Here is a 54,627-nt window from a genome sequence, read left to right as displayed (position 1 = left end):
GTAGATGTAGTCGTCGATGACGACCGTCATGCCGAGATTCATGTGATAGGCCGAAATGACCACGAACGCCGCCATCAGGATGGCGTTCAGCGGCTGCGACAGGAACGCAAGCACCGCCGCCTCATGCGCGCCGATCAGGCCGAGGGCGGAGACCGCGAACCAGATCGACAGCGGGATGAGCGCGGCGGCGGTGACGCGTTCGCGCCAGAAATGCGTCACGCCGGAATGCGACGAACCGAGTCCTTCGACCTTGTGCAGGGGAGTTTCGAGGCTCATTGGTAATAGCCTCCGTAGCCGGCATAGGCGGCGGCGAAATAAGCGATCGCAACGACGATCGAGGCGACGATGACCAGCACGGAGTTGTTCCGCGCCGCCCCCTTGGAAAAGCCGAAGCCCATGTCCCAGGCCAGATGGCGGATGCCGTTGAGCAGGTGGTACGCCAGCGACCACACGACGAGGAACAGGATCACCTGGCCCAGCGGCGTGGCGGCGAGGGCGTTGAACTCCCGGTAGGCGTCCGGGCCGTTGGCGACGGCGTAGAGCCACCAGGCGAGAAGCGCCAAGGCGGCGGCGAGGCCCATGCCGGTGAAGCGGTGCGTGATGGACGTCGCCATCGTCACCGGCCAGTGATAGATCGTCACGAACGGCGAAAGCGGGCGCGCGCGGCGCGCCGGACGTTGCGGATTATCCGCCATGAATGTCCTCGGGAAGGTGCATATCGGAACCGGGGCGGAGTGTAGGCGGGGGGTCCCCCGTGTCAACCGCGCTTTCGCGACGAATCGCCAAGGGTTTCGCGGCTTTACGCGGGCATGTTGCGCCTGACCATTTTGTCACTTTGCGCTGCAGCATCGGATGCGGCATTGTCCGGCACCGGTTGGGGGCGTCTGTCGAAGATGAGCGAGTTGGGAAGCACCGCGGCAGGTCTGCGACCGTTCCGCCTTGTGCTGCCGGCCGCGCCGATTTCCCAGCCGCGCAACGAAGCGCTTGCCATCGCCCTGCTGGCCCTCGGCCTGCTCTCCGTGGCGGTGTGGAACGGCTTTCCGATCATCTTCTATGACACCGGCGCGTATATGCTGCAGGGCTTCGCGCGGTTCCTCGTCGCCGAGCGCTCACCGATCTATTCGGCTTTTATCGTCCTGACCGGCGCGGCCTACAGCCTTTGGTTCGTGGCTGCGATGCAATGCGTGATCACCGCGTTCGTGATGACGCAGTTCGCCCGCGCCGTCCGGCCCACGCTGTCGCTCTGGGCCTTGCTGGCCCTGGGCGCCGCGCTGTGCGTCGGGACGGGATTGCCCTGGTACGCGGGGCAGATCGAGCCGGATTGCTTCGTCGCCATCGTGCCGTTGGCGCTCTACCTGCTCGCCTTCCATGGACCCATGCTGGGTCGCCTGCGGCGGAACCTGTTGTTCGCCTGCGCGGCGCTCGCGATTGCCTGCCATTCTTCGCATGTCGCGCTGGCGGGCGGGCTGCTTGTCGCCCTGGCGGCGCTGCGATTCGCGCCGGCGGCCTGGATGGATCGGTCCGGCCTGACCCGGCCGCATCTGGCGCTGGCTGCAGCCAGTTTCGTCGTGGCGGTCGGAACCATTTTCGCGGTCAATTTCTGTCTGACAGGCCAGCTGTTCTTCAGCCGTTCAGGCTCGATTTTCCTCGAGGCGCGCCTGATGGAGGACGGGCTGATCGCGCCGGTGCTCGACGCCGACTGCGCTATGAAGCGGTACGCGATATGCGCCTACAAGGACCGCCTTCCGTCGCGCGCCGACACCTGGCTATGGGTGCCGTCGCGCAGCCCGTTCAAGAAGCTCGGCGGTTTCGAAAAGCGTCAGGCCGAATCGGCCGTGCTCGTGCGCGCGAGCCTCCTTCGCTATCCGCTCGAAAATGCGCTGGTCGCGCTTCAGGATGGGCTGCTGCAGTTCTTCTGGTTCCAGACGGGCGACGGGATCGTGCCGCAGGAATGGGTCCTGAATCACGAGTTCCGGATCGTCATTCCCCAGCAACTCAGCGCCTATGATCGCGCCTACCAACAGGAAGGCGAGATCTGGTTCGTGCCCATCAACGTCGTCCACGTGCCGATCGCGATTCTGTCGCTCGCGGCGCTTTTCATGGTCCTGCGGCGGGCTTGGCTGCGGCGCGACTGGCGCGGCAGCGTGCTGCCGGCCTTCATCCTGCTCGCGCTGATGGGCAATGCGCTGGTCTGCGGCGCGTTCTCCGGCCCCCATGGACGCTACCAGTCGCGCATCATCTGGCTGCCGACCTTCGTGGTTGCGCTGATGGCCTGGCCGCGGATCGAGGACGAAGTCCAGCGCCGTCTGCGTCCGAAGGCAACGGTGGTCTAGCCGATTCGTTTCGCCTTGCGGGGTGGGGTCGAATCCGGCACTTAATGACCGCCATGGCCAGCAATATCCGCATCGCTCCCTCGATCCTGTCCGCCGATTTCGCGCGTCTCGGGGCCGAGATCGAGGCGGTGGAAGCGGCGGGCGCGGATTTCATCCATGTCGACGTAATGGACGGCCATTTCGTGCCGAACCTCACGATCGGTCCGGCCGTCGTGAAGGCGATCAAACCGCATGCGAAGACGCCGCTCGACGTGCATCTGATGATCTCGCCGGTCGATCCGTTCATCGCGGCGTTCGCCGAGGCCGGCGCCGACGGCATCACGGTGCATCCTGAAGCCGGGCCGCATATCCATCGGACGCTGCAGCTCATCCGCTCCTGCGGCAAGAAGCCGGGCGTGGTGCTCAATCCGGGAACGCCGGTCGAGGCGCTCGACAATCTGATGGACCTCGTCGACCTGATCTTGGTGATGAGCGTCAATCCCGGCTTCGGCGGACAGTCCTTCATTTCGAGCCAGCTGCGGAAGATCGAGGCGATCGCGACGCGCATCGCGAAGACCGGCCGCGCGATCGATCTCGAGGTCGATGGCGGGATCAATCCCGAGACCGCGAAACAGGCGATCGCGGCCGGCGCGAACATCCTGGTGGCCGGCACGGCGGTGTTTGCGGGCGGCGCCGGGCGCTACGCCGCCAATATCGCCGCGTTGCGCGGCTGACGCTGTGGCGGACACCACCGCGCGCGCGCCGCTCGCTCTCCTGCCGGAGCTGATCCGGGCCTTGCTGTGGCGCTGGTGGCGCCCGGTCCGTGTCTGGTATCGGCGGACCTGGCTGTACCGGCGATTCCTCAAAGGGCCGTTGTCGGACCGCATCCTGTTCCATCCCTACGATGCTCTGCCGCGACGCCTCGAAGACGCGGACATGCTGCTGCGCGGCCGCTTCCGCTTCAACGGCGAGATCGTCGAGGTGACGGAGGGCTCGGTCTTCGATCGCAAGCCGCCGTCGGACGAATGGGCGCGGGCGCTGCATGGCTTTGCCTGGCTTCCGCCCCTCGCGCTGGCCGGCGGCGACGCGGCGCGGACGTTGGCGACCAATCTGATCAGCCAGTGGCTCAAGCGGCATTCGCGCTACACGGAGCCCGCCTGGTCGCCCGAGGTGATCGCGCGGCGCCTGGTGCACATCTTCGCGCATGGCCGGATGGTGATCGCGAATTCCGACCTGCTGTGGCGTTCCAAGGTCTTCGTCTCGTTGCGCGAGCAATCGCGCATGCTCGCACGTATCGCCGGCGAGGCGCCGGACGGACCGCAGCGTTTCGAGGCGGCGGCGGCCTTCGCCCTGTCGGGGGCCTGCCTGGGGGACAGCCAGCGGCGGCTCGAAGAGGGCCTCAAATGCCTCGAAGGCGAGATCGCACGCCAGATTCTGCCCGATGGCGGGCACGTCAGCCGCTCGCCCGAGGAGCTGGTCAACTGCTACCGCCTGCTCGTGATGGTGATGGACGCATTGAGCGCCGGCGGCCTGGAAGTCCCGCATGCGATCCGCGGCGCGCATGACCGGATCGCGCCGACCATCCGCTTCTTCCGCCATGGCGACGGCGCGCTGGCGCTGTTCAACGGCGGCAAGGAAAGCGATTCCCGGACGATCGCGGGATTGCTGGCACGCGACGAAATCCGCGGCCAGCCTTTCGCCTTCGCGCGGCATTCCGGCTATCAGCGGCTGACCGCAGCCAAAGCCTTGCTGGTGCTGGATTGCGGCACGGTGCCGCCCGGCGCGTTCTCGAACGCCGCGCATGCGGGCTGTCTTGCCTTCGAGTTCTCCAGCGCCGCGCAGCGTATCGTCGTCAATTGCGGCGCGGCGGGCGTCACGCAGCCCAAATGGGAGACCGCACTCCGCGCCACGGCGGCGCATTCGACGCTGACCCTGGCCGATGTCTCGATCGCGCCGATCCTGCCTCCCGGCCTTGCCCGCGACCTGCTCGGACGGCGCATGCTCGCCGGCCCCAGACAGATCGAAACCCGCCGCGTCGAAGGCACCACGGGCTGGAGCGTCGAGGCCAGCCACGATGGATACATGGCCGCTTTCGGCGTGCGCCACGAACGGCAGGTAACGCTGTCGACCCAGGGGCTTGCGGTGACGGGCGCCGACCGGCTCTTGCCGAAAGCGGAGAAGAAAGGCCGCAAGGACCTTCCCTTCGCGATCCGCTTCCATATCCATCCCGACGTCCGGGTATCGCCGATCACCGGCGGCGGCGTGCTGCTCAAACTGCCGAATGGCGACGGCTGGCGTTTTCGCAGCGGCGGCCAGGTGAGCATCGAGGAAAGCGTCTATCTCGGCGCCGATCAGGTACGGCGGACCGAGCAGATCGTGCTGACCGGCTCGGTCAAGGAGCAGCCGGTCGAAGTCGCCTGGGTGTTCGAGCAGATCGGCGCGTCCTAGGCGGGATTCGCCGCGTTGCCAGACCCCCGGCGGCTTGCTAAACCCGTACCAGCGCTATCGATTTTCGAAGGATGGTCATGGTTCAGCTCACCTTGCCGAAGGGCAGCAAGCCGACGAAGGGCAAAGTGTGGCCCGCGCCCAGGACGGCGAACGGCAAGAAGCCGAAGAACCACAAGGAATTCAAAGTCTATCGTTTCGATCCCGACAGCGACGCCAATCCGCGGGTCGACACCTATACGGTGGATCTCGCGAGCTGCGGTCCGATGGTCCTGGACGCGCTGATCAAGATCAAGAACGAGATCGACCCGACCCTGACGTTCCGCCGCTCCTGCCGCGAGGGTGTGTGCGGTTCCTGCGCGATGAACATCGGCGGCGGCAACACGCTGGCTTGCACCAAGGCGATCACCGAGATCTCCGGGCCGGTTGCGGTCTATCCGCTGCCGCATATGCCGGTGGCGAAGGACCTGGTGCCGGACCTGACGAACTTCTACGCGCAATACGCGTCCATCGAACCTTACCTTCAGACCAGGACGGCCGAGCCGGAGAAGGAATGGAAGCAATCGCCGCAGGAGCGCAGCAAGCTCGACGGGCTCTACGAGTGCATCCTGTGCGCCTGCTGTTCGACCGCGTGCCCGAGCTATTGGTGGAATTCGGAGCGCTATCTGGGACCGGCGGCGCTGCTGCAATCCTATCGCTGGCTCGCCGACAGCCGCGACGAGCATACCGGCGAGCGTCTCGACAAGCTCGAGGATCCCTTCCGGCTCTATCGCTGCCACACGATCATGAACTGCACCAACACCTGCCCGAAGGGCCTCAACCCGGCCCAGGCGATCGGCGAGATCAAGCAGATGCTGGTGAAGCGCAGCGTCTGACGCGATGTTCGGTCCGGACGCCAGACGCGCCACGGGGATCGCCTTGCTGCTGTCGCTGGCCGTCGGCTCGACGGCGGGGATCGCGCTGCTGGTGCCCGGCCTGTGGTCCACGCTCGGCGACCTGCGCTGGCCGCTCGCCGGCATGGTCGTGATCCTGCTGATCAGCAATGTGCAACGACTGCGGACGCAGGCGCCCAAGCGGACCGAGGCGGCGAAGCCGCCCCACCTGAAGCTCATATCCTCGGACGGCGAAACGCTTCACTAGGGCAAAGCGCGTTCGAGTCGAACCGCTTTGCCTCCGCTGTCCTTCTCGCGAAGGCGGGAAGGGCGCGCACCGCCGCTCTCTCGCTTACCCGTTTTGGGCAATGCGGGCGCCCGAACGGCGCAAATGCGCCAACTTGAATCTCCGTGTGCGCCCGAACGAGGCGCGACAAGCTTGAGTGCGATTTCAAATCACGCAATATTCGCTGCAAAACGAAATAAAGGGGGGTGCGCGTGAAAATACTCACAAGGCAGTCATTGCCCGCTGTCGTCGGCACTGAAGAGCCCGCGCAGGCAAGCGAGCCTGCAGAGACCCTGCGGGAACCGCCGGTTCGCCTGGTCGATCTCATCTTCTTCGTCGCCGGTGTCTTGGTCGCCGGACTCGGCATCGCCGTTACGATGGCCGCCGAAGGCAAGGGTGACGAATTGGTTCTCTGGTTCGTGACCAGCTTTTCGCTTGTGCTGTGCATCTCGTTGAGCATCGTCGCGGTATTGCTTTTGTTGCGCTCGCGGGACGACCGGCGATTTTACGCCGTGCTCTTCCGCGCCTACCAGCGCATGCGGCGGCAACGTTCGGAAGCCATGGTCGCCCTCGCCGAACACCGCTCGACGGCAGCGACGGAGCAAGACAGGCTCAAGCGCAAGATCGCCGAGGTCGAACATCAGGCCAAGCACCTCGAGGAAGAGGGTGCGATTCAATATCGCCGCCAGGGAGAAAAGCAGGCGATCTTCCTGGCCGCGTTTGTGCGGCTCGTCGCGGAGTGCCGTGCCCATGGCCAGCCGGAAACGGTCACATCGACATTCCAGGAGCTGAAAACGCTGCATGACGAATTGCTCTCATCGATATGCGACACCACGGCGGTCGCCTTGGCGCGCATCCGGCCGCTTGCAGCTCCGAAGTGCTCGATCAATATCAAGCATTTTCTGCCGGCGCCGCGTGGTGGACTCCGTTACCTCGTCATGAGCCGATCGAATACGACCGACCTGGAACGTCTCCGCGAATATGAACGCATGAAGGATGCGCCTTATCTTTTTGCCGAGAACTATGTCTATACGCGTATATTGAACGAGGGAGAGATCGTTCCGGGCGGCGTCAAGCTCGAGAAGCCGAATCACGACGATGCAAGGATCGAGCGCGGGTACTACCTCTCCGGCGATGTCGAGCGGGACATCCTCAATGTCATTCAGAACGGCGATGCCTACCGGCAGCCGACGAGGCGCGCTCTTCACTGGTACAAATCGTGCTTGGCCGTGCCCGTGATGGGGCCTCACCTTACCGCAGGCGGTAGGCTCGATATCCCGCCTGGTATCGGTTACATCCGGCAAAATCGCAATTATGTGCTCGGCGTGATGTGTGCCGACAACGGAGAAAAGGACTTCTTCAATACCGGCTACGATCTGAACATCATGCGGGAAGCTGCGCTCTTGGTTTTCAACTATCACAAGCTTTTCGTGACAGCACAGGCGTTGGCCGACACGCTGGTCCACCGGACGCCTCATATAAGCTGAAGGCGCTATGCCGGTGCCGGCTCCGCGCCGCCGCCGGATCCCGCACGCATCTGCAGGAAGCGCCAGAGGATCGCGCCGGCCAGTTTCGACAGCCGGCCATGCGGCTCCGCCCCGATCGCCTTGGCGACCATCTGCACCAGGCGCTGAACGTGGTTGCGGCGGTAGATCGTCATCGTCGAATGGGTCGCGGCGCGGGCGTAATAGGCCCGGTCGTAGGGCCGGGCGCCGGTTTCGGCGGCGGGCACATTCGCGCAGTAATAGGCATAGGCGAGCTCGTCGTCGTCCGACTCGGTGATCCGGCCGGCCGCGACGGCGACTTTCTTCCAGAAGGGAAGGTCGGGCTCATCCTGCGCCTGAAGCGTCTCGTAGAAGAGCTTGTAATGCCTGTATTCGTCGGCGGCGATGCGGCCCGCGATCTCCTGCAGGACCGGCTCCTCGGTCGCATCGCGGATGGCGGTGTAATAGGACGAGGTGCCGCTTTCGACCACGCAGCGCGCGATCATCTCGCCGCGCCGGCTGCCGCGGATCGACGTGTCGTCGCCGTCCTTGAAGTGCTCCGGCCTGTAGCCCTCGCGGAACCGGGCGAAGGCCTTTTCGACCTTGTAGGTGGGGTCGGCCATCTCGGCCCAGCGGCCTAGCGCCCGTCCGTGCTGGCTTTCCTCGCGGCCCCATTGCTCGATGGCCGCGGTCATGTCGGGGCCGGCATCCTTGAAGACGCGCTTGAGATAGGCGACGTAGTCCGGCGCGTTCATCTCGACGAGCGCGGCGGCCTTGATCGCGGCGACCATGCGCGGATCGGCCTTGGCGGCGTCGAACGCCTCCCAGCGGACTTCGTCCAGCGACCAACCCTGTCTGTAGACGGCCGTTCCCGTCATGCTTGCCCCACGGTCCTCATGCTTTGTTCCACGGACCAACAACGCATTATAGCAAAGGCCGTTGCCGGCTGGGAACCCGCAAGGATGCCTCATCGACAGGCAAAAGCCTGCCGAATCAGGCAATTGACCTTAAAATTCAGAAAGCCGCGCGGACCAGCCTCAGGTCGTCGAGCGCTTCGGCCATGCGTGCACGGTCGGCGTCGCTTTGGGCCGCGATCAGGTCTTCCTCGGCGTCCTTGATGCGCTGGTCGAGGACGGCGAGGTCCATCTCGCCCATCGGGATGGCTTCCTCGGCGAGGATGGTGACCTTGGTCGCGCTGACTTCGGCAAAGCCGCCGCGGATGAAGAAGCGGCTGTCGCTGCCATCCTTCAGGACGTCGATCATGCCGGGGCGCAGGGCGGAGACCACCGGTGCATGCCCGGCCATCACGCCCATATAGCCTTCGGTCGCGGGGATGGTGACCATGTCCGCCGTGTCCGAGAGCAGCAGGCGCTCCGGCGAGACGAGGTCGAAGGCGATTTTGTCGGTCATATCAATCAGCGAATGGCGAGTAGCGAATGGCGAATAGGAAACAGCCAAATCCTGTTCCCGTCATGCGCGTTCTACTTCCCTATTCGCTACTCCCTATTCGCTATTCGCCCAAATCTTACGCCGCTTCCGCTGCCATCTTCTGGGCCTTGGCCACCGCGTCGTCGATCGTGCCGACGTTGTAGAAGGCCTGCTCGGGCAGGTGGTCGAACTCGCCGTCGACGATCGCCTTGAAGGAGCGGATCGTGTCGGCCAGGGCGACGAACACGCCGGGCAGGTTGGTGAATTGCTCGGCCACGAAGAAGGGCTGGCTCAGGAAGCGCTGGATCTTGCGGGCGCGCGCCACGATCAGCTTGTCGTCTTCCGAAAGCTCGTCCATGCCCAGGATCGCGATGATGTCCTTCAGCGCCTTGTACTGCTGCAGCACTTCCTGGACGCGGCGGGCGACGGTGTAATGCTCCTCGCCGATGATGTTCGGGTCCATGATGCGCGACGACGAGTCCAGCGGATCCACCGCCGGGAAGATTGCCAGCGCGGCGATATCGCGGCTGAGCACGGTACGGGCGTCCAGATGCGCCATCGCGGTCGCGGGCGCCGGGTCGGTCATGTCGTCGGCCGGCACATAGATCGCCTGCACCGAGGTGATCGACCCCTTGTTGGTCGAGGTGATGCGTTCCTGCAGGTTGCCCATCTCGGAGGCCAAGGTCGGCTGGTAGCCCACCGCGCTCGGGATACGGCCGAGCAGGGCGGACACTTCCGAACCCGCCTGGGTGAAGCGGAAGATGTTGTCGATGAAGAGCAGCACGTCCTTGCCCTCGACGTCGCGGAAATACTCCGCCTGGGCGAGGCCGGTCAGCGCGACGCGGGCGCGGGCGCCCGGCGGCTCGTTCATCTGGCCGTAGACCAGCGTGCACTTGGAGCCTTCGGTCGAGCCGGTCTTCGGATCGATGTTCACCTTGGACTCGATCATCTCATGATAGAGGTCGTTGCCCTCGCGGGTGCGCTCGCCGACGCCGGCCAGCACGGAATAGCCGCCATAGGCCTTGGCGATGTTGTTGATCAGCTCCTGCATGGTCACGGTCTTGCCCACCCCGGCGCCCCCGAACAGGCCGATCTTGCCGCCCTTGGTGTAGGGACAGAGCAGGTCGATGACCTTGATGCCGGTGACGAGCACTTCGGCCGCGCCCGCCTGCTCGGCGAAGCTCGGGGCTTCGCGGTGGATCGACGACATGTGCGTGGTGGCGATCGGGCCGGCCTCGTCGATCGGCTCGCCGATGACGTTCATGATGCGGCCGAGCGTGGCCGGGCCGACGGGGACGCGGATCGGCGCGCCGGTGTCGGTGACTTCGGCGCCGCGCACGAGGCCTTCGGTGGTATCCATCGCGATGGCGCGCACTGCGTTCTGGCCCAGATGCTGGGCGACCTCGAACACCAGGCGGACCTTCTCGCCGGTCTTGGCGTCGACGTTCGTCGTCTCCAGGGCGTTCTGGATCGCCGGCAGCTCGCCGTCGAACTCGACGTCGACGACGGCGCCGATCACCTGGGTGAGGCGGCCTTTGGCGTTGGCGGGGATACCTTGAGCGGACATGGTCGGTCTCTTTCCTTGATCGTCAGAGGGCGGAAGCGCCGGAGATGATTTCGATCAGCTCCGTCGTGATCTTCGCCTGGCGGGTACGGTTCATCTGGATGGTCAATGCGTTGATCAGGTCGCCGGCGTTGCGCGTGGCGTTGTCCATCGCGGTCATCTGGGCCGCGAAGAAGCCGGCCTGGTTCTCGAGCAGCGCCGTCAGGAGCTGCACTGCGATGTTCTGCGGCAGCAGCTGTTCGAGGATCGTCGTCTCGTCCGGCTCGTATTCATAGAACGCGGCGGCATGCCCCGGCTCCGCGGCGGCCGGGATGAGCTGCAATGCGGTCGGCGTCTGGGTCACGACCGACTTGAAACGGCTGGAGAACAGCGTCACCACGTCGGTTTCGCCGGCGTTGTAGAGATCGATGATGCGTTTGGCGATAGGGCGGACGAGGCCGAGGCTCGGCGCCTTCTGGCCGACCTCGAAGGTCTCGACGAAGCGGCTGCCATAGAGGCGGCGCAGCTGGTCGCGGGCCTTGCGGCCGATGACCAGGATCTTCACGTCCTTGCCGTCGGCGATGAGGCTGGCGATGCGCTCGCGCGCGGCGCGGACGATGCCCGAATTGAAGCCGCCGGCGAGGCCGCGATCGGCCGTCGCCACGACGATCAGGTGACGCCGGTCCTTGCCGGTGCCGGCCAGCAGCAGCGGTGCGTCGGGGCCCGTGATCCCGGCCGCGAGATTCGCGATCACCGCGCTCATGCGCGTGGCATAAGGCTTGGCTGCCTCGGCGGCGGCCTGCGCGCGGCGCAGCTTCGCGGCCGCCACCATCTGCAGCGCCTTGGTGATCTTCTGCGTGGATCGGACGGAGCCGATCCGGGTGCGCATTTCCTTGACGGTTGCCATGGCGTGAGCCTTCCGGTCTTAGGCCGCGAAGGTTTTCGCGAAGTCGGCCAGCGCGCTCTTCAGCCTGTTCTCGATGTCCGGCGTCAGGGCCTTGCCGGTGCGGATGTCGTTCAAGATGTCGGCATGGCTCGCCTTGAGCTTGGAGATCAGGGCGTCCTGATAGGCGCCGACCTTGTTCGTCGGGATCGGATCGAGATAGCCGCGGGTGCCGGCATAGATCACCACCACCTGTTCCTCGACCGCGAAGGGCTTGTATTGCGGCTGCTTAAGCAGCTCGGTCAGGCGCTCGCCGCGCGCCAGCATCTTCTGGGTCGAAGCGTCGAGGTCGGAGCCGAACTTCGCGAAGGCGGCCATCTCGCGGTACTGCGCGAGTTCGCCCTTGATCGGGCCGGACGCGGTCTTCATCGCCTTGATCTGCGCCGACGAGCCCACGCGCGACACCGAGATGCCGACATTCACCGCCGGACGGATGCCCTGGTAGAACAGATCGGTCTCCAGGAAGATCTGGCCGTCGGTGATCGAGATCACGTTGGTCGGGATGTAGGCCGAGACGTCGTTGGCCTGGGTCTCGATGACGGGCAGGGCGGTCAGCGAGCCCGAGCCGTTGTCCTCGTTCAGCTTGGCGGCGCGCTCCAGCAGGCGGCTGTGCAGGTAGAACACGTCGCCCGGATAGGCTTCGCGGCCCGGCGGGCGGCGCAGCAGCAGCGACATCTGGCGATAGGCGACGGCCTGCTTGGAGAGGTCATCATAGATGATCAGCGCGTGCATGCCGTTGTCGCGGAACCACTCGCCCATCGCGCAGCCCGAGAACGGCGCGAGGAACTGCAGCGGCGCCGAGTCCGACGCGGTGGCGGCGACGATGATCGTGTATTCGAGCGCGCCCGCATCCTCGAGCGTCTTGACGAGCTGCGCCACGGTGGAGCGCTTCTGGCCGATCGCGACGTAGATGCAATAGAGCTTGGCGCCTTCGTCCGTACCCTTGTTGATCGTCTTCTGGTTGATGATCGTGTCGACGGCGACGGCGGTCTTGCCGGTCTGGCGGTCGCCGATGATCAGCTCGCGCTGGCCGCGGCCGATCGGGATCAGGGAGTCGATGGCCTTGAGGCCGGTCTGCACCGGCTCATGCACCGATTTGCGCGGGATGATGCCCGGCGCCTTCACGTCGACGCGGCGGCGCTCGGCGATGCCGGCAGCATCGAGTGGGCCCTTGCCGTCGATCGGGTTGCCCAGCGCATCGACGACGCGGCCGAGCAGGCCCTTGCCGACCGGCACGTCCACGATGGCACGGGTGCGCTTGACGGTATCGCCTTCCTTGATCGTGCTGTCGTTGCCGAAGATCACGACGCCGACATTGTCGCTCTCGAGGTTCAGGGCCATGCCCTTGATGCCGCCTGGGAACTCGACCATCTCGCCGGCCTGGACGTTGTCGAGGCCGTAGACGCGCGCGATGCCGTCGCCGACGCTGAGCACCTGGCCGACTTCGCTGACCTCGGCCTCGGTGCCGAAATTCTGGATCTCACGCTTCAGGATGGCGGAGATTTCAGAGGGGTTGATGTCCATCGTCAGTTACCTCTCATGGCGGCGCGCAGGCTCGTGAGCTTGGTGCGCAAGGATGAATCGATCATGCGCGATCCCACCTTGACGACGAGGCCGCCGAGCAGGGAAGGATCGACTTTGGTTTCGAGGCGCGGCTCGCGGCCGAGCTTCGCCTTGAGCGCCGCCTTCAGCTCGGCGATCTCGCCGTCGTTGAGATTGCGGGCGCTGGTGACCAGGGCGAGGACTTCGCCGCGACGGCCCGCAAGCAGGCGCTCGAAGGCGGCGATGATGTCCGCGAGGAAGAACAGGCGGCGCTTGGCGGTCAGCAGCAGGACGAACTGCGTCGTCAGCGGCGCCGCGTCCATCTTGGCGAGCACCGCCTTCATCGCCTTGCCCTGTTCTTCGTGGCCGAACACCGGCGAGCGGACCAGGCGGGCGAAATCCGTGCTCTGCTGCATCATCCGGCGCAGCGACGCGAAATCCTGCTCCAGCGCCGGAATGGCCTTGCCGTCCTGGGCCAGCTCGAAAATGGCGGTCGCATAGCGCCCTGCCAGTCCGACTTCGCGGGTCTGTTCCGTAGCCACGTCCGCCCTTCAAAGCTCGGCCGCTTTCGTCCGCGTGCCGGTTATAACCGTATGAATTCTTTGGTGAATTTCCACCGCTCGCGAGTCAGTGCCCGCGCGCGCGATGCAGTTAGCACGCGTGTTACGCCCGCGCAACAATGTGCCACTAGCCGTGGTGTCGCGGGGCGCAAAAGCTACCACTCTGCGAACGCGAAAGGGTTCGCTAACCACGCTTCTGAGGCACGCCTTAAGATGTCGCAGCGCATGCTCTGCAGCACACACAAGGCAGAAAGCCATGCAAGAGCGCGTTCTGGGAGCATTCAAGCAAGTCGTCGGGTTCCTCGTGCAGGGCATGGACTTCGAAGCCGACAGTTGGCGCGCCTTCGAGGGCGAGATGCGCGAGCTGATCGCGCCGTACATGCCGGCGCTCGCCCTGCGCCGCGCCAAGCTTCTCGACGGCTCCGATGGAGTCCGCTGGTCCACCGAATTGGACGATTTCATGCGCGCAAATCTCTGGCCCCATCTGGGCGACGAGCGGGCCTTCGCGGAGCGCAACCAGATCTTCGTCACGCTGATGGTGGATGTCGCGATTGCGGAAGAGCAGGGCCGCGCCGCCGCGTCACGCGCCGAAGCGTTTGCGTTCGCCCGCCGCCACGCCGTGACCCGCGCCGGCCAGGGCTGACCGGATCGCGATCTTCCTGTCCTTCCTGACGGCGCCGGCATCGAATTTGGCGCGTGCTGCGTCGATCTTGGCGATATTGTTCAGCGCCCAATCGCCCAATCCGGTCACCGGCACGAGCAGCGAGCGGCCGAGAGCTGTCAGTTCGTAGTCCACCCGGGGCGGGATCGTCGGGAAGACCGTGCGCGTGACGAGGCCGTCGCGCTCCAGTCCGCGGAGCGTCAGCGTCAGCATGCGCTGCGAGATGCCGCCGATCTCGCGCTTGAGCTCGTTGAACCGCATGGGGCGAGGGCCAAGCCGGCTGACGATCAGCACCGACCATTTGTCGCCGATCCGCGCCAGCACGCCCGATACGGCGCGGCAGTCGCCGGTTTCATGCATGTTACCCTGTTTCATCCGCGTGCCTTCTTGCGCCCGTCCGCGACAGGCATCATCTTAGTCTCGGTTACGATTTGTTACTTGGCAACAAACAGATACTTTATCAAGGAGAGCCGCCCCATGGCCCTGAAGCTTCACACCGTCATTTCCAGCACGCGGCCCGGCCGGGTCGGTCCGGCGATCGCGCAATGGTTTCATGAGGCCGCCAAGGCGCATGGCACGTTCGATGCCGAACTCGTTGACATCGCCGCGTTCGGGCTCCCGGTCTATGACGAGCCGCACCATCCCATGCGCCGGCAATACGAGCGGGAGCACACCAAGAGGTGGTCGGCCAGCGTCAACGCCGCCGACGCCCTCGTCTTCGTGCTGCCGGAATATAATTACTCGGCGCCGCCGGCCTTCGTGAACGCGCTCGATTACCTGTTCTGGGAATGGCAGTACAAGCCGGTGGCGTTCGTGAGCTATGGCGGCGTGTCGGGCGGGCTGCGCGCGGCGCAGACGGCGCGGCTGCAGGTTTCGACCCTCAAGATGATGCCGATCCCTGAAGGCGTCGCGATTCCGAACTTCTTCAGCCAGCTCAAGGACGGCAAGTTCGAGGGCAGCGAACTGAACCAGCAGGGCGTCGCGGCGACGCTCAACGAGCTGCACAAATGGGCCGAAGCCCTGACCGGGTTGCGCGAGGGCGTACGGGGAAAGAAGTAGAGATCGGCTTCGGGGCTCCCGGCGGAGCCCCGAAGTCAGCCCGTGCTGCGCTCGGCCGCGGCGACGTTCGGAGGAAGGGACAGGTTGAAGCGGCGGCCGAACTCCTCCGCCGTCATGGGACGTCCGAAAAGATACCCTTGCCCTTCTTCACACCCCTTCTTGCGCAGGCGCGCCAGTTGCTCCTCGGTTTCGACGCCCTCGGCGATCACCTCCAGCCCGAAGCTCCGTCCCAGATACAGAATGGCCCTGACGATGGCCGCGTCCGTCGGTGATTCGCACATGCCGCGGACAAAGGTCTGGTCCACCTTCAGCCTGTTCAGGGGATAGCGCTTGAGCATGCTGAGGGATGCGTATCCCGTGCCGTAATCGTCGAACGCGATCCCGACGCCCTCGGCGTGAAGCTCGCGCAGCGGCCCGATCATCTCGTCGTCATGCCGCAGGATGATGTTTTCGGTGATTTCGAGCTCCAGGGCGTTGGGCGGCAACTCGAACTCGTCAAGCGCGGCGCGGACCTTGTGCGCCAGATCGCCGGTGCCGAACTGCGCGCCGAACAGATTGACGCCCATGCGAAATGCCGGCGAACTCGCTTTGCGCCATTCCGCCGCCTGCCTGCAGGCCGACCTGATCGCCCATTCCCCGACCGAGGCCGCCAGCCGGCTCGTCTCCAATGCGGGCAGGAACGCAGCCGGCGTGATGAGGCCCCGCTGCGGATGGCGCCAGCGCAACAGCGCTTCCGCGCCCACCAATGCGCCGTCGGAAAGCCTCACCTGCGGCTGGTAGAAGAGTTCAAACTCGCCCTCTTCGCGGGCCCGGCGAAGCTCGGCCTGATAGGCGTGCTTGAGGGACGCGGCCGCCCGCAACGCGGGCGTGAAGAAGCGCCGGCAATGCCGCCCTTCGGCTTTGGCCTGGTAGAGCGCCAGATCGGCATTGGAGAGAAGCTCCTGCGGCGTCGATCCATGGGCCGGAAAAAGCGCGATTCCGACGCTCGCCCCGATGACCACCGGCTGGCCTTCGACGGTCAAAATGCCCGAAACGCTTTCGATGGCGGCGTCCGCGATGTCGGCGGCGCGCAAGGGATCTCCCATGCCCGGAATCAGGATGGCGAACTCGTCTCCGCCCATGCGAGCGACCGTATCGCTCGGCCGCACGCTGGCGAGAAGGCGCTGGGCGACATTGGTCAGGACCGCGTCGCCGGCCGAGTGGCCGAGGCTGTCGTTCACGTCCTTGAAGCCGTCGAGATCGACCAGCATGACGCAGACCGCCTCTTCGTTCTGCAAGACGTCGTCGATGCGGGTCCGGAACAGGGTCCGGTTGGGCAGCTCGGTCAGAGGATCCAGATGCGCGAGCCGGAACAGCCTTATCTCATTGCTGCGCCGCTCGGTGATATCCCGCAGGATGGCACCGAAGCTGGTATGCTCCTCTTCCCGCCACATGGAGACCGAAAGCTCGACCGCCACGGCCGTGCCGGATTTGCGGCGCACTTCGACTTCCGCCGTGCGTCCTTCGACCAGGGATTCGTTGTTCGCGGCGAGATAGCGGAGCCGCTCCATGATCTGGCTGGAGGCGATCCTGTCGACGGTCTCGCCCAGGATTTCGTCGGCTGTAAAGCCCAGGAGCTTCTCGGCCGCCTTGTTCCAGAACGTGACCAAGCCCCGTTCGTCGGCACAGATGATCGCGTCGGGCGACGTCGCGGCGATGTTCTCGAAACGATTCTGGCTCGCGCGCCGCGCCAGTTCCAGCCGGCGGAGCTCGAGCTTGTCCAGCACCAGGGCGGCGAGATCCGACAGATTGCGGTGCTCGCTCGCGTCGAAGGTCGCATGCGGCTTGGTGTCGATGATGCAAAGCGTTCCGATCTTTTGGCCGGATGGCGCGCGCAAGGGCGCGCCGGCGTAAAAGCGGATGTGCGGCGCGCCGGTCACCAAGGGACTGTTGTAGAAGCGCGAGTCCTTGGTCGCATCCGGCACGACCATGATGTCGTCGCGCCGGATGGCATGCGCGCAAAACGAAACGTCGCGCGCGGTCTCGCAGACGTCCAGCCCCACGCGCGCGGCGAAAAGCTGGCGCTCGGCTTCCACGAGCGAGACCAGCGCGATCGGGACGTCGAAGACATGGGCCGTGAGCTGGACCAGCCGATCGAAGCCGGGTTCGGCCAGTGCCACGTCGATCCCATACTCGTCGAGCGCCGCAAGCCGGTTCTTTTCTTCCATCGGCAAAGAGGCAGCGACCACGTGGAGCTCCACAGCTACGGCGAGGTCAACCTAGAATTGCAACGCTAATGTCCGGTTAGCAAAAGGATGTTTCACAAAATAGAAGCGGACAATTCGAAAGGAACTTTTCGCAGATATTTCGCAGATATCAGGAGCAAACATGCCATTTCCGCCTTTGCGGACCGTCTCGGCAAATGCGTTTTGGAAGAACCGAAGGCGCCCCGGCAAACGACCGGGAACCGTTGCCTCGGCTCAGTTCACCCCGTTGAACACGCGCGACAGGCGAATTTCGCCCAGCCAGGTCCAGAAGGCGTGCGCGTTGAGGAAATCGTAGGACCCCACCACGAATTCGGCACGGCCGACGAGATTCTCCATTGGCACGAAGCCCACGCCGCCATTCTCGGCCGCGACGCGGCTGTCCAGCGAATTGTCGCGATTGTCGCCCATCATGAAGACATGGCCAGCCGGCACGGTGAACTGCTCCGTGTCGTCCAGCGCCCCGCTCCAGGTCCATTTGTAGATCGGATGCGTGCGTCCGCCCGGCAGCGTTTCGATGAAGCGCGGCGAATCGGTGATCGCGCCATCCTCGCTTTCGACCTGGCCCAGCCCGTCGGCCTTGAGCGGTAATTCCTTGCCGTTGATCCAGAGCCGGCCACCGATCATCTGGACATGGTCGCCGGGCAGCCCGATGACGCGCTTGATATAGGTCTGCTTGGGATCGCGCGGCAGGCGGAAGACGACGACGTCGCCGCGCTGCGGCACGCTGCCGAGCAGCCGCGCATCGGAAGCCGGTCCCAGGCCGAAGGGCACCGAATAGCGGCTGTAGCCATAGGGATATTTCGCGGCGATGAAGGCGTCGCCGATCGCCAGTGTCGGCTGCATGGAGCCGGACGGGACATAGAAAGGCTGCGCGATGGTGGTGGTCGACGCGAAGGTGATCAGGACGATCGCGACCGGCTCCAGGACCGCCCGTGCCACGCCCTTGCCGTCCTTGGCGCCCAGGATGCGCTTGGTGCGCTCCCAAGCCGTTGTCATGACCGTCATGCGTCGTCCTGCTTCTGTGATCCTGGGAACTTCGATATTCGCGCCGGCGAATTCAAGGTCACCATAGCCAGGAAAAGGTTTCCTTGACGGAAATTCATCTCCCTGCCAAAGCCTTGCCATGACGAAAAAACTGACGCAACTGGGCCGCTCCGTGGGCCTTCCGGCCTCGCCGGAGGAGGCGCGTCTGGAAGCCGTGCCCAATCCGCATCCGGATGCGCCCTATATCGTGCGCTTCACGGCACCGGAATTCACCTCGCTTTGTCCGGTGACCGGACAGCCCGACTTCGCGCATTTCGTGATCGACTATGCGCCGGCAAAGGCGATCGTCGAGTCGAAATCGCTCAAATTGTTCCTCGGCAGCTTCCGCAACCATGCCGCCTTCCACGAAGACTGCACCGTCTCGGTCGGCAAGCGCATCGTTGCGGCGATCAAGCCGCGCTATCTGCGCATCGCGGGCTATTGGTATCCGCGCGGCGGGATGCCGATCGACGTGTTCTGGCAGACGGGAACGCTGCCCGCCGGAGCCTGGCTGCCGGACACCGGCGTCGCGCCCTATCGCGGGCGCGGCTGATGCGTGTCGCAGTTGTTCCCGTGACCGCGGCGGAGAAGCCGCTTCTGTGGGACCGGTTGCAGGACTACATCGAAGAGATGACCGCCTATGTCGCGCTCGAGCGGGCCGACGGCGTATACGACTATCCGGTGTTCGATCTGTACTGGAAAGAGCCCGACCGGTTTGCGTTTTGGGCCGTCGCCGATGGCGCGCGCGCCGCCTTTGCGCTGGTCCATCGCGGTGAGCGCACCGAGATGGCGGAGTTCTACAGCTTTCCCGCGTTTCGTCGGAGCGGCGTCGCGTTCGACTTCGCGCGGCAGATATTGAAGCGCTTCCCCGGCCCTTGGACGCTCTCCGAGTTCGCCGCGAACAGCGGCGCCGTGGCGTTCTGGCATAAGGTGATCTCAGATTATCCGTATGCGGAGCGAACCTATGTCGGCGGCTCGGGTCAGGGGCGTCTGGAACAGAACTTCACGGTTCCAGGCTAGGGCGTGCCGCGCCGGCCCAGCTTGGCGCACGCCGCATGGCGGTGGCAGGACACGACATGGTCGTTGACCATGCCCACCGCCTGCGCGAAGGCATAGACGATCACGGGCCCCACGAAGTTGAAGCCGCGCGATTTGAGGTCTTTTGACAGAGCCTGGCTCATCGGGGTCTGTGCCGGCACCTGGCCCAGCGTCTTGAACGCATTCTGCGTCGGCTTGCCGTCGACGTGCTTCCAGATGAAATCGCGGAAGCCGCCCGGCTCTTTCGCCTCGATGTCGAGCCAGAGCTGCGCGCCCTTGATCGCCGCCTTGATCTTCGCCTCGGAGCGGATGATGCCGGCATCTTTCAGCAGGCGGTTCATCTCGCGCTTGCCGTAGCGCGCGATCTTCTCCGGATCGAAATGGTCGAAGGCGGCGCGGAAATTGTCGCGCTTGCGCAGGATGGTGATCCAGGCGAGACCCGCCTGGAAGCCGTCGAGCACCAGCTTCTCGTAGAGCGCGCGGGACTCGTATTCCGGCACGCCCCATTCGTCGTCGTGATAGGCGACATAGATCGGTTCCTTCACCGACCAGGCGCAGCGGACAATCTCGGCCTTCAATGCACGTGATCGCAGTGAACAATGTGCGCTTCGCCGGCGCTCGTCATCAGCGTGATCGCGATGCGTGTCCTGGATCGCATGACTTACTTTCTGGCCTTCTTCTTTTTGACCTTGGCTTTCTTGGCCAGTTTTTTCGCCGCCGTCTTCGCGACCTTCTTCACCGGCTTGCGCGCCGCCTGCGTCTTGGCCGGCTTGGGCGAGGGATGCAGCGTCGCCTCGATCTTGTTGCCGTCGAGGTCGTAGATGAAGGCGCCGTAATAATCGGGGCCATAGTCGGCACGTGGGCCGGGCTCACCGTTGTTGCTGCCGCCTTCACGCAGCGCCACCTCGTGGAATTTCAGGACCTGTGCCTTGCTTTTCGCGCTGAAGCCCAGATGCGTGCCGTTGCCGGCGCTCGTCGGTTTTCCATTGTGGGCCCCACCGATCCAGAACTCCGGATGGTCCGTGCCGTAGCCGATGGCGTGCGGGGAATAGTCCGCGACGCGTTTGTAGCCGAGCGTGCCCAGCACGGCGTCATAGAATTTCGCCGCGCGCGCGACATCGGTCACGCCGACGGAGACATGATGGAGCATGGCGTTCTCCTTGAATGACGAGGGGATTCAATCGAGACGAACGAGAGACCTGCGCTCGCGCGCCGTCAAGCGAAAAGCCATGATGGCTTGAACAATTCGATCGCATTGCTGCCAACCGTGGCAGGAGCCCCTTGCGCCTCTTCGAGGCGGTCGAGACGGATCAGTGCGAAGCCGGTCCCGTCCGCGCTGGCGACGATCTCGCCGATGTCCTTGCCGCCGGCCGTGACGGTGGCACCGGGGACACCAAGCGCGCCGGCGACGGGCAGTAGCCGCTTGCGTGCCGTGCCGCGATGCTTCATCCGCGCCGTCAGCTCCTGGCCGACATAGCAGCCTTTCCGGAAGTCGACGGCGTTCAGCTCATCGAGCCCTGCGTCGAGCGCGAACATCCTGTCCGAGCCGAAATCGCCGGCCTCTGGCACGCCGAGCACGCGGCGGTGCCGGTGGTACGGTGCAGCGGGCAGGACGTCCTTGCGCATCTCGGCCTTTGCGACGATCGCCCGTCTGCCGAGCGCGGGCAGTCGGGGATCGGGGTAGGCGATGGCGTATTTGGCCTCGTCCCCCTCCCATTCCGCCAGCACGGCCAATTGGTCGCGCGGTTCGAGGATCACCTTGGCTCGAAGCTTGTAGAGGCCGAGCCGCTTGAGCAACGCATCGCGCGCGGTCGCGGCGCAATCGATCAGGATGGCGGCGTCGCCCTCGACCAGGAAGAAGTCGAACAGGATCTTGCCCTGCGGGGTCAGGAGCGCGGCGTAGACACCCCGCCCCGGCTCGAGGCGCTCCACGTCATTGGTGATCAGGCCTTGCAGGAAGCTGCGCGCATCGGCGCCCGAAACGGCAAGCACGGCACGGTCTTCGAGATGGGCGATCGGCATGGAACAACAAGTAATGGGCTCCGCAGAGGTTGCCAAGGGAAGGGGCAAGGGGCTACCCCTTCGCCATGTCGGAAACCTTTGATCTCCTTATCCGCGGCGGGGTTGTTGCCACGCCAAATGGCCTCGCAGAGGGCGATGTCGGCGTCGTCGGCGGCAAGATCGCCGCCATCGGCGCGCTGGGCGGCGCCAAAGCCGCCGAAATCTTCGAGGCGAAAGGCCTCCACGTCCTTCCCGGCGTGATCGACAGCCAGTGCCATTTCCGCGAGCCCGGCAACGAGCACAAGGAAGACCTGGAGAGCGGCAGCCGCGCCGCGGTGCTGGGCGGCGTCACGGGCGTCTTCGAGATGCCCAATACCAATCCGCCCACCACCACCCGCGCCGCGATCGAGGACAAGCTCGCACGTGCCGGGAATCGCATGCATTGCGACTACGCCTTCTATGTCGGCGCATCGCCGGCCAATATCGGCGCCCTGGCGGAGCTCGAGCGCCTGCCGGGCGTCGCCGGCGTGAAGGCCTTCCTGGGCTCCTCCACCGGCACGCTGTTGCTCGACCATGAGAGCGACATCGCCGCGATGCTGCGCGCCGGTCGCCGCCGCGTCGCGGTGCATTCGGAAGACGAAGACCGCCTCAAGGCCCGCAAGCATCTCGCGCTCCCCGGCGACCCGCGCAGCCATCCCGTCTGGCGCGATGCCGAGGCGGCGCGCATGTCGACGGAGCGCGTAATCCGTCTCGCGCGCGCCGCTGGCCGGCGGCTGCATGTCCTGCACGTGACGACAGCGGACGAGATTCCGCTCCTGGCCGAGGCCAAGGAGATTTGCACCGCCGAGACCACGCCGCAGCATCTCACCCTGGCGGCGCCCGAGTGCTACGAGCGGCTGGGCACCTATGCCCAGATGAACCCACCGATCCGCGATGCCGCGCATCGTGCGGCACTGTGGGACGCGGTCAATCAGGGCGTGATCGACGTCATCGGCTCCGACCATGCGCCGCACAGCCGCGCCGAAAAGGACAAGACCTATCCCGACACGCCGTCCGGCATGCCCGGCGTGCAGACGCTGGTGACCATCCTGCTCGACCATGTGAACGCCGGCCGCCTGACGCTGGAGCGGTTCGTCGATCTCACCAGCGCCGGCGCGGCCCGCATCTTCGGCATTGCCGGCAAAGGGCGCATCGCGCGCGGCTACGACGCCGATTTCACGATCGTCGACCTCAAGGCGAAACACCGGATCGAGAATGCTTGGATCGCATCGAAATGCGGCTGGACGCCGTTCGACGGCATGGAGACGACCGGCTGGGCGCTTGCCACGATCATCCGCGGCAAGACGGTCATGCGCGATCGCGTGCTGACGCTGGGCGGGCAGGGGCAGCCGATCCAGTTCACCGAAACGCTGGAGCCGCGATGACCTGGGCGACCGAGCGTCTTGACGCGCTGATCGCGGGCCGCGCTGAAGCGCCGCCCGTCGTGCAGACGCTGCGGCTCGGCCTGCTCGATGCCTGGGAGGAGGGCTGGGTCGGCAAGCGCTGGGAGCCCGATCCCGACCTGCTCAACGGCGACGGCACGCTGTTCGGCGGCTATATCGCGGCGCTGGCGGACCAGATGCTCGGCTTCGCCGCCATGACCGTGATCCCGGAAGGCAGCGCCTTCCGAACGATCAATCTCAACGTCCAGTTCCTGCGCGTCGGGCGCGCGCATCCCATCCTCGCCGAGGCCCGCGTGATCTCGCACACCAAGTCGCTGATCACCGCGGAAGCCGACTTCTACCGTGAGGCGGACAAGGAGCTGATCGCCCGGGCCGGCGCGCAGCAAATGGTGCTGCCCTTTGTAACGCCTTGACGGAGGCGGCGAATTCGGGTCGCCTCCGGGTTAACGGAAAATTAGGTGGGCAGAAGCCGTATGAAAAGCCGGTTCAAGGCGATCCTTTTGCGCAAGGATGGCGACAAGCAGACCGCCGAAGATGTGGAGCTGTCGCCCGACGATCTGATGCCCGGCGACGTGACGGTCGCGGTGTCGCATTCCACAGTCAACTATAAGGACGGGCTGGCGCTGACCGGGCGTTCGCCGGTGGTCCGCAAATTTCCGATGATCCCTGGCGTCGATCTCGCCGGCACGGTCGAGGAATCGTCGAACCCTGCCTTCAAGCCCGGCGACAAGGTTGTGTTGAACGGCTTCGGCCTCTCTGAAGTGCATTATGGAGGATATTCCGAGCTGGCGCGCGTGAAGGGCGACTGGCTTGTGCCGCTGCCCGCCGCGTTCACGCCGGCGCAGGCGATGGCGATCGGCACCGCCGGATACACGGCGATGCTCTGCGTTCTGGCGCTGGAGGAAGCGGGCGTTGCGCCCGCTAAAGGCGCGATCGTCGTGACGGGCGCCAGCGGCGGCGTCGGCTCCGTCGCCGTCTCGCTGCTGGCCAAACTCGGCTACAAGGTCATCGCGTCGACGGGGCGGCCGGAAGAAGCGGCTTATCTGAAGGATCTCGGCGCTGTCGAAATCATCCCGCGCAGCGAGCTCGCCGCCGACCCGCGGCCGCTGGCCAAGGAGCGCTGGGCGGGCGGTGTCGACAGTGTCGGCTCCAAGACCCTGGCCAATGTCATCGCCGCAACCTCTTATGGCGGTGCGGTGGCGGCCTGCGGGCTTGCCGGCGGCATGGACTTGCCGACCAGCGTGGCACCTTTCATCCTGCGCGGCGTTTCGTTGCTCGGTATCGACTCGGTGCAGGCGCCCAAGGCCAGGCGCATCCACGCCTGGGAACGCCTGGCCCGTGACCTCGATACCGCCAAGCTGGCGGAAATGACTCACACCATCCCGCTTTCCGGCGTGCGCAAGGCTGCCGAGGACATTCTCGCTGGCAAGATCCGCGGCCGCCTGGTCGTGGAAATATAATCGCAGGCGGGGATGGATTATCTCATACTCAGCCTCTCCGGCGTCGTGATCGGATTGATCGTCGCGGTGCCCATCGGGCCCGTGAACCTCATCTGCATCCGCCGCACGCTGGCGTTCGGGCCGCTGAACGGATTCGTCTCCGGCCTCGGCGCGGCGGTGGGCGACACGGTGTTCGCGATCGTCACCGGCTTCGGCCTCACCGCCGTGGCGCAATGGATCAAGGGCTACACCTCCGCGCTCGAGCTGGTCGGCGGCGGCATGCTGATCTATTTCGGCGTCCACACCTTCTTCGCCAAGGTCGAGGCGCGACTGCCCGATTCCATCGCCTCGCGGGAGAAGGGCGCCTCCACGCTGTTCCGCGCCATGGCGTCGACCTTTGCGCTCACCATGACGAATCCAGCGACCTTGCTGGGGTTCGCCGCGCTGATCGCGGGTCTCGGCGGCCTGGCGGGCGGCCATCCGAGCTTTCTTGCGGCCTCCTTCGTGGTGATCGGCGTGGCGGCGGGATCGTCGCTGTGGTGGCTGGTGCTCACGACCATCGTCGGTCTGTTCCATGCGAGCATCAACGACCGCGTCATGGCGATGATCAACAAGGGGTCCGGCATCGCGGTCGCCGGCTTCGGCATCGCGGTGCTGATCCATCTGGCGATGAAGTTTCTCTAGCGCGTGATGCCGACGAACGCGGAGGTGACGCCGCGCACCTCCAGCCGCGTCGGCGCGCGCGGCGGCTTGCCGAACTCCGTGAGGACGAGGCGTATCGTCAACCGGCGCCCCGGCGTCGGATGGGTGCCCAGCGGGATCGAATAGGTTCCCGCCTCATGGCCGCCCCGTATCGCGAAGGGGGATACGGTCCCAAGCAGGCTGCCGCGTCCGTCGTAGAGATCGACCTCCATGCCGCGCCGCAGAACGCCGGCGCGCACCCGCAAGACGATCTCCTCATCCGCGGCGGCGGCGCGGGGCAGGGTGAGCGTCACGATCCGCCCCGCCGCATCCGCGCCCGGCGCCAGAAGCGCAAGCAGCGCGAGGGCAGCGGCAAGCCGGCGCATCGCTCAGGGCTGGACCGACACCGACACGGCCCGCAGCAGCGGGGCGGCAGCACCGACGCCATTGGGCGTGGCGCGCACATTGGGCACCGCGGTCGACGGCACGACGGTGAAGACCAGGTCGCCCGCTGCCTTGCCCTTGGCGGCCGGCGGCAGTTTGTTGATCGGCACCTGGAACGTCACGTCGTTCGACATCATGCCCGGCATGAAGCCGAAGAACGAGATCGTGGCGACGTAATAGGGGCTGCTCGCGCTTACCGCCTGCGTACCCGGCGGCGCATTGACCAGCACGTCGTATTCGCGCGGCTCGCCGCCCGACATGGGATGTGGAATGGTGATCGACGCCACCAGCGTGTGGTTCCGGACCGCCGCCAGCAGGCCGGCCGGTACCGTCACGGCCCCCTCGCCATTGCTGACCGCGCCGACGATCGGCGCGGCCGCGGCGACGGCTGCGACCGGCGGGGCGTGAATGATCCCTTCGCCCGAGCCCGGCTGGTAGTCGTAGTCGAAGCCGGCGATCTCGACGCTTTCGCCGGCGGTCTTGCGCAGTGCCGGATTGCCGTTGGCATCGATGTAGAAGAGGAACGGCTCCTTGGCGAAGGTCGTCCACTCGTCGCCGGTCGGCAGATAAGGAAGGCCTGCCGCCTGCTGCTTGCGCGTCCACACGTCCCACAACCGGTCCATGTTGGCGTGGTGCAGGAAGAACACCGGATCGACCGGCGACAGGTTGTCCGCCATGTAGCCGAACTTCAGATAGTCCTTGTTCGGGATGTGGCCGACGCCGCCGATATTGTTGTGCGTCTTGTTGTGGGGCTGGCCCTCGAGGATCGCGAAGACGTCGCCGCTGGTGGGCGCCGTGTTGTGCGACGGGGTCTGGACGGAATTGAACGTGGCGAAGCTGTTCGGCTTCAGCCCCGACAGCACGGTGTTGAGCGAGACCGCGACCTTGGTCTTCTCGTCCAGCGACGGATTGGTCTTGGTCAGGTAGCGCGCATTCGGCGTCGTCGCGAACATCGCGCTCTGCTGGTAGTCCTTGACCTGCTGCCATAGCGAGTCGAGCGTCGGCATGCCGCGCGTGTTGAGCTGGCCGAGCTGGTCGGACGAAAGCCCCTTCCAATAGGCCTCCAGCGCCGGGTTCATGTATTTGAAGAACGTGTCGAAATTCGCGATATAGGGATTGTAGGCGGGATAGCTCGGGTCGAGCACGCCGTCGAACATCTGCGCCGGGATGCGCGGCGTTTGCGTCCAGTCCCAGTACGGAAAGGCGAAATCCTTGTTGCCGCTCAGGTCGCGCACCGTCTGCTCGAAATAGCCGACGAAGGGCCGGTGCCAGGTGAAGAACCACCAATTGCCGTGCGGGCAGTCCATCGCGTGGACGAACGCGTTGCGGAACCAGTTGTGCGGATGATCCGGCTTCAGCTCCAGCATCCGTTTGATCGCGACGGCGTAGCTCGCCAGCATCGCCATGCCCTGCGGGCTGGTGGCGTTCCAGCGGGTGTACTTCGCCTTGGCCGGCGCGGCCCGGACGGGCAACATCGTTGATCCCGCGGCGGCCGCTGCCGTGCCCAGAAACACGCGACGCGATACGCCCGGAATGACGAACGACGTGGTCATGACGTGAATCTCCGCTCGATTGCGCGGAGATTGGCTCACGATTGGCGAGTACAGTCAAAACAAAGATTGAATGCAGCGCACCAAGAACTCGGCAAATATAAATTTATCCGGACTTTGCTGCCGTCCGGGCCAGCGCAGCCAGCCGCGCGATCACGTCTTCGGCTTCGGCCATGATCTCCGTGATGATCTCGCGAGACGACTTCACCGCCGCGATTCCGCCCGCGCCCTGGCCCATGGCAAAGGCGGAGCGCTCGCGCGACAGGCCTTCGATCTGGCCGCCGATCCCGCCCATCACCCCGGCCTGGGTCGACAAGATCGCCTGCGCCGGAAACGGCTTGATATCCTGGGGCCGTTTTTCCCACTCCGCCACCCATTCGTTCTTGAAGACGCGCATCGGCTTGCCCGAATAGGAGCGGGTGATGACCGTGTCCTCATCCGTCGCGTCGACGATCACCTGCTTGTAGAGCCCGCCGGCATGCGCCTCGGTGGCGGCGATGAAGCGCGTCCCCATCCACACGCCCTGGGCGCCCAACGCTAGGGCGGCGGCCAAGCCGCGGCCGTCGACGATGGCGCCGGCGGCGATCACGGGAATCTTCACCGCGTCAGCGATCTGCGGGATCAGCGCCATGCCCGCGACGCGCCCGGTGTGACCGCCCGCCTCGGTGCCCTGCGCGACGACGGCGTCGAGCCCGCCGGCCTCGGCCGAGCGTGCGTGCTTGACCGTGCCGTTGACGTTCATGACTTTCAGGCCCGCGTCGTGGAATTTCTTGACCAGATGCGGCGGCGGCACGCCGAGCCCCGAGATGAACGCCTTCGCGCCGCCTTCGATGATGATGTCGGCCGTGCGCTCCAGCGATTCGGGCACTGCGGCGAGGAGGTCGACGCCGAAGGGCTTGTCGGTCTTGTCGCGCACGACCTTCATCTCATGCTTGATCTCGTCCGGCGAGCGCCCCGCCATGCCCAGCGTGCCGAAGCCGCCCGCTTCCGACACCGCCGCGGCAAGTTCGCCATAGGACACGCCGCCCATGCCCGCCAGCATGATGGGATACTGGATGCCGAGCATGTCGCAGAGTGGCGTGCGGATGGTCATGGACGTTTTCCTCGGCTTTTTATCTCCCCTTGAGGGGAGGTCGAAGCCTATCCAAACCGCTTATGCGCCTCTCGCGTCAAGCCTAACGCAACGGAAAGGAAATCCGAGCCCGTCGTCGCGCGCGCGCTTGGTGCCGCGCGCATGATCGCCTCGCGCACGGCAGGCACCCGTCCCGAGCCGCCCGTGAAAAATATGGTCTGGATGGCGGCAGGGGCCAGCCCTGCGTCGCGGATACAGTCGGACGCGGTGCGGAAGAGCCGCTCCGTCCGCGCCGCAATCGCGCGGTCGAAGCCGTCGCGCGTAGCCTGCGCCGCCAGGGCGGAATCGATGAAGTCCAAGGGCAGGGCGACGCTCTGCGCCTCGCTGAGCGCGATCTTGCCGTCCTCAACCGCAAAGGCGATGCGGTGGCCGAGGCGGTCGCGCACCACCTTGAGCAGCCGTGCGACCTTCTCCGGTTCGCGCGCGCCGGCGACAAGCTCGATGAGCATGCGCTCGTTCTGGAAGGTGTAGGCGAAGTTGATCGTCGACCAGGTCGCCAGCTCGTAATAGAGCGAATTGGGCATCGGCAGGTTCTTTTCGATCAGTTGCGTGCCCAGTCCCAATTGCGGCATCACCGCGTCCAGGCTCAGCAGCGCATCGAAATCCGTGCCGCCGATCCGCACGCCGTCATTGGCGAGGATGTCGTCCGTCCGGTCGATGCGGCGCATCCGCTCCGGTCCGATCCGGATGACGGTGAAGTCGGACGTGCCGCCGCCGATGTCGGCGATCAGCACGACCTCTTCGGCGCTGGCGGTTTCCTCATAGCGATAGGCCGCGGCGATCGGCTCGTAGACGAACGCCACGTCGCGGAAGCCGACGCGGTTGGCGATGCCGGTCAGCACCCGCTCGGCCTTGGCATCGGCCGCATCGTCGTCGTCGACGAAGCGTACCGGGCGGCCATGCACGACGGCGGTCAGCTCCTCGCCCGCGAAGGCCTCGGCCTTCTCCTTCAGGTGCCGCACGAAGATCTCGACCACGTCGGTGAGCGCCACCATCTTCGAGCCGAGCGCGGTCTTCTCGTCGATCAGCGGCGAGCCGAGGATCGATTTGAGCGCCCGCATCAGCCGCCCGTCGTGCTGGCCGATATAGGTTGCGATCGCCTCGGCACCGAACAGGACCCGGCCCTTGGTCTCGTAATCGAAGAACACGGCGCTGGGGATCAGCGTCTCAAGCCCTTCGACAGGAGCGAGCGTGGGCGCGTTGCCGGACATCACGCCGATCGCCGAATTGGAAGTGCCGAAGTCGAGGCCGCAGGCCATCATGGATATCCCCTGTTCCGCATGTGAGGGGATGTCATCTATTACACCGGAAGAGGGCTTGCCAGTCTGTTTCTTCGGCTCTAAACTATCTCCCATATCGGGATGTCCGGAAAACGGGCGTCCCTTTTTGTTTGTGTACGGATCGTTTGACCGGACGGTACACATGTCCATCGAGATCAGAATGCTCGGCCCAGGCGAGGAAGCCGTGCTGGCGCGCGTCGCGCCGGGTGTTTTCGACCATCCCGTGGACCCTGCGCTCGCCCGCGAATTTCTCGCCGACCCGCGCCATCACATCGCCGTGGCCTTGTCGGACGGCGTGGTGGTCGGCTTCGCATCGGGCGTCGACTACATCCATCCGGACAAGCCGCGGGAGTTGTGGATCAACGAGGTCGGCACCGCGCCGTCGCATCAGCGCCAGGGGATCGGCCGGCAGGTGGTCGCGGCCTTGCTCGGCCGCGGCCGCGCACTCGGCTGCGTCAACGCCTGGGTCCTCACAGAAGACGAGAATGCGGCAGCGAACGCGCTCTATGCATCGGCGGGGGGCAAGACGATGTCGTCCGGCATGATGGGCTACGAATTCATGCCGTTGTGAGGGCCGTGGAGGGCCGGTTGCGGCGCAGCGCCTCCCACATCGCATAGAGCGCCACCACGATCACGTTCGGAATCCACGACGTGTAGGCGAGCCAGACCGACATCGCGCTGTAACTGTGGAAGCCGAAAAAAACGAACCCGAACGGTATCTGCAGGCGCAGCGTTACCGCGCCGAAGGTCATCGCATAGCTGAAGCGCATCAGCAGCCGGTGCAGCGCGAACTTCCGCTGGACTGCGGCCCGCCAGGCGCCGGCGGTCGTCGTGATCCACAGCACCGCCAGCGTCGCAAAACCGAGGCCGGCGACCGGACCGCCAGAGGCAAAGGGCGCCGTCGCGAGCGCGCCGAGGCCCGCCACGATGCAGGCCGCCACATAAACCTTGCCCAAGGTGCGATGCAGCTTCGGCCGCCGCGCGCGCAGCCTGGGCATGAACTGGAACGGGCCGACCAGCAGCGCGATGGGCGCCACGATCATGTGAGTCAGCGCCTGCAACGGCACCCGCGCGATGACGCCGCGGATGCCGGCGTCGATACCGAGCCAGACATCGGCCGGAACCGCGGCATAGCGCAAGGCGTGGATTGCGACGCCGACCGCGAGGAACGCCATCGTCCACAGTCCGAACCGTCCGATGCCACTTTCCATAGGTCCCTCCGGTCGATAACATCTTAACAGCGTACAGATAGGTTAGGGATCGATTTGAACAGCGTCAAGATTAAGCGGCCGGCGAAGACGGGAAAAAAGCGCGCCTATCATCACGGCGACCTCAAGGACCAGCTGGTCGCCGCCGCCGAGGCGATCATTCTGGAACGGGGCGTGGACGGCTTCACCTTGCGCGAAGCCGCGCGCCGCGCCGGCGTTTCGCCCGCGGCGCCCGCGCATCACTTCAAGGACGCCAAGGGTCTGCTGGCGGAGGTCGCCCTGCGCGGCTTTCGGGATTTCGGTGAGGCGCTGGCGGCGGCCGATGCGAAGGGCGGCGGCGATCCGCAGGCGCGGCTGACGGGGCAAGGCACGGCCTATGTGACGTTCGCGCTGTCCAACCCGGCGCGGTTCCAGCTCATGTTCCTGCATGGCAGATACGATTTCGGCTATCCGGGCCTGCAGGAGGCGGGTGCGCGGGCCTTCGGCGTCCTGGAGGAGGCCGTCCGCTTTGCGGCCGGCGTGAAGAGCGGCACGCCGATGCCGCCGGATGGCTACGGCCTTCTGATGGCAGTGTGGTCCATCGTGCACGGCTTCTCGCATCTCGCGCTCGGCGGCGAACTCGACTGGGCGGCAGGGCAGCGCGGCGGCAGGAAGGCGATCCTCAAGACGTTCCTGCCGCTGGCGCTGAAGCATTTGCCGGTGGTGAAGGCGCGTTAGAACACCAGATACCCGCCGTCGATCACGAACGTATCGCCCGTGTGGTATTTCGAAGCGTCGCTCGCGAGATACACTGCGATGCCGCCGAAATCCTCGGGCGTGCCCCAGCGCCGCATCGGGACGCGCGGGATCACCTTCTCGGAGAACACGGACGAGCTCTGTGCGCCGGCCGTCATGTCGGTGGCGATCCAGCCCGGCGCGATCGAATTGGCGCGGATGCCATAGCGCGCATGCTCGACCGCGATGGAGCGCATCATCGCCAGCACCGCGCCCTTGGTGGCGCTATAGGCCTCGTTGCGGCCGGCGCCTTCGAGGCCGGCGAGCGACGCGACGCCGACCACAGAACCGCCCGCGTCGCCCTTGCCCGCGCGCTCCACCATGTGCTTGCAGGCCTCGCGCAGCGTCCAGAACGCACCCTCGGCGTTCACCGCATGGACCCGGCGCCAGGTCTCGGTCGTCATCTCGCTGAAGGAGCGCGCCCCACCGCCGATGCCGGCATTGGCGATCACGGTGTCGACGCGGCCGAATTGCTTGACGATTGCGGCCATCGCCTCGACGACCTCCGCCTCGTTCGCGACATTGACCTTGGCGGCTTCCGCACGCTTGCCATGCGCTTTCAGCTTCGCCACCGCTTCGGCGTTCTTCGCCTCATTGGTGCCCCAGATCGCGACGTCGGCGCCGGCCTGGGCCAGCGCCTCGGCCATGCCGAGGCCGATGCCGCCATTGCCGCCGGTGACGAGCGCGACCTTGCCGCTGAGATCGAATGGCCTATACATGAAAGTTCCTCCGGTTTTTGCTGGCGCGACCGTATCGGCTGGCCTCGGGGCCGGCAACTCGCGCGTTCACCATGATTTTTCGCCGCCTCCCAATTGCCATCCGGCTGTGGAATACTCGGCCTTAACGAGTGGGGCAGGGTTCGCATGACATCCGAGATCGCGGTGATGAATCAGCGCGCGGTGGCGCTTGCCGCCGACTCCGCCGTGACCCTGATCGACGGCGGCACGGTCGTCGTGCGCAACGACCAGCGCAAGCTCTACAATCTCGTCGGCGGCCATCCGGTCGGCGTGATGTTCTTCGGCGTCGCCGACATGATGGGCCATCCCTGGGAGCACCTGATCGAGCATTACCAGAAGATCTCCAAATCCGGCGCCCTGCCGCATATCCGCGACTATGCGCGTGGCTATGTCGGCATGCTGGACAATCTCGAGGAGTTCTTCCCCAAGAACCGGCAGCGCGACGAATACAAGCGGCTGCTTGCCTCGGTGTTCCGCTACATCTTCCATCTCGCGCAATATCTGCGCGAGTCCGGCGGCGAGGAGCGCGCAAGCATTTCCGACGCCACGATCCTCGAAGAGGCGATCGAGCGGGTCTGGCGCGACTATCAGTTCCGCGACGACGGGACGCCGCGCGGCGATCTCTCCTGCTTTCCTGCGGGCTTCGGCGAGACGGTGCGCCGCGACTATGCGAGCGAAGCGGACGAGGTGATCGCCTATGCCTTCCAGCCCTTCGGCTTGGGCAAGCAGGCGCTCGGACGCCTGAAGGAGATCGCCGTCTTCTGCGTCGTGAAGGATCTGTTCCTCGAGGACGTCACGGGCCTGGTGTTCGCCGGTTTCGGTTCGGAGGAGCGCTATCCCGTCGTCACGACGTGGTTCGTCTCGGCGATCGTCGGCGGCATCGTCAAGCGCGCCGAAGCGTCGTTCGACCAGATCGACGGCGACACCCGCTCGAAGATACGCGTCTTCGCCGACAGCGAGGTCACCAACGCCTTCATCCGCGGAATCGATTTCGGCCTGGAGCGCCGAGTCTATGGCGCGTTGAACATGCTGATGCACGGCCTGGTCGACCAGGTGATCGGGGCTTTCCCGAATGCCGATCCGGTGGTTAAGGAGGATATCCGCCGCCAGTTCCAGTCGGCCTATATCCCGCAATATTTCGACGTGTTCCGCGGCATCATCGGCGACTACCAGCAGCACGCCTATATCAACCCGGTGCTGCGGGTGCTCGAGATCGCCTCGCGCAACGAATTGGCCGAGACGGCGCGCGAGCTGGTCTCGCTCAACGTCTTCAAAAAGCGTATCATGGCGCAGAAGCAGACGGTCGGCGGCGCCATCGACGTCGCGATCATCAGCCGCGAAGGCGGCTTCCAGTGGCATAGCAGACAGGGTGGAGGCTGACGATGGCCGAGAGACTCGCAAACCCGGTTGGATCCCTGGCGGACGGCGCCGAGCGCCTGGACCGCCTGATCCGCGGCGTGAAGGACCGCCAGTTCTCCGAGGCGTTGAACGCTCCCGCGCCCAAATCCGTGAGCACCGCTTTTGCGGTGAGCCCGGAGGAGGCTTGGTCCAAGAAATTCATGACCGCCGGCATCGGGCCCAACGATTTCAAGCCGGTCCAGATGCCCGTCGTGCCGGTGGCAGCCCCAGCCCCGCTCCGCCCCGCGCCCAAGGCGCTGGAGCCCGTCATCGAGGCCAGGACCGCCGCGCCCGTGCCAAAGCCGGCCGCGAAGGCCGCCGCCCCGGCTGCCAAGGCCGAATCGCCCGGCGCCCTGCGGCCCGGTCCGATCGGCCAGGTTTTGGCCAAACCCGCCCGGAAATCGTCCTGGTTCGGACGGCTCGTCCGCGGCAATTGACACTAGGCCTGCGCCCCGTAACCGCAGGGGGCAAATCCCTGGCGCCGCACCGCCGGCGGGCGTCATCTATCCGATTGAGTGCGTGGCGCAATTTTGAGATATGCTGCTGCAACATCACGAGGGAGTTCGTCCATGAAGCGTTTCGGGGCCATCTTGGCCGCGCTGACCGCGTTCCTGTCTTTCGCGGCGACCGATGTCCGGGCGGCCGATCCCTCGCTGAGCGCCGATGCGAATGCGGCCTATTTGTCGGCCAACGCCCATAAGCCGGGCGTCGTCATCCGGCCAAGCGGGCTGCAATACAGCATCATCAAGAACGGTTTCGGCGCCCGGCCGCTGCCGACCGATGAGGTCCAGGTTTCCTATACCGGCATGCTGATCAACGGCAAGATCTTCGACGGCACCGAGGCCATGACGCCAGCGACCTTCACGGTGAACAAGCTCATCCCGGGCTGGACCGAGGCGCTCGGCCTCATGCGGGTCGGCGACAAATGGCATCTGGTGATCCCATCGAACCTCGCCTATGGCGCGCGCGGCGCAGGCGACGGACTGATCCCGCCCAACCAGGTCCTCGTCTTCGATATGGAGTTGCTGGCGACCAACCATGCCAAGCAGCCGCCGCCCGGACAGGATCCGGACAATCCCGACAGCCAGCAATAGGCATGGAACCGGAACCCCGCCGCGGAACTTCCTGTTGCGCATATTGCGCGACCGGATCGTAGCGCCGGCATAGCTTCAGGCGAGAGCGGACGTGTTCAAGGCGGTCCTGAGCGGCTGGCGTGACGGGACCCGGGGCGGCAAGCTTCGGATCGCCGTGGCGCTGTGCCTGGTCGTCGGCGCCTCGGTGCTGTTCTGGGCGAGCCGGGACTACACGGTCGTCGCCCCGGACTGGGACGGCCAGGTGCGCGGCATCACCTATGCCCCCAGCCATGTCTTCTCGCTGCGCGACCATGCCCATATCACGCCCGAACAGATCGAGCGCGACATGGCGCAGCTCTCCCAGCTCACCGGCCGCATCCGCACCTATACGGTCGCCGGCGGCATGGACAAGGTGCCGGAGATCGCGCGGCGCCATGGCCTGACGGTCTCGCTGGGCTGCTGGATCTCCGCCGACCTCGAGCAGAACGAGACGGAGCTGGCGCTCTGCATCAAGACGGCGCTGGCCAATCGCCGCGTCATCGACCGTGTGTTCGTCGGCAATGAGGCGATCCTCATGGGCTTCGTCACGCCGGACCAGCTCAACGGCTACATCAAGCGGGTGCGCGACGCGCTGCCCAGCCGCATCAAGATCACCACCGCCGAGCCGTGGTCGACCTGGCTGCTGACGCCGGAGATCGGGCAATATGTCGACGTCGTCTCGGTGCACCTGCTGCCCTATTGGGAAGGCATGTCGGCGCACGACTCGCTGAAATTCCTCGAACATGCCTACAACGACGTCGCCGAGGAATTCCCCGACAAGCCGGTGATCATCGGCGAGGCCGGCTGGCCGTCCGAAGGGCGCACGAAACGCTTCGCCGAACCCTCGATCGCCAATGAGGCCTATTTCATGCGCGGCTTCGTCCAGCTCGCGATGGAGAAGGGCTACGACTACTATCTGCTCGAGGCCTACGACCAGCCCTGGAAGGGCGGCAATGAAGGTTCGGTGGGCGCCAATTGGGGCCTTTACGACGCGCTCGGCACGCCGAAATTCGGCTTCACCGGATTGCTGCGGACCTTCCCGGCCTGGCGCACCTACGCGCTGTTCGCCTCGGTGCTCACCTTGGTGCTGGGCCTCCTGATCCTCGGTTCCATGCCGCGCATGCGGCAGCAGGGCTATCTCGTGATGGGGGCGCTCGTCGCGGTGGTGACGACCGGCCTGCTGGTGCTCATCGACGCCAGCTCGCTGGAATATGTCGATCCCGAGGACCTTGCGATGATCATCGCGATGATCCCGCTGGTGCTGCTGGCGTCGACGGTGATCCTCACCGAAGGCATCGAGCTGGCGGCGAGCCTGTGGCGGGTCGAGCGCCGCGCGGTTCGCGCCGCGATCCCGCAGACCAGCCCGCGCGTCTGCATCCATGTGCCGTGCTACGACGAGCCGCCGGCGATGATGATCGAGACGCTCGATGCGCTGGCCCGGCTCGACTACGACAATTTCGACGTCATCGTGCTGGACAACAACACGCCCGACGCGGCGACCTGGAAGCCGGTCGAAGCGCATTGCGCCGCGCTGGGCGAGCGCTTCCGCTTCTATCACTACGACGACATGGCCGGCTTCAAGGCCGGCGCGCTGAACGAGGCGCTGCGCCTGACGCGGCCCGACACCGACTACATCGCGGTGATCGACAGCGATTATCAGGTCGAGCCCTTCTGGCTGCGGCGCGCACTGCCGTTCTTCGCGGCGCCCGAGATCGCGCTGGTCCAGGGTCCGCAGGACTATCGCGACGCGCAGCAGAACATCTTCAAGGCGATGGCCTATGAGGAATATCGCGGCTTCTTCCACATCGGCATGGTCGAGCGCAACGAGCACAATGCGATCATCCAGCACGGCACGATGACCATCGTGCGAAAACATGCGCTCGAGGAAGTCGGCGGCTGGGCGACCTGGTGCATCACCGAGGATACCGAGCTCGGCCTCAAGCTGTTCGAGGCCGGCTACGGCGCGGCCTATATCCCCGAGAGCATGGGCAAGGGCGTGATGCCCGACACGCTCGACGCCTTCATCGGCCAGCGCTACCGCTGGGTCTACGGCGCCATGCAGATCATGAAGCGCCACGCCGGCGCGATCTTCCTCGGCCGCTCCAAGCTGTCGGCGGCGCAACGCTATCAGTTCCTGGTCGGCTGGCTGCCTTGGATCTCCGACGGGCTCGGCATGATCGTGACCTATATGGCGCTGATCTGGACCGCGCTGATGTGGGCCGCGCCGCAGGATTTCGACGTGCCGCTGCCGGCCCTGTCCGCCGCGGCGCTGGCGCTGTTCGCCGCCAAGACGCTCAAGACGCTGCTGCTCTATCCGCAGAAGGTGCAATCCGGCTTCAAGGGCGCGGTGGTCGCGTCCATCGCGGGGCTTTCGACCACCCATGCGGTGGGTAAAGCCGTGATCTCCGGCCTCTTCACCCGCGGCAAGCCCTTCCTGCGCACGCCCAAATGCGAGGACCAGGCGCTGCTCAGCCAGGCGCTGCGCAAGGTGTGGCAGGAGACGACGCTGTTCGGCCTCTGCGGCCTGGCGCTGCTCTCGCTCGCGACGGGCCCGTCGCTGGACGATCCTGCGATCCAGCTCTGGATGGTGATGATCTCGGTGCAGGGTTTGCCGTATCTGGCCACCATCGTGACGGCCGCCATCAGCGCGATATCGAACAAGCGGCGCGATGCGCGGCCGGCGGTCCTCGCCGTGCAGCCGGCAGCGACGCCGAAACTGCCCAAGGCGGCGTGAGCCCTTTCCTCCCCATTACGGGGGAGGAAAACTACAAAGCCACGACTTTGCCTGGATTGAGGATGCCCTTCGGGTCCATCGTCCGCTTCAGCGCCCGCATCACGTCGAGCTCCGCTTCGCTTTTGTAGCGGACGAGCTGGTCGCGCTTCTGCACGCCGATGCCGTGTTCGGCGCTGATCGAGCCGCCATATCTGTGCACGATGTCGTGGACCAGGCGCTGGATCTCGTCCCAGCGCGGCAGGTCCGCCGCCGCGACGCTGAAATTGAAATGGATATTGCCGTCGCCGATATGGCCGAAGCTCACCGGCCGCGCGCCGGGCAGGGCTTTGAGCACCGCCGCCGTGGCCTCTTCGAGAAAGGCCGGGATGGCGCTCACCGGCACCGAGACGTCGTGCTTGATCGAGGCGCCTTCGCGCTTCTGCGCCTCGGACATGTTCTCGCGCAAGGCCCAGAAAGCGCTGCGCTGCGCTTCGTTGACGGCGATCACGGCGTCGCCCGCGTCCGCCAGGACGTCTTCGAACACGCCGTCGAGATCGAACCGCGCCGCGCTGGTCGCTTCGACCAGCACGTACCAGGGCGACGGCTTGGCAAGGGGATCGCGCGCGCCCGGCATATGCGCCACAACGAGCTCGACGCCGATCCGCGGCACGATTTCGAAGGCGGAGACGAGCCCTCCTGTCGCTTGTTGCATCCGCGCCAACAGCGCGACGGCTGCTGCCGGCGACGGCACCGCGACAAAGGCCGTTGCGCGCTGTGCGGGTTTCGGAAAGAGCTTCAGGGCCGCTGCGGTGATCACGCCCAGCGTGCCTTCCGCGCCGATGAAGAGCTGTTTGAGGTCGTAGCCCGTGTTGTCCTTGCGCAGGGTGCGCAGCAGGTCGAGCACGCGGCCGTCGGCCAGCACGACCTCGAGCCCCAGCACCAGGTCGCGCGCCATGCCATAACGCAGCACCGCGACGCCGCCCGCATTGGTCGACAGATTGCCGCCGATGGTCGCCGAGCCTTCGGCGGCGAGGCTCAGGGGAAAGAGCAGATCTGCATCGTCCGCCGCCTTCTGCACATCTGCCAGCACGACACCCGCCTCGACGATCAGGGTATGTGCCGCCGCATCGAGCGCGCGGACTTTGTTCATCCGCTTGAGGCTCAGGATCACCTCGCCGTCGAAGGGAATCTGTGCCCCGACCAGGCCGGTGTTGCCGCCCTGCGGCACGACGGCCGTGCCGGTCTCGTGACAGATCGCAAGGAGCGCCGCGACCTGCGCGGCCGTCGCCGGCGTGAGCAGCAGCGCCGAGCGTCCCTGGTATTTGCCGCGCCATTCCTCGAGATGCGGCGCGATCTCGCCGGGATCGTCTGAAAAGCCTTTCGGTCCGGCAGCGGCCTTCAGGCGAGCGAGCGTATCGAGGTCCATGTCGGCTCTATAGCGCGCTCAGTGCGCTTTTGTCGCCGTCAGGTCGACTGTGATGGTCACCGCATGCGCCACAGGCGTCTCGCCCGCCCATTCCCCGCTGCCCAGCCCGAAATCGATCCGCGAGACTACGGTCCTGCCGACCATATGAGCCGTGTTGCCGCTGATGGCCAGCGTGAAGGGCAGGGTGACGGGCTTGGTCATGCCGTGCAGGCTCAAGCGTCCGGTCGCGACATAGGCGTTGCCGCCCTTCGACACGAAACCGGTCGTCTCGAACCTTGCTGTCGGGAACTGGCCGATGGCGAAGCCTTCGGCGCCCTTCAACCCGTCGTCGTTGTCGGCCGAGCCGGAATCCTCGCTGCCGAGATCGATGGTCGCCGCGACCTTGGCGTGAGGCAGGTCCGCCGGATCGAACGCGATGTCCGCCTTCCACGACTTGAAGGTGGCGTTGAGCGGCTCGCCGCTCCACACCACGCTGAAGCCCAGCCGGCTCCTGGCATGGTCGACGATCCACGGCGCGCCGAGCACCGGCGTGGCGGCGAGCAGGAGAGCGGCCAGCACCGCGCCGAGCCGGATCACAGCATGTCCTCGATGCTCGTGCCGGGCAGCATGCGGCGCAGCACATCGTCTCGCCGCAGGAAATTGTGATAGAGCGCCGCTGCGACATGGATCGGCACCAGGACGATCGCGCTCCAGGCCAGCCAGACATGGGCCGTCTCGAACAGTTCATGGGTGTCGTGCAGCTGCGCCCGCGTCTGCCCGGCGAACAAAGGCAGGTTGGGCCAGTCGAACAGGCCGAAGAACAGCGTGCCGTTGCCGAGCGGCGAGGCGGATACCATCACCCAGCCCGACAGCGGAATGAACACGATCAGAAAGTAGAAGATGTAGTGCGTCGCATGCGCCGCCAGCTTCGCCAGCCGATGCATCCCAAGCGGCAGCGCGGGCACGGGATGAAACAACCGCCAGCCCAGCCGCAACAAGCTGAGCACCAGCACGGTGAGCCCGATCGACTTGTGGGTCTGGAAGATCAGGAATTTGTTGGGATCGCCGCGCGGCAGGTCGCCCATATAGAGACCGAGCGCGATATTCGCGATCAGCAGCAGGGCGATGACCCAATGGAAGGTCATCGCGACGGTGCCGTAGCGTGCCGGAGAAACGGCCATGGCGCGTCAACCCTTCGCCTGGACGAACATCGCCTCGATGGTCAGCTTGACCTCGTCGCCGACGAAGCCGGACCACATCATCTTGTCCAAGCCGAAATCGCTGCGCTTGATCGTCGTCGTGGCATGGAAGCCGAGATCATAGGCCGGACCGCCCATCGCCGACTGCAGCCCGCCATTGAACGTCACGTCGAGCATGACCGGCCGCGTCACGCCGTGGAGCGTCAGATCGCCGGTCATCCGGCCACTCGACGGACCCGTGCGCTCGACCGAGCGCGAGACGAAGGTCGCGGTCGGAAACTTGCCCGAGTCGAACACACTGGGACCGATCAGCTCGCCGACCAGCTCGCTGCTCATGACGCTTGCGCTCGACGTGTCGATCGTGACCGAGACGGAGCTCTTCTCCGGCGCTCCGGGATTGAAGCTGAGGGTGCCGGAGACCTTCTCGAAATGGCCGTAATAGTCGGTGAGGCCCAGATGCCTGATCGCGAACACGACCTGCGTATGGCGCGTCTCCATCTGGTAGCTGCCAGCCGGCGCCTGTTTGGGATCGGTGGAAACGCCCGCACCCTGGGCGGAGATAGCGACTAAGGCGAGCGAAACGGCGAGGGCGAAGCGGCGCATGGTTCCTCCGGGGAAACTGGGTTCCTTGAGGTATAACGCGCCTTGGCCGCCGATGCAGCGTCGGGACGCGGTAAATCTGCGCCGACTTGACGGCCGTTCGGCGCCGTACCCATAGTCGAGCCAACCGCTACCTCTGAAAGGCGCATCCTTGAGCGCAGCCGAAGTCCGGGTCCGCCCCGGCAGCAATCTCGACTACCCCTTCGAAACCCGCCCCGAGATCGGCCAGAGCATCGTCGTGGCGCCCGGCGTGCATTGGGTGCGCATGCGCCTGCCCATGCAGCTCAACCACATCAATTTGTGGCTGCTGGAAGATGGCGACGGCTGGACCGTGGTCGACACCGGCATCCGCAACGAGGAGACGACGCAGGCCTGGGAGCAGATCTTCGCCGGCCCCATGCAGGGCCGCAAGGTCGAGCGGGTGATCGTCACGCACATGCATCCGGACCATATCGGCCTGGCCGGCTGGCTCGCGCGCAAATTCCAGGTCGAGCTCTGGATCACGCGCACCGAATACCTGATGTGCCGCAATCTCGTGTCGGACACCGGTCAGGAGGCGCCCAACGAGGCGCTGCGCTTCTACCGCGCCGCCGGTTTCCCCGACGATCTGCTGGAGCACTACCGCACCAGGTTCGGGGGCTTCGGCCATGGCGTCTATCGCCTGCCCAACTCCTATCGCCGCATCGTCGAAGGCGACGAGATCGCGATCGGCGGCCGGCAATGGCGCGTGGTCGGCGGCAACGGCCACTCGCCCGAGCATGCCTGCCTGTGGTGTCCGGAGCTCAACGTCTTCATCTCGGGAGACCAGCTGCTGCCCAAGATATCCTCCAACGTCTCGGTGCATCCGACCGAGCCGGAAGCCAATTCGCTGCAGGATTGGATCGACTCCTGCGCCAAGCTGAAAACCATCGTGCCGGACGATGCGCTGGTCCTGCCGTCGCACAACGAGCCGTTCCGCAAGGCGACGCTGCGGCTGACGGAATTGATCGATCACCATGAGGAGGGGCTCGAGAAGCTCCATGCGCTTTGCGCCGAGCCCAAGCGCGCGGTCGACGTCTTCCCGGCGCTGTTCCGCAGCCGCATCACGCAGGGCAATTTCGGCATGGCGACGGGCGAGAGCCTGGCGCATCTGAACTGCCTGCGCTTCCGCGGCCGCATGCGACGGACCACCGACAATGACGGCATCAACTGGTACGAGGCGACGTGATCTGCGCGTGCCGGTTGTGGTAGGAATCCCGCCGCATCGACGGAGGGGAGCGCCATGGGCTGGAACGACGAGGACGACAACCGCACCTACCAGGTCATCGTGAATCACGAAGAGCAATACTCGATATGGCCGGAAGGCCGCGACCTGCCGCTGGGCTGGAGCGCCGTCGGCAAGGCCGGCACCAAGGCCGAGTGCCTCGCCTATATCCAGGAGGTCTGGACCGACATGCGGCCGCTCAGCCTGCGCAAGAAGATGCGGGACATGGGGCTGGACTGAAAAGGAGTCTTTCGATGCGTCTGCTTCCGCCCTTCGCCGCCGCTCTTCTGTTCGCCGCGGCATCCGCAGAGGCAGCCGTCAATCCCGCCTGTTCCGGCCCGGTCGAGATCGCCGGCGGCCAATTGCTGCGTGTCGAGCACAACGGCGCGGTGATCCTCACGGATGGGCGGGCGATCCATCTCGAAGGCATCAGGCTGCCGGGCGGCGCAGCCGATCGCGCGCCGCAAGGTTTCGCCGACCAGGCGCTGGCGATGATCGACAGGCTCGCGCGCAAGGGGCCGCTGACGCTGACGGCGATGCCGCCGAAAGAAGACCGCTATGACCGCGTGCGCGGCCAGCTTCTCACCCCCGCGGTCTGGATCCAGCTGGCCTTGCTGAAAGCGGGACTCGCGCGAGTCGAGATCGCGCCGGACCGGACCGAATGCTACACCGAGCTCTTCGAGGCAGAGGCCCAGGCGCGCGCTGCACATATCGGGCTGTGGTCCGTTCCGGCCTATGCGGTCCGTTCGCCGGACGGGCTGGCGCGCGACACCGGCTCGTTCCAGATCGTCGAGGGCCGGGTGCGGAACGCCGAGCTCAGGAACGGTCGCGCCTATCTCAATTTCGGCGCCGACTGGCGCGGCGATTTCACGGCGACGATCGATCCCGAAGACCTGCCCAATTTCCGTCGTCTCGGCGTGGATCCGCGCGCCTATGCCGGCCAGACCCTCCGGGTCCGCGGCATCGTGCAGAAGCTGAACGGCCCGGAGATCGAGGTCGCCAATCCGCAGAGTATCGAGGTGGTGCAATGAAAAAGGCCCGGCGCTTCCACCGGGCCTTCTGCGTTCGATGCCGAAAGCCTTATGCGGCCTTCTTCAGCAGCATGCCCTCGACGCGCTTGACCGCGGTCGGCTCGTCGGTCTTCTCGACGGCCGCGACTTCGCGCGCCATGCGGGCAAGCGCCGCTTCATAGAGCTGGCGTTCCGAGTAGGACTGCTCCGGCTGGCCCGAGGCGCGGTGCAGGTCGCGCACGACCTCGGCGATCGAGACGAGATCGCCCGAATTGATCTTCGCCTCGTATTCCTGGGCGCGGCGCGACCACATGGTGCGCTTGACGCGGGCGCGGCCCTTCAGCGTGTTGAGTGCGTTGGTCACGATGTCCGGCGAGCTGAGCTTGCGCATGCCGACGGCCTTGGCCTTCATCGTGGGCACGCGAAGGGTCATCTTGTCCTTCTCGAAGGTGATGACGAACAGTTCCAGCTTCGTGCCGGCGACTTCCTGTTCCTCGATCTTCATGATGCGGCCGACGCCGTGGGTCGGGTAGACGACATGGTCGTTGGTCTTGAAGTCGTGCTTTTTGGTGTTGGTGTTCGCCGGGGCCTTCGGCTTGACAGGGGCGGGTGCGGGGGCGGTCTTGGTCGTCATGGTTCACTTTCGTTCGGCCCGCGCGGCGATGGCGCGCCCAAGGGCCTGTGGCTTAACACTGCACTGCAACTGAAAACGCGTGCCGGCGCCGGAATGTTGCCAGTCCGGAGAGGGGTGCTGCTTCGCGGTTCAGATCGTGGAATTATATATCACAGTTCCTCCGTGAACGGAAGGACAAAGTGACAAGCTCTTGAATTGACGGCAATAATTTCGATTCGCGCGGCAAAAGACCCGCGAAATCAACCGGTTAAATTCGACAACGAAAAAGTGTTAACGACGCCGGCGTCAGCTTCGCCTTGTCAATTCTACGAGCCCGAACCGGGTTTATCGGAAAAGTACTTCTCGAATTTGTCGGAAACGCCTTCCCAGTCCTTGGCGTCGGCCGGGGCAGTGCCATGCTGGGTGATGTTCGGCCACTTCTTGGCGTAGTCGGCGTTCAGGGTCAGCCACTTCTCCAGGCCGCTCTCGGTATCGGCCTTGATGGCCTCGGGCGGGCATTCCGGTTCGCAGACGCCGCAATCGATGCATTCGTCGGGGTGGATGACGAGCATGTTCTCACCCTCGTAGAAGCAGTCCACCGGGCAGACCTCGACGCAGTCCATGAACTTGCACTTGATGCAGGCTTCGGTGACGACATAGGTCATGGCGGGCGGCCCCTGAGAATTCGCGGTGCGACGGTCAGCGAAGCGTCATACGGGAGGGGGGCCTCAAGGATCAAGCCCGTTCTCCGCGACGATTTCGTACAGCCGCCGCGCCTCCGGCGCGGGCCCGCGCCGCTCCCCGAAAGCAACCACACGCACGACAAGGGCATCGCGGCCGGTCGGCACGGTCAGGACATCGCCCAGCTTGATCCCGCGTCCCGCCTTCTCGGTCCGCGCGCCGTTGAGCCGGACACGGCCCTTCTCGGCGGCCTCCTGCGCCAGCACGCGGGTCTTGTAGAACCGCGCATGCCAGAGCCACTTGTCGATGCGGATGCGGTCGGTGCCGGTCATGTGTTCAGTTTTGCGAGGAGCACAGGAATATCAAGCCCTCTCCACGTGTCCGCATCTCGGCAGCGCCATGGCGCAGATGTATCGCCGGGCTGATCCAGGGCGCGGCCGCATCGGCATGCGACCGGAACATACTACGAAACCTGGTCTATCTGGGTAATCCTGCGCGCGTGGCGCGCTTCTCCGGGAAACGGCGCCGCGAGCCAGCGCGTGACGGCGTCTTTGGCTTGATCGAGCGTAAGAAACCGAAGGCCGAGGGAAAGCGCGTTTGCATTGTTGTGTTCGCGCGTCGACGTCAGAATATCCAGATGCTTGCCGGACGCGTCCACTTGCTTGTTCCCCGGGTCGCCATAGTAGAGCGCGCAGCGAACGCCCTTGAACCTGTTCGCGACGATCGCTTCGCCTTGTCCGGAGGCACCCGCAACGATGGCACGGCTGTCCTTCCCCGCAGCGACGTCCGCCGAAAGTTTTCTTGCCGCAGCGGCAATGATGCCCGGATAGTCGTCCTGCGGATCGCTTACCAGGGCGCCGCAATCTTCGACTTCGCATTCGAGTTGATCGCGGACATATTCGATAAGCTTGTTCTTGGCCTCAAATCCGGCATGGTCCGACGCGAAATACACTTTCATGGCCATATTGCAGCACCTTCAAGCCAGGCGTTTTTCATAGTTCTTGGATAAAATTCCAGCGGATCGTGATGCCGGCAAGGCGGACGGTTCCCCGACCGTCGTGAAGTCGTGGTCACGCCCGCCCCGCTCATACTTTCCGGATGAGCGCAGCCAATCCCGCGAACGGCGAGTCGGGGCGGATCTCGACCTTGAATTCCTTCGGCTTGTGATCGCGTTTCTCGCGCGGACGATGCTTCTGCGCGCGCGGCGGTCTCGGCATTTGCTTGCGCCACACATGCGTCACGCCGTTGCCGGTGTCGGCGACGTCGACGATCTGCCAGCCCATCTCGGCGAGCACCGCTTTGAGCTCCTCATTGCCAGAGCCGATCAGCGAGACCAGCTTGGGCAGCAAGGTCTCGGCGTTCACCCCGGCCGCCGCGGCCTTCTCGAGCTCCTCTTCCAGCCGCTCCAGCATGTCGAGGCGGATGGCGCGGCGCGCGATCACGCGGAAGCCGGCGGCAGCGAGGAAGTCGGCCGGCAGGCGCGCGTCGTTGACGAAGGACGTCAGCCCGGCCTGCGGCGGCGCGGGGATGCGCTCGGGCTTGGTCCACACGCCCCACAGCAGCGCGAGCAGCCCCGCCGCGTCGGGCCGCAGCATCTTGGGCAGATAGACCGAGCGGCGCCCGAACCACACGCCGAAATTCTTCAGGGCACGGATCAACGGTCCGATCTGGTCGGGCAGGGTGAGCCGGGCGCGCTCCAGCGAGCCGAAATTCTCCAGCAATTGGTGCGCGATGCCGCGCGCCGCGCCGGGCAGCGCATCGGCGGTGCCCGCCTTGGCCTCGGCCGCCGCCTTCAGCAGCAGCAGCGGCTCCAGCCGCGTCGCGATGCGGCCCTGCACGAAGGCTTCGAGCCGGGTCTGCACGTCGTCGCGCAGGTCGCCCTTCAGCCGTTCGTCGGCCAGCACCTGCACTGTCGGCGAAAGGGGCGCGGCACCCTTGACCAGATGGCCCACCACAGCGCCATCCCACCACAGCTTGCCGTGCTCGCTGAGGCTGATCGCCTTGTCTTCGGCTTCGCGCAGGCGCCGGGCGCGCGCGACGAACTCGCCTTCGAGGCCGCGCATCGCGGCGGCGCGCAAGGTGCGGCCATGGATGCCTTCAGCGCGCGCATCCGGCTCGAAGCGGAAACCTTCGAGCTTGCCGACGACTTCGCCGCCGATCGCGACGCCGCCGGAATCGTCGAGCGTCAGGTCGATCACGTCGTCCTCGCGCAGCCGCTTCATCAGCACGCTGGTGCGCCGGTCGATGAAGCGCTGCGTCAGTTGCTCGTGCAGCGCGTCGGAGAGCCGGTCCTCCACCGCGCGGGTCACCGCTTGCCAATGCGCGCCGTCCTTCGTCCAGCTCGCGCGATGCGCGACATAGGTCCAGGTGCGGATCTGCGCCAGACGGCCGCTCAGCGTCGCGACATCGCCTTCGGTGATGTCGAGCCGCTCGATCTGCCGCGCCAGCCAGTCGTCGGGCAGCACGCCGTCGTCGCTCATCAGGAACAGAAACACCGCCTGCACCAGACGGACATGCTCGTCGACCGACAGCTTGCGGAAATCGGGAATCTGGCAGGCATCCCACAGCCGGTGCACGCCACTGCGTGAGGCGGTGAGGGGCAACACGTCGTCATTGGCCGCCAGCAGGCGCAGGGCGATGAAATCGCTCGCCGGCCGCGCCTTGGCGAGGCCTTTCTGCGGCGGCGGCTCGTCGAGGCTGGCGAGCAGCCGGTCGAGCGATCCGAATTCCAGATTGGAATTGCGCCATTGCAGCACCCGCACCGGATCGTAGCGGTGGCCTTCGACCCGGGCGACGAGCTCGTCTTCCAGCGGCGCGGCTTCGCCGGTGGTGCCGAAGGTGCCGTCATTCATATGCCGTCCGGCGCGACCGGCGATCTGGCCGACCTCGTCGGGGCGCAGCGGCCGCATGCCGACGCCGTCGAACTTCTCCATTGCCGCGAAGGCGACGTGGTCGACATCCATGTTGAGGCCCATGCCGATGGCATCGGTCGCCACCAGGAAGTCGACGTCGCCGCTCTGGTAGAGCTCGACCTGCGCGTTGCGGGTGCGCGGGCTGAGTGCGCCCAGCACGACGGCCGCGCCGCCGCGCTGGCGGCGGATCAGCTCGGCGATGCCGTAGACGTCTTCGGCCGAGAACCCGACCACCGCCGCGCGGCGGGGCAGGCGGGTCAGCTTCTTGTGCCCGGTATAGGCGAGGTCCGAGAACCGCGCCCGCGTCATGAAATAGGTGCGCGGGATGAAGCGCTGGATCGCGCTGCGCATCGTGTCGGCGCCGAGCAGGATGGTCTCCTCCTCGCCGCGCGCGTTGAGCAGCCGGTCGGTGAAGACATGGCCGCGCTCCGGATCGGCGCAAAGCTGGATCTCGTCGATCACCAGACAGGCGACCGGGATGTCGAGCGGCATCGCCTCGACCGTGCAGACGTAATAGCGCGCGCCGGGCGGGACGATCTTCTCCTCGCCGGTGATCAGCGCGGCCAGGTCGGCGCCCTTCAGGCGCACGACCTTGTCGTAGACCTCGCGCGCCAGGAGGCGCAGCGGCAGGCCGATCATGCCCGATCGATGCGCCAACATTCTTTCAATGGCAAAATGCGTCTTGCCGGTGTTGGTGGGGCCGAGGACCGCGGTCACGCGCGAAGCGGCGAAGTCCGCCCTCATGGTTTGGATAGTCTGCACTGAACTACTGCCCTTTGGAAATAAGTAATCGCGGGTCCGATCGGCGATGTATTTCTGGGAATTCCATGAATTCTCAAGTCGAGTTCCTTGGAACTATTTCTGTTATGTCCGATACTGCGCACGACAATGGGCGGGGCGGAGGCAAGCATGAAACACCTTACAGGGAATTTGGTCGTTGCGGTCATTTCGGGATTGTTCTTCCTCGCTCCTAGTGGGGCGGCTATGACGCAATCGGACCCCCTCGCCGCGAAGGGGGATATCGTTGCGAATTTCGCGCTGAAGATTTGCGGCAATGTACCCCTCTATTCCGATAGCCGAACGGGGCAAGCCAGCGCCGCTGCCGACGCCGAATTCAAGAACCTTCTGAAGCAATTCGTCGATGCGGGCGTACATGTGAACGCCGGCGGCTCAATTTCGAGATTCAATGGCGTACTGCAAAAAGACCTGCCGACCGCCATCCACGACAACATTGCCTGCCGGATTCGGATGGCGGAAGACATGATGAAAGAGGTCTTTCCAGCCCAGGCCGCGGTCGCGCCGAAGTACAAGTTATGCCAGATCGATCCGCGGACCATCCCCGCGGGCATGCCAGCTCCGCCGCCCGGTGTACAGGCGTTTTGCACGACGAGAGGCGAACTAGGGCCCGTCGGCAGCTCGTGCATCTGCATCGACCCTCGCACAAACATGCCCAACGCGGGAGGGGCCGTAGTCCCTTCAAACACCCCGTCCCCACTGCCGCCCTGGGCGCATTAGCTGCGGACGAAGGCCGCGGCCCATCCTTCTTGGTGCGGCTGTGGATCGTCCGTTTACGGATGGTACGTTACACGAACGAAGTATAGACGAATCACTAACTCGATCAATATCATCCTTTGTTCTCATACGTTTAGTGGAAAGTCAAGCTGCGCCCCCTACCACATCTTGTGGGCGGGCCCAGTCGTGGAGCCGCAACGGCTTATCCACGGGATACTCCGTACCCGGAGTGTTTGTTAAGGAATGAAGACAGTGGGATGACGGGTTTGACGCCTTTTTCGCACCTGCGATACTCCGGCCCCAAAATCACCTCGGGCGGAAGACATGAGCGGCGACAGGACGACACCGGAAAGCTGGGCCAAGGCGGCGCAAAAGGAACTCAAGGACCGGCCGCTGGGCGCGCTCACCTGGCATACGCCGGAAGGTTTCGACGTCAAGCCGCTCTACACCGCCGCGGATCTCGAAGGCTTTGAAGCGGCGAATTCGCTGCCCGGCCAGATGCCCTATATGCGCGGTGTGCGCTCGACCATGTATGCCGGCCGGCCCTGGACCATCCGGCAATATGCCGGCTTTTCGACCGCCGAGGAGTCCAACGCCTTCTATCGCAAGAACCTCGCGGCCGGCCAGATGGGCCTGTCGGTCGCCTTCGACCTCGCGACTCACCGCGGCTACGACAGCGACCATCCGCGCGTCGCCGGGGATGTCGGCAAGGCCGGGGTCGCGATCGACAGCGTCGAGGACATGAAGATCCTGTTCGGCGGCATCCCGCTCGACAAGATGAGCGTCTCGATGACCATGAACGGCGCGGTGATTCCGATCATGGCGAACTTCATCGTCGCTGGCGAAGAGCAGGGCACGCCGACCGAGAAGCTCTCCGGCACCATCCAGAACGACATCCTCAAGGAGTTCATGGTGCGGAACACCTATATCTATCCGCCCGCGCCTTCGATGCGGATCGTCGCCGACATCATCGAGTACACGGCGAAGAAGATGCCGAAATTCAATTCGATCTCGATCAGCGGCTATCACATGCACGAGGCCGGCGCGACCGCCGTGCAGGAGCTCGCCTACACGCTCGCCGACGGCATGGAATATGTCCGCGCCGCGCTCGCCAAGGGCCTCGCGGTCGACGCCTTCGCGCCACGCCTGTCGTTCTTCTTCGGCATCGGCATGAACTTCTTCATGGAAGTCGCCAAGCTGCGCGCCGCGCGGCTCCTGTGGTCGCGGATCATGGAGAAGTTCGGCGCCACCAATCCCGAGAGCCTGATGCTGCGCACCCATTGCCAGACCAGCGGCGTCTCCCTGACCGAGCAGGATCCGTACAACAACGTCGTGCGCACGACGATCGAGGCGCTGGCCTCGGTCCTGGGCGGCACCCAGTCGCTGCACACCAACTCCTTCGACGAAGCAATCGCGCTGCCGACCGAGTTCTCGGCCCGCATCGCGCGCAATACGCAGCTCATCCTGCAGAACGAGGCGCAGGTGACCAAGGTGGTCGATCCGCTCGGCGGCTCCTATTATGTCGAGGCGCTGACCCACAGCCTCGCCGACGCCGCGAAGGCGATCATCGACGAGGTCGAGGCGATGGGTGGCATGACCAAGGCGGTCGAGGCGGGCATCCCCAAGCTGCGCATCGAGGAGGCGGCGGCGCGGCGTCAGGCCCGGGTCGATCGCGGCGAGGACGTCATCGTCGGCGTCAACAAGTTCCAGCTCAAACAGGAAGACGCCCTCGACGTCCGCGCCATCGACAACGCGCAGGTCCGCGACTCCCAGATCGCGCGGCTGAAATCGATAAAGGCGAGCCGCGACCCGGCGAAGCTGAAAGCGGCGCTCGACGCGCTGGTCGCCGGCGCCAAGGGCGACGGCAACCTGCTCGCGCTCGCAGTCGAAGCTGCCCGCGCCCGCGCCACGGTCGGCGAGATCTCCGACGCGATGGAGGGCGTGTTCGGCCGCCACCGCGCCGAGATCCGCTCCATCGCCGGCGTCTATGGCGCCGCCTATGAGGGCGACAACGCGTTCGGCGCGATCCGCGGCGACGTCGAAGCCTTTGCGAAAGAGGAGGGCCGCCGCCCCCGCATGCTGGTCGCCAAGATGGGCCAGGACGGCCACGACCGCGGCGCCAAGGTGATCGCCACCGCCTTCGCCGATCTCGGCTTCGACGTCGACATCGGGGCGCTGTTCCAGACGCCGGAAGAGGTGGCCAAGGACGCGATCGACGCCGACGTGCACGTCATCGGCATTTCGAGCCAGGCGGCGGGCCATCTCACGCTCGTGCCGCTGCTGATCGACGCGCTCAAGAAGCAGAAGGCGGACGACATCCTCGTGATCGTCGGCGGCGTCATCCCGGCGCAGGACTATGACGCATTGAGGAAAGCCGGCGTCGCCGCGATCTTCGGCCCCGGCACCAACATCCCCGATGCCGCGCGCAACGTGCTGAAGCTGATCCGCAACCGCAAGCTCGATCACGCGGCGGAGTGATGACGTCCATCGCCCTCATCGGTCCCGGCGCCATCGGCGGCACCATCGGCTTCGCGTTGGCCGAAAAGGGCCATGACCTTGTCATCTGCGCCAACCAGTCCTTCGCCGCGCTGGCGCTCACGCGGCTCGACGGCGGGAGGCGCAAGGCGCTGCCGGTCCGGGTGATCACCACGCCGGCCGAGGCCACGCCCGCCGACTGGGTGCTGGTCGCGGTCAAATCGCATCAGACGCCAAGCATCGCGCCCTGGCTGAAGGCTTTGGTCGGGCCCGGCACGAGGATCGCGGTGCTGCAGAACGGCGTCGAGCACCGCGCGCGCCTTGCGCCGTTCGTGCCCGCCGCCACGCCGGTCGTGCCGGTGGTCGTCATGCTGCCGGCCGAACGCACCGCGCCGGGCGAGATCACCACCCATGGCCGCTCCGCCCTCATCGTACCGAACGATCCGGCCGGCGAGGAATTCGCCGCGCTGTTCGCGGCCAGCTTCGTGACGTGCACCGCGGATGCCGATTTCACCACGCGCGCCTGGGAGAAGCTCGCGCTCAACTGTGCCGGCGGCGCGCTGTCGGCCTTGGCGCTGCGGCCCGACGCGCTGGCCTCGTCGCCGGAGATGACGGCGCTCGGCCGGGCGCTGATCGAGGAATCCATGGCCGTGGGCCGCGCCGAAGGGGCGCGCTTCGCGGACGGCTATGTGCAGCAGCTCATCGCATTCCAGACGCGGCCGAACAATCGCGGTAACTCGATGTATTACGACCGCCGCGACGGCAAGCCGCTCGAATGGGACGCCCGCAACGGCGTGATCCAGCGGCTGGGCCGCAAGCACGGCATCCCGACGCCGATCAGCGACGTGGTGGTGCCGCTGCTGAAGACGCTGAGCGGCGATTAGAGGCGTGCGGGCTTCGAGGCTCGCGACGCTCGCTCCTCGGCATGACGAGAGGGTGTTGCGGCAGGAAAAGAAGGACGACGCGGCTCGCCCTCAGGGCTTCAATGCCACGCCGTCGATCTTCACCGTCGTCGCCACCGCCGCGATCACGCCATAGCTCGTATCCGCCCACACCCGCAGCGGCACGACGTAGAAGCGGCCGGGTGCGGCGCTCGGAAACGTCGCGACCCAGGCGTTGATCAGCGGGAAGCTCGCGCCTTCCTTGATCACCTTGGGCTTGTAACCGGCCAGCTGCTTGTACTTGATCTGGCAGAGCAGGGCCTTGCCCTTGTAGAGGCCGTTGTCCATCGACACGACCGTGTCCTTGAGCTTGCTGATCTCGGCATTGTAGCGGCGGCGTCCGTCGAACACCGGCAATGTCACGCCGCAGGGATTCTCCGGCGACGCGCTGACGCCCGACACCAGCATGGTGATCGCGCTGAGCGGATCGACGGTCGCCTTCTGCTGCTCCGGCGTCACTTCGTAGCCCGTCATCGAATAGGGCGGATCGGCATAGAGCCGGACCGGACCGCCCGTATCATAGGTGAGCGAGACCTCCTGCTTCTTGTCCGAGCGGCCGGTGTAGAACGAGTCGTAGAGCCCGGGATGGAAGGTGCGGGGCGCCAGCGTGCCGGTCGAGGTCGCCTGGATCTCGGACTGCCAGAACGCATTGACCACGCCGCCGGTCTGCAGGTTCGACACGGAGTGATACTGGTCGCCGCGGATGGTCGTGTTGAGATCGACCTTGCCCAGCGTCACGCCACCGGCATAGAGCGTCATCGCCATCTGCAAGGTCGAGCCGGGCTGGGCCGGCGCCTCGCTGCCCGAGCCTCCGGCGGCATATGCGGCGCCTGCCAGGGCCGACAGGGTCAGGAGCGCGGCCGTGGCGTGGCGAAATTTCATCGGGTCTGTCTCCGGGTGTCGACGCAAACTAGCGGCGCGGACGCTCCAAAACCACTATGGTCCAATTATGGCCGAGGCGTTTGATTCCGTTGCGGTTAACGGGCTCGTGTCCGGCGACCGCCGGGCCCTGGCGCGCGCCATCACGCTGGTGGAATCCACCAGGGCCGACGACCAGCGCGACGCCGAGGCGCTTCTCACGTGGCTGCTGCCGCGGACCGGCGGCGCGGTGCGGGTCGGCATCTCCGGCGCGCCGGGCGCGGGCAAGTCCACCTTCATCGAGGCGTTCGGCGGCCACCTGACGGCACGGGGCAAGCGCGTCGCGGTGTTCGCGATCGATCCCTCGTCGCGGCGCTCGGGCGGTTCCATCCTGGGCGACAAGACACGGATGGAGAAGCTGGCGCGCGACCCGTTCGCCTATATCCGGCCCTCGCCGGCGGGCACGACGCTGGGCGGCGTCGCGCGGCGCACGCGCGAGTCCATGCTGCTCGCCGAGGCGGCCGGCTTCGATGTCGTGCTGGTGGAAACGGTCGGCGTCGGCCAGTCGGAGACCGCAGTCGCCGACATGACCGATCTTTTCGTCCTCCTGGCCGCGCCGGGCGGCGGCGACGACCTGCAAGGCATCAAGCGCGGCGTTATGGAACTCGCCGATCTGTTGATCGTGACCAAGGCCGATGGCGATCTGCGCGCGGCCGCCAATCGCGCGGCCGCAGACTATCATGCCGCGCTGCATCTGATGCGTCCGCGGCATGTCGGGCTCTATCCCAAGGTGCTGAAGGTTTCCGCCATCGAAGGCGCGGGCATCGCGGAGACGTGGGACGAGATCGCGGCGATCCACGGAACGCTTCTGGCCGACGGCCGCCTGACGCAGTTGCGCGCCGCCCAGTCGCGGCGCTGGTTCTGGACCGAGGTCCAAGCCGTGCTGAGCGAGACGCTCATGTCGGATGCGCGCTTGGCGGGCCAGGTGGCCGCGCTGGAGGCGGAGGTTACGAAAGGGCAGGCATTGCCCTACACCGCGGCGCGGGCGCTGATCGAGGCGTTCCGCCGCCAATCACCTCCCCATAAAAGGGGCGGGTAATTACAGCGGATCGCCGTATAATTATCCTGCCGGCTTCGTCTACCGCCTTGACGCTCCCGCGCCCTTTCCTTATGAGGGCGCCTCTTTTGGACATGAGAAAGCCTATGGCACGCCGCTGCGAACTGACCGGAAAAGGCACCTTGGTTGGCAACAATGTCAGCCACGCCAACAACAAGACCAAGCGGATCTACCGCCCGAATCTGCAGCATGTCTCGCTGGCCAGCGAGGTTCTCGGCAATTCCTATGTCCTGAAGATCAGCATGAATGCCCTGCGCACGGTCGACAAGAATGGCGGCCTGGACCCGTTCCTGCTCAAGGCCAAGGAAGACGTGCTGTCGCCCAAGGCCCTGCGCCTGAAGCGCGCCATCGCCAAGAAGACCGCCGCCAAGGCCGCCTAAGGCCTCTACGCCTCCTCCAAGGCAAATCCGACGCAGTGGACAGGCTCACAGTCTGTCTTAAAAGCTGCGCGTAAGTTCCTTGAAAATTTACCTTGTTTCGCCCGCGACCGGGCATGGCTCCTGCAACGACTTTGCCCTAGTGTCTCAAAATGTGTCAGGCCTGTGGATAAGCGGCCGACACGGGTAGGGGTGTCGTGCGGGCATTTGAATCGGGTTCAGTTTCGGCGCGTTCCGACGCGCCGACTCGGGTGGCAGTGGGCATCAACGACGGTCCGTACCGTTTGCGCGGTGCGACCGACGCGGCATGGCACAGCCAGGGCTATGGCCA

At 65.6% G+C, this 54,627-nt stretch carries 59 protein-coding genes (2 of these 59 running past the window's edge); 29 read left to right on the top strand and 30 right to left on the bottom strand.

The genetic code is table 11. From position 1 onward, the window contains the following. Both sdhD and sdhC read right to left on the bottom strand, forming a co-directional pair. On the bottom strand, positions 1-276 hold the 5' portion of the coding sequence (sdhD, locus tag WDM91_03720) for a succinate dehydrogenase, hydrophobic membrane anchor protein (protein ID MEI9993682.1). The gene continues 105 nt to the left of window position 1, outside the view; 276 of the gene's 381 nt are visible here — the first part of the coding sequence; the start codon lies at positions 274-276; the stop codon falls past the left edge of the window. Beyond that, entirely contained in the window at positions 273-695 is a 423-nt protein-coding gene (gene sdhC, locus WDM91_03715; GenBank protein ID MEI9993681.1) for a succinate dehydrogenase, cytochrome b556 subunit, read from the bottom strand. Before sdhC ends, sdhD begins: the two co-directional genes overlap by 4 nt. 198 nt (positions 696-893) lie before the next feature. Here sdhC and WDM91_03710 point away from each other — a divergent pair, with 198 nt between their 5' ends. The 6 genes from WDM91_03710 to WDM91_03685 all read left to right on the top strand — a co-directional run bounded on the left by WDM91_03710 (position 894) and on the right by WDM91_03685 (position 7,402). Continuing rightward, positions 894-2,333: a hypothetical protein gene (locus tag WDM91_03710; protein ID MEI9993680.1), complete on the top strand. Its 1,440-nt coding sequence runs from the start codon at positions 894-896 to the stop codon at positions 2,331-2,333. A 53-nt stretch (positions 2,334-2,386) separates the two neighbouring features. Continuing rightward, positions 2,387-3,046 (top strand): ribulose-phosphate 3-epimerase, encoded by a 660-nt coding sequence (rpe, locus tag WDM91_03705; GenBank protein ID MEI9993679.1) that lies wholly within the window; start codon positions 2,387-2,389, stop codon positions 3,044-3,046. A 4-nt stretch (positions 3,047-3,050) separates the two neighbouring features. Beyond that, entirely contained in the window at positions 3,051-4,760 is a 1,710-nt protein-coding gene (locus WDM91_03700) for a heparinase II/III family protein (protein MEI9993678.1), read from the top strand. 77 nt (positions 4,761-4,837) lie between these two features. Beyond that, a complete protein-coding gene (locus WDM91_03695; GenBank protein MEI9993677.1) occupies positions 4,838-5,632 on the top strand; it encodes a succinate dehydrogenase iron-sulfur subunit in 795 nt (264 codons plus the stop codon). Between the two features lie 4 nt (positions 5,633-5,636). Continuing rightward, positions 5,637-5,897, top strand: a complete 261-nt coding sequence (locus tag WDM91_03690; GenBank protein MEI9993676.1) for a hypothetical protein — start codon at positions 5,637-5,639, stop codon at positions 5,895-5,897. Between the two features lie 230 nt (positions 5,898-6,127). Continuing rightward, positions 6,128-7,402 carry a hypothetical protein gene (locus tag WDM91_03685; GenBank protein ID MEI9993675.1) on the top strand — a complete coding sequence of 425 codons (1,275 nt, stop codon included), beginning with the start codon at positions 6,128-6,130 and terminating at the stop codon, positions 7,400-7,402. 5 nt (positions 7,403-7,407) lie between these two features. On the opposite strand, the gene WDM91_03680 is transcribed toward WDM91_03685, so the two are convergent. The 6 genes from WDM91_03680 to WDM91_03655 all read right to left on the bottom strand — a co-directional run bounded on the left by WDM91_03680 (position 7,408) and on the right by WDM91_03655 (position 13,397). Further along, on the bottom strand, positions 7,408-8,277 hold the full coding sequence (locus WDM91_03680) for a ferritin-like domain-containing protein (GenBank protein ID MEI9993674.1): 870 nt from the start codon (positions 8,275-8,277) through the stop codon (positions 7,408-7,410). Positions 8,278-8,413: 136 nt separating this feature from the next. Further along, positions 8,414-8,809, bottom strand: coding sequence for a F0F1 ATP synthase subunit epsilon (locus tag WDM91_03675; protein MEI9993673.1), 396 nt, complete (start codon positions 8,807-8,809; stop codon positions 8,414-8,416). 115 nt (positions 8,810-8,924) lie between these two features. After that, a complete protein-coding gene (atpD, locus tag WDM91_03670) occupies positions 8,925-10,394 on the bottom strand; it encodes a F0F1 ATP synthase subunit beta (protein ID MEI9993672.1) in 1,470 nt (489 codons plus the stop codon). 22 nt (positions 10,395-10,416) lie between these two features. Beyond that, positions 10,417-11,277: a F0F1 ATP synthase subunit gamma gene (locus tag WDM91_03665; GenBank protein MEI9993671.1), complete on the bottom strand. Its 861-nt coding sequence runs from the start codon at positions 11,275-11,277 to the stop codon at positions 10,417-10,419. Positions 11,278-11,295: 18 nt separating this feature from the next. Then, positions 11,296-12,837: a F0F1 ATP synthase subunit alpha gene (atpA, locus tag WDM91_03660; GenBank protein ID MEI9993670.1), complete on the bottom strand. Its 1,542-nt coding sequence runs from the start codon at positions 12,835-12,837 to the stop codon at positions 11,296-11,298. A 2-nt stretch (positions 12,838-12,839) separates the two neighbouring features. Continuing rightward, positions 12,840-13,397 (bottom strand): F0F1 ATP synthase subunit delta, encoded by a 558-nt coding sequence (locus WDM91_03655; GenBank protein MEI9993669.1) that lies wholly within the window; start codon positions 13,395-13,397, stop codon positions 12,840-12,842. Positions 13,398-13,671: 274 nt separating this feature from the next. Between WDM91_03655 and WDM91_03650 the strand changes: the two genes are divergently transcribed. Further along, positions 13,672-14,058 carry a hypothetical protein gene (locus WDM91_03650; protein MEI9993668.1) on the top strand — a complete coding sequence of 129 codons (387 nt, stop codon included), beginning with the start codon at positions 13,672-13,674 and terminating at the stop codon, positions 14,056-14,058. Here WDM91_03650 and WDM91_03645 read toward each other — a convergent pair. Then, a complete protein-coding gene (locus WDM91_03645; protein ID MEI9993667.1) occupies positions 13,996-14,451 on the bottom strand; it encodes a helix-turn-helix domain-containing protein in 456 nt (151 codons plus the stop codon). The genes WDM91_03650 and WDM91_03645 overlap by 63 nt on opposite strands. Positions 14,452-14,553: 102 nt before the next feature. Here WDM91_03645 and WDM91_03640 point away from each other — a divergent pair, with 102 nt between their 5' ends. Then, on the top strand, positions 14,554-15,135 hold the full coding sequence (locus tag WDM91_03640; GenBank protein MEI9993666.1) for an NAD(P)H-dependent oxidoreductase: 582 nt from the start codon (positions 14,554-14,556) through the stop codon (positions 15,133-15,135). Between the two features lie 35 nt (positions 15,136-15,170). Here the strand turns inward: WDM91_03640 and WDM91_03635 are convergent, their stop codons facing one another. Together WDM91_03635 and lepB are read right to left on the bottom strand one after the other, a co-directional pair. Continuing rightward, positions 15,171-17,363, bottom strand: coding sequence for an EAL domain-containing protein (locus WDM91_03635; GenBank protein ID MEI9993665.1), 2,193 nt, complete (start codon positions 17,361-17,363; stop codon positions 15,171-15,173). Positions 17,364-17,594: 231 nt separating this feature from the next. Then, a complete protein-coding gene (gene lepB / locus WDM91_03630; protein ID MEI9993664.1) occupies positions 17,595-18,386 on the bottom strand; it encodes a signal peptidase I in 792 nt (263 codons plus the stop codon). 118 nt (positions 18,387-18,504) lie between these two features. On the opposite strand from lepB, the gene queF reads away from it, so the two are divergent. Together queF and WDM91_03620 are read left to right on the top strand one after the other, a co-directional pair. After that, positions 18,505-18,957, top strand: a complete 453-nt coding sequence (gene queF, locus WDM91_03625) for a preQ(1) synthase (protein ID MEI9993663.1) — start codon at positions 18,505-18,507, stop codon at positions 18,955-18,957. Beyond that, entirely contained in the window at positions 18,957-19,424 is a 468-nt protein-coding gene (locus tag WDM91_03620; protein ID MEI9993662.1) for a hypothetical protein, read from the top strand. Before queF ends, WDM91_03620 begins: the two co-directional genes overlap by 1 nt. Here the strand turns inward: WDM91_03620 and WDM91_03615 are convergent. From WDM91_03615 to WDM91_03605, 3 genes are all read right to left on the bottom strand, one after another. Beyond that, positions 19,421-20,020: a DNA-3-methyladenine glycosylase I gene (locus WDM91_03615; GenBank protein MEI9993661.1), complete on the bottom strand. Its 600-nt coding sequence runs from the start codon at positions 20,018-20,020 to the stop codon at positions 19,421-19,423. The two genes, WDM91_03620 and WDM91_03615, sit on opposite strands and share 4 nt — an antisense overlap. A gap of 83 nt (positions 20,021-20,103) precedes the next feature. Then, a complete protein-coding gene (locus tag WDM91_03610) occupies positions 20,104-20,592 on the bottom strand; it encodes a VOC family protein (protein ID MEI9993660.1) in 489 nt (162 codons plus the stop codon). A 65-nt stretch (positions 20,593-20,657) separates the two neighbouring features. Next, on the bottom strand, positions 20,658-21,464 hold the full coding sequence (locus WDM91_03605; GenBank protein MEI9993659.1) for a hypothetical protein: 807 nt from the start codon (positions 21,462-21,464) through the stop codon (positions 20,658-20,660). Between the two features lie 65 nt (positions 21,465-21,529). On the opposite strand from WDM91_03605, the gene WDM91_03600 reads away from it, so the two are divergent. The 4 genes from WDM91_03600 to WDM91_03585 are packed head-to-tail and all read left to right on the top strand — an operon-like array spanning position 21,530 to position 25,008. Beyond that, positions 21,530-22,867, top strand: coding sequence for a dihydroorotase (locus tag WDM91_03600; protein MEI9993658.1), 1,338 nt, complete (start codon positions 21,530-21,532; stop codon positions 22,865-22,867). Beyond that, entirely contained in the window at positions 22,864-23,298 is a 435-nt protein-coding gene (locus WDM91_03595) for a PaaI family thioesterase (GenBank protein MEI9993657.1), read from the top strand. Before WDM91_03600 ends, WDM91_03595 begins: the two co-directional genes overlap by 4 nt. A 45-nt stretch (positions 23,299-23,343) precedes the next feature. Further along, positions 23,344-24,345 (top strand): MDR family oxidoreductase, encoded by a 1,002-nt coding sequence (locus WDM91_03590; protein ID MEI9993656.1) that lies wholly within the window; start codon positions 23,344-23,346, stop codon positions 24,343-24,345. 12 nt (positions 24,346-24,357) lie between these two features. Then, positions 24,358-25,008: a LysE family transporter gene (locus WDM91_03585; GenBank protein MEI9993655.1), complete on the top strand. Its 651-nt coding sequence runs from the start codon at positions 24,358-24,360 to the stop codon at positions 25,006-25,008. Here WDM91_03585 and WDM91_03580 read toward each other — a convergent pair. The 4 genes from WDM91_03580 to WDM91_03565 all read right to left on the bottom strand — a co-directional run bounded on the left by WDM91_03580 (position 25,005) and on the right by WDM91_03565 (position 29,393). Then, entirely contained in the window at positions 25,005-25,391 is a 387-nt protein-coding gene (locus WDM91_03580) for a hypothetical protein (GenBank protein ID MEI9993654.1), read from the bottom strand. The two genes, WDM91_03585 and WDM91_03580, sit on opposite strands and share 4 nt — an antisense overlap. A gap of 3 nt (positions 25,392-25,394) precedes the next feature. Continuing rightward, complete coding sequence (locus tag WDM91_03575; protein ID MEI9993653.1) at positions 25,395-27,002, bottom strand: tyrosinase family protein; 1,608 nt, start codon at positions 27,000-27,002, stop codon at positions 25,395-25,397. Positions 27,003-27,105: 103 nt separating this feature from the next. Continuing rightward, a complete protein-coding gene (locus tag WDM91_03570) occupies positions 27,106-28,092 on the bottom strand; it encodes a nitronate monooxygenase family protein (protein ID MEI9993652.1) in 987 nt (328 codons plus the stop codon). 47 nt (positions 28,093-28,139) lie between these two features. Beyond that, on the bottom strand, positions 28,140-29,393 hold the full coding sequence (locus tag WDM91_03565; protein ID MEI9993651.1) for an Hsp70 family protein: 1,254 nt from the start codon (positions 29,391-29,393) through the stop codon (positions 28,140-28,142). Positions 29,394-29,553: 160 nt separating this feature from the next. Between WDM91_03565 and WDM91_03560 the strand changes: the two genes are divergently transcribed. Next, positions 29,554-29,982 (top strand): GNAT family N-acetyltransferase, encoded by a 429-nt coding sequence (locus WDM91_03560; protein ID MEI9993650.1) that lies wholly within the window; start codon positions 29,554-29,556, stop codon positions 29,980-29,982. On the opposite strand, the gene WDM91_03555 is transcribed toward WDM91_03560, so the two are convergent. Beyond that, positions 29,969-30,622 carry a DUF2306 domain-containing protein gene (locus tag WDM91_03555; protein ID MEI9993649.1) on the bottom strand — a complete coding sequence of 218 codons (654 nt, stop codon included), beginning with the start codon at positions 30,620-30,622 and terminating at the stop codon, positions 29,969-29,971. The two genes, WDM91_03560 and WDM91_03555, sit on opposite strands and share 14 nt — an antisense overlap. A gap of 54 nt (positions 30,623-30,676) precedes the next feature. On the opposite strand from WDM91_03555, the gene WDM91_03550 reads away from it, so the two are divergent. Then, on the top strand, positions 30,677-31,336 hold the full coding sequence (locus WDM91_03550; GenBank protein MEI9993648.1) for a TetR/AcrR family transcriptional regulator: 660 nt from the start codon (positions 30,677-30,679) through the stop codon (positions 31,334-31,336). On the opposite strand, the gene WDM91_03545 is transcribed toward WDM91_03550, so the two are convergent. Then, on the bottom strand, positions 31,333-32,112 hold the full coding sequence (locus tag WDM91_03545) for an SDR family oxidoreductase (protein MEI9993647.1): 780 nt from the start codon (positions 32,110-32,112) through the stop codon (positions 31,333-31,335). The genes WDM91_03550 and WDM91_03545 overlap by 4 nt on opposite strands. A 144-nt stretch (positions 32,113-32,256) precedes the next feature. Between WDM91_03545 and WDM91_03540 the strand changes: the two genes are divergently transcribed. From WDM91_03540 to WDM91_03525, 4 genes are all read left to right on the top strand, one after another. Next, positions 32,257-33,510 (top strand): hypothetical protein, encoded by a 1,254-nt coding sequence (locus tag WDM91_03540; GenBank protein ID MEI9993646.1) that lies wholly within the window; start codon positions 32,257-32,259, stop codon positions 33,508-33,510. Positions 33,511-33,512: 2 nt separating this feature from the next. Further along, the gene (locus WDM91_03535) at positions 33,513-33,965 is read left to right on the top strand and encodes a hypothetical protein (GenBank protein ID MEI9993645.1); all 453 of its coding nucleotides are present in this window, start codon (positions 33,513-33,515) and stop codon (positions 33,963-33,965) included. A gap of 132 nt (positions 33,966-34,097) precedes the next feature. Further along, a complete protein-coding gene (locus WDM91_03530) occupies positions 34,098-34,622 on the top strand; it encodes an FKBP-type peptidyl-prolyl cis-trans isomerase (protein ID MEI9993644.1) in 525 nt (174 codons plus the stop codon). Between the two features lie 91 nt (positions 34,623-34,713). Next, the gene (locus WDM91_03525) at positions 34,714-37,374 is read left to right on the top strand and encodes a glycosyltransferase family 2 protein (protein MEI9993643.1); all 2,661 of its coding nucleotides are present in this window, start codon (positions 34,714-34,716) and stop codon (positions 37,372-37,374) included. A gap of 31 nt (positions 37,375-37,405) precedes the next feature. On the opposite strand, the gene WDM91_03520 is transcribed toward WDM91_03525, so the two are convergent. From WDM91_03520 to WDM91_03505, 4 genes are read right to left on the bottom strand one after another with little or no spacing between them, the layout of a single operon-like run. After that, entirely contained in the window at positions 37,406-38,779 is a 1,374-nt protein-coding gene (locus tag WDM91_03520) for an FAD-binding oxidoreductase (GenBank protein MEI9993642.1), read from the bottom strand. An 18-nt stretch (positions 38,780-38,797) separates the two neighbouring features. Further along, complete coding sequence (locus WDM91_03515) at positions 38,798-39,355, bottom strand: YceI family protein (GenBank protein ID MEI9993641.1); 558 nt, start codon at positions 39,353-39,355, stop codon at positions 38,798-38,800. Beyond that, on the bottom strand, positions 39,352-39,939 hold the full coding sequence (locus WDM91_03510) for a cytochrome b (protein ID MEI9993640.1): 588 nt from the start codon (positions 39,937-39,939) through the stop codon (positions 39,352-39,354). Before WDM91_03510 ends, WDM91_03515 begins: the two co-directional genes overlap by 4 nt. Before the next feature lie 6 nt (positions 39,940-39,945). Continuing rightward, positions 39,946-40,560, bottom strand: coding sequence for a YceI family protein (locus tag WDM91_03505; protein ID MEI9993639.1), 615 nt, complete (start codon positions 40,558-40,560; stop codon positions 39,946-39,948). A 148-nt stretch (positions 40,561-40,708) separates the two neighbouring features. On the opposite strand from WDM91_03505, the gene WDM91_03500 reads away from it, so the two are divergent. Genes WDM91_03500 through WDM91_03490 form a run of 3 tightly spaced genes read left to right on the top strand, consistent with a single transcriptional unit; the run spans position 40,709 to position 42,831 of the window. Next, positions 40,709-41,764: an MBL fold metallo-hydrolase gene (locus WDM91_03500; protein ID MEI9993638.1), complete on the top strand. Its 1,056-nt coding sequence runs from the start codon at positions 40,709-40,711 to the stop codon at positions 41,762-41,764. A gap of 54 nt (positions 41,765-41,818) precedes the next feature. Next, complete coding sequence (locus tag WDM91_03495) at positions 41,819-42,040, top strand: MbtH family protein (GenBank protein ID MEI9993637.1); 222 nt, start codon at positions 41,819-41,821, stop codon at positions 42,038-42,040. Between the two features lie 14 nt (positions 42,041-42,054). After that, on the top strand, positions 42,055-42,831 hold the full coding sequence (locus WDM91_03490) for a thermonuclease family protein (GenBank protein MEI9993636.1): 777 nt from the start codon (positions 42,055-42,057) through the stop codon (positions 42,829-42,831). 49 nt (positions 42,832-42,880) lie between these two features. On the opposite strand, the gene WDM91_03485 is transcribed toward WDM91_03490, so the two are convergent. From WDM91_03485 to WDM91_03465, 5 genes are all read right to left on the bottom strand, one after another. After that, positions 42,881-43,444 (bottom strand): CarD family transcriptional regulator, encoded by a 564-nt coding sequence (locus tag WDM91_03485; GenBank protein MEI9993635.1) that lies wholly within the window; start codon positions 43,442-43,444, stop codon positions 42,881-42,883. 305 nt (positions 43,445-43,749) lie between these two features. Continuing rightward, on the bottom strand, positions 43,750-44,088 hold the full coding sequence (gene fdxA / locus WDM91_03480) for a ferredoxin FdxA (protein ID MEI9993634.1): 339 nt from the start codon (positions 44,086-44,088) through the stop codon (positions 43,750-43,752). 63 nt (positions 44,089-44,151) lie between these two features. After that, positions 44,152-44,436: an RNA-binding S4 domain-containing protein gene (locus WDM91_03475; GenBank protein ID MEI9993633.1), complete on the bottom strand. Its 285-nt coding sequence runs from the start codon at positions 44,434-44,436 to the stop codon at positions 44,152-44,154. A 131-nt stretch (positions 44,437-44,567) separates the two neighbouring features. Then, complete coding sequence (locus WDM91_03470) at positions 44,568-45,062, bottom strand: RpiB/LacA/LacB family sugar-phosphate isomerase (GenBank protein ID MEI9993632.1); 495 nt, start codon at positions 45,060-45,062, stop codon at positions 44,568-44,570. Positions 45,063-45,189: 127 nt separating this feature from the next. Beyond that, positions 45,190-47,760: a helicase-related protein gene (locus tag WDM91_03465; GenBank protein ID MEI9993631.1), complete on the bottom strand. Its 2,571-nt coding sequence runs from the start codon at positions 47,758-47,760 to the stop codon at positions 45,190-45,192. A gap of 165 nt (positions 47,761-47,925) precedes the next feature. Here WDM91_03465 and WDM91_03460 point away from each other — a divergent pair, with 165 nt between their 5' ends. The 3 genes from WDM91_03460 to WDM91_03450 all read left to right on the top strand — a co-directional run bounded on the left by WDM91_03460 (position 47,926) and on the right by WDM91_03450 (position 51,887). After that, positions 47,926-48,531, top strand: a complete 606-nt coding sequence (locus WDM91_03460) for a hypothetical protein (GenBank protein ID MEI9993630.1) — start codon at positions 47,926-47,928, stop codon at positions 48,529-48,531. A 321-nt stretch (positions 48,532-48,852) separates the two neighbouring features. Next, on the top strand, positions 48,853-51,006 hold the full coding sequence (scpA, locus tag WDM91_03455) for a methylmalonyl-CoA mutase (GenBank protein MEI9993629.1): 2,154 nt from the start codon (positions 48,853-48,855) through the stop codon (positions 51,004-51,006). Next, positions 51,006-51,887, top strand: coding sequence for a 2-dehydropantoate 2-reductase (locus WDM91_03450; GenBank protein MEI9993628.1), 882 nt, complete (start codon positions 51,006-51,008; stop codon positions 51,885-51,887). Before scpA ends, WDM91_03450 begins: the two co-directional genes overlap by 1 nt. A gap of 90 nt (positions 51,888-51,977) precedes the next feature. Here WDM91_03450 and WDM91_03445 read toward each other — a convergent pair whose 3' ends face one another. Continuing rightward, positions 51,978-52,826, bottom strand: coding sequence for a DUF3108 domain-containing protein (locus WDM91_03445; protein MEI9993627.1), 849 nt, complete (start codon positions 52,824-52,826; stop codon positions 51,978-51,980). A gap of 67 nt (positions 52,827-52,893) precedes the next feature. Between WDM91_03445 and meaB the strand changes: the two genes are divergently transcribed. From meaB to WDM91_03430, 3 genes are all read left to right on the top strand, one after another. Continuing rightward, positions 52,894-53,901: a methylmalonyl Co-A mutase-associated GTPase MeaB gene (gene meaB, locus WDM91_03440; GenBank protein MEI9993626.1), complete on the top strand. Its 1,008-nt coding sequence runs from the start codon at positions 52,894-52,896 to the stop codon at positions 53,899-53,901. A 104-nt stretch (positions 53,902-54,005) separates the two neighbouring features. Continuing rightward, positions 54,006-54,299, top strand: coding sequence for a 50S ribosomal protein L28 (rpmB, locus tag WDM91_03435; GenBank protein ID MEI9993625.1), 294 nt, complete (start codon positions 54,006-54,008; stop codon positions 54,297-54,299). 248 nt (positions 54,300-54,547) lie between these two features. Next, a protein-coding gene (locus tag WDM91_03430; GenBank protein ID MEI9993624.1) for a hypothetical protein crosses the window boundary here: on the top strand, positions 54,548-54,627 show its beginning. The gene runs 631 nt beyond the window's last position; only the first 80 of its 711 coding nucleotides appear in the window; its start codon is at positions 54,548-54,550; its stop codon lies off the right edge, out of view.

This window comes from Rhizomicrobium sp. (genome assembly GCA_037200385.1).
Lineage (GTDB): Bacteria > Pseudomonadota > Alphaproteobacteria > Micropepsales > Micropepsaceae > Rhizomicrobium.
Note: the sequence above shows the minus strand (reverse complement) of the source record. Positions and strands in the feature narration are given on the sequence as shown.

Excerpts from the sequence above, each read along its gene's own strand:
- atpA (MEI9993670.1), bottom strand. The coding sequence starts at position 12,837 with ATGGACATCAACCCCTCTGAAATCTCCGCCATCCTGAAGCGTGAGATC.
- WDM91_03530 (MEI9993644.1), top strand. The coding sequence starts at position 34,098 with ATGAAGCGTTTCGGGGCCATCTTGGCCGCGCTGACCGCGTTCCTGTCT.
- WDM91_03565 (MEI9993651.1), bottom strand. The coding sequence starts at position 29,393 with ATGATGGCCTGCGGCCTCGACTTCGGCACTTCCAATTCGGCGATCGGC.
- WDM91_03570 (MEI9993652.1), bottom strand. The coding sequence starts at position 28,092 with ATGACCATCCGCACGCCACTCTGCGACATGCTCGGCATCCAGTATCCC.
- WDM91_03505 (MEI9993639.1), bottom strand. The coding sequence starts at position 40,560 with ATGCGCCGCTTCGCCCTCGCCGTTTCGCTCGCCTTAGTCGCTATCTCC.
- WDM91_03470 (MEI9993632.1), bottom strand. The coding sequence starts at position 45,062 with ATGAAAGTGTATTTCGCGTCGGACCATGCCGGATTTGAGGCCAAGAAC.
- WDM91_03475 (MEI9993633.1), bottom strand. The coding sequence starts at position 44,436 with ATGACCGGCACCGACCGCATCCGCATCGACAAGTGGCTCTGGCATGCG.
- WDM91_03640 (MEI9993666.1), top strand. The coding sequence starts at position 14,554 with ATGGCCCTGAAGCTTCACACCGTCATTTCCAGCACGCGGCCCGGCCGG.
- WDM91_03465 (MEI9993631.1), bottom strand. The coding sequence starts at position 47,760 with ATGAGGGCGGACTTCGCCGCTTCGCGCGTGACCGCGGTCCTCGGCCCC.
- atpD (MEI9993672.1), bottom strand. The coding sequence starts at position 10,394 with ATGTCCGCTCAAGGTATCCCCGCCAACGCCAAAGGCCGCCTCACCCAG.
- sdhC (MEI9993681.1), bottom strand. The coding sequence starts at position 695 with ATGGCGGATAATCCGCAACGTCCGGCGCGCCGCGCGCGCCCGCTTTCG.
- queF (MEI9993663.1), top strand. The coding sequence starts at position 18,505 with ATGACGAAAAAACTGACGCAACTGGGCCGCTCCGTGGGCCTTCCGGCC.
- WDM91_03605 (MEI9993659.1), bottom strand. The coding sequence starts at position 21,464 with ATGCCGATCGCCCATCTCGAAGACCGTGCCGTGCTTGCCGTTTCGGGC.
- WDM91_03600 (MEI9993658.1), top strand. The coding sequence starts at position 21,530 with ATGTCGGAAACCTTTGATCTCCTTATCCGCGGCGGGGTTGTTGCCACG.
- WDM91_03580 (MEI9993654.1), bottom strand. The coding sequence starts at position 25,391 with ATGCGCCGGCTTGCCGCTGCCCTCGCGCTGCTTGCGCTTCTGGCGCCG.
- lepB (MEI9993664.1), bottom strand. The coding sequence starts at position 18,386 with ATGACGGTCATGACAACGGCTTGGGAGCGCACCAAGCGCATCCTGGGC.
- WDM91_03545 (MEI9993647.1), bottom strand. The coding sequence starts at position 32,112 with ATGTATAGGCCATTCGATCTCAGCGGCAAGGTCGCGCTCGTCACCGGC.
- WDM91_03560 (MEI9993650.1), top strand. The coding sequence starts at position 29,554 with ATGTCCATCGAGATCAGAATGCTCGGCCCAGGCGAGGAAGCCGTGCTG.
- WDM91_03710 (MEI9993680.1), top strand. The coding sequence starts at position 894 with ATGAGCGAGTTGGGAAGCACCGCGGCAGGTCTGCGACCGTTCCGCCTT.
- WDM91_03595 (MEI9993657.1), top strand. The coding sequence starts at position 22,864 with ATGACCTGGGCGACCGAGCGTCTTGACGCGCTGATCGCGGGCCGCGCT.
- WDM91_03520 (MEI9993642.1), bottom strand. The coding sequence starts at position 38,779 with ATGGACCTCGATACGCTCGCTCGCCTGAAGGCCGCTGCCGGACCGAAA.
- WDM91_03485 (MEI9993635.1), bottom strand. The coding sequence starts at position 43,444 with ATGACGACCAAGACCGCCCCCGCACCCGCCCCTGTCAAGCCGAAGGCC.
- WDM91_03460 (MEI9993630.1), top strand. The coding sequence starts at position 47,926 with ATGAAACACCTTACAGGGAATTTGGTCGTTGCGGTCATTTCGGGATTG.
- WDM91_03665 (MEI9993671.1), bottom strand. The coding sequence starts at position 11,277 with ATGGCAACCGTCAAGGAAATGCGCACCCGGATCGGCTCCGTCCGATCC.
- WDM91_03690 (MEI9993676.1), top strand. The coding sequence starts at position 5,637 with ATGTTCGGTCCGGACGCCAGACGCGCCACGGGGATCGCCTTGCTGCTG.
- WDM91_03495 (MEI9993637.1), top strand. The coding sequence starts at position 41,819 with ATGGGCTGGAACGACGAGGACGACAACCGCACCTACCAGGTCATCGTG.
- WDM91_03510 (MEI9993640.1), bottom strand. The coding sequence starts at position 39,939 with ATGGCCGTTTCTCCGGCACGCTACGGCACCGTCGCGATGACCTTCCAT.
- WDM91_03585 (MEI9993655.1), top strand. The coding sequence starts at position 24,358 with ATGGATTATCTCATACTCAGCCTCTCCGGCGTCGTGATCGGATTGATC.
- fdxA (MEI9993634.1), bottom strand. The coding sequence starts at position 44,088 with ATGACCTATGTCGTCACCGAAGCCTGCATCAAGTGCAAGTTCATGGAC.
- rpe (MEI9993679.1), top strand. The coding sequence starts at position 2,387 with ATGGCCAGCAATATCCGCATCGCTCCCTCGATCCTGTCCGCCGATTTC.
- WDM91_03450 (MEI9993628.1), top strand. The coding sequence starts at position 51,006 with ATGACGTCCATCGCCCTCATCGGTCCCGGCGCCATCGGCGGCACCATC.
- WDM91_03610 (MEI9993660.1), bottom strand. The coding sequence starts at position 20,592 with ATGCTCCATCATGTCTCCGTCGGCGTGACCGATGTCGCGCGCGCGGCG.
- WDM91_03490 (MEI9993636.1), top strand. The coding sequence starts at position 42,055 with ATGCGTCTGCTTCCGCCCTTCGCCGCCGCTCTTCTGTTCGCCGCGGCA.
- WDM91_03555 (MEI9993649.1), bottom strand. The coding sequence starts at position 30,622 with ATGGAAAGTGGCATCGGACGGTTCGGACTGTGGACGATGGCGTTCCTC.
- scpA (MEI9993629.1), top strand. The coding sequence starts at position 48,853 with ATGAGCGGCGACAGGACGACACCGGAAAGCTGGGCCAAGGCGGCGCAA.
- WDM91_03695 (MEI9993677.1), top strand. The coding sequence starts at position 4,838 with ATGGTTCAGCTCACCTTGCCGAAGGGCAGCAAGCCGACGAAGGGCAAA.
- WDM91_03620 (MEI9993662.1), top strand. The coding sequence starts at position 18,957 with ATGCGTGTCGCAGTTGTTCCCGTGACCGCGGCGGAGAAGCCGCTTCTG.
- meaB (MEI9993626.1), top strand. The coding sequence starts at position 52,894 with ATGGCCGAGGCGTTTGATTCCGTTGCGGTTAACGGGCTCGTGTCCGGC.
- WDM91_03575 (MEI9993653.1), bottom strand. The coding sequence starts at position 27,002 with ATGACCACGTCGTTCGTCATTCCGGGCGTATCGCGTCGCGTGTTTCTG.
- WDM91_03645 (MEI9993667.1), bottom strand. The coding sequence starts at position 14,451 with ATGAAACAGGGTAACATGCATGAAACCGGCGACTGCCGCGCCGTATCG.
- WDM91_03675 (MEI9993673.1), bottom strand. The coding sequence starts at position 8,809 with ATGACCGACAAAATCGCCTTCGACCTCGTCTCGCCGGAGCGCCTGCTG.
- WDM91_03650 (MEI9993668.1), top strand. The coding sequence starts at position 13,672 with ATGCAAGAGCGCGTTCTGGGAGCATTCAAGCAAGTCGTCGGGTTCCTC.
- rpmB (MEI9993625.1), top strand. The coding sequence starts at position 54,006 with ATGGCACGCCGCTGCGAACTGACCGGAAAAGGCACCTTGGTTGGCAAC.
- WDM91_03445 (MEI9993627.1), bottom strand. The coding sequence starts at position 52,826 with ATGAAATTTCGCCACGCCACGGCCGCGCTCCTGACCCTGTCGGCCCTG.
- WDM91_03540 (MEI9993646.1), top strand. The coding sequence starts at position 32,257 with ATGACATCCGAGATCGCGGTGATGAATCAGCGCGCGGTGGCGCTTGCC.
- WDM91_03680 (MEI9993674.1), bottom strand. The coding sequence starts at position 8,277 with ATGACGGGAACGGCCGTCTACAGACAGGGTTGGTCGCTGGACGAAGTC.
- WDM91_03535 (MEI9993645.1), top strand. The coding sequence starts at position 33,513 with ATGGCCGAGAGACTCGCAAACCCGGTTGGATCCCTGGCGGACGGCGCC.